The sequence below is a fragment of the Rhizobium sp. Nf11,1 genome (genome assembly GCF_050587665.1).
Taxonomy (GTDB): domain Bacteria; phylum Pseudomonadota; class Alphaproteobacteria; order Rhizobiales; family Rhizobiaceae; genus Rhizobium.
Genome location: NZ_JBOBHU010000015.1, coordinates 56,635 through 113,732, shown reverse-complemented (window position 1 = coordinate 113,732; position 57,098 = coordinate 56,635). Strand labels below are relative to the sequence as shown.

50 protein-coding genes and 2 pseudogenes (2 of these 52 only partly in view) are annotated in these 57,098 nt (G+C 60.5%); 22 read left to right on the top strand and 30 right to left on the bottom strand.

Annotated features, from left to right (window positions below):
- Both ACQ7C1_RS21700 and ACQ7C1_RS21695 read right to left on the bottom strand, forming a co-directional pair.
- Nucleotides 1–254, bottom strand: the 5' end (the start) of a protein-coding gene (locus tag ACQ7C1_RS21700; RefSeq protein ID WP_430959749.1) for a Y-family DNA polymerase. Its footprint begins 1,255 nt before the window's first position; the window shows 254 of its 1,509 coding nt (coding positions 1–254); the start codon lies at nt 252–254; the stop codon falls past the left edge of the window.
- A complete protein-coding gene (locus tag ACQ7C1_RS21695) occupies nt 205–1,125 on the bottom strand; it encodes an ImuA family protein (RefSeq protein WP_430959736.1) in 921 nt (306 codons plus the stop codon). The genes ACQ7C1_RS21700 and ACQ7C1_RS21695 overlap by 50 nt, the downstream gene beginning before the upstream one ends.
- A gap of 161 nt (nt 1,126–1,286) precedes the next feature.
- Between ACQ7C1_RS21695 and ACQ7C1_RS21690 the strand changes: the two genes are divergently transcribed.
- A complete protein-coding gene (locus tag ACQ7C1_RS21690) occupies nt 1,287–1,724 on the top strand; it encodes a metallopeptidase family protein (protein ID WP_085779871.1) in 438 nt (145 codons plus the stop codon).
- A 23-nt stretch (nt 1,725–1,747) separates the two neighbouring features.
- Here ACQ7C1_RS21690 and ACQ7C1_RS21685 read toward each other — a convergent pair whose 3' ends face one another.
- Nucleotides 1,748–1,954 carry a DUF1737 domain-containing protein gene (locus tag ACQ7C1_RS21685; RefSeq protein WP_009996762.1) on the bottom strand — a complete coding sequence of 69 codons (207 nt, stop codon included), beginning with the start codon at nt 1,952–1,954 and terminating at the stop codon, nt 1,748–1,750.
- Nucleotides 1,954–2,859 carry an HpcH/HpaI aldolase/citrate lyase family protein gene (locus ACQ7C1_RS21680; RefSeq protein WP_430959735.1) on the bottom strand — a complete coding sequence of 302 codons (906 nt, stop codon included), beginning with the start codon at nt 2,857–2,859 and terminating at the stop codon, nt 1,954–1,956. Before ACQ7C1_RS21680 ends, ACQ7C1_RS21685 begins: the two co-directional genes overlap by 1 nt.
- A 113-nt stretch (nt 2,860–2,972) precedes the next feature.
- Between ACQ7C1_RS21680 and ACQ7C1_RS21675 the strand changes: the two genes are divergently transcribed.
- The 3 genes from ACQ7C1_RS21675 to leuD all read left to right on the top strand — a co-directional run bounded on the left by ACQ7C1_RS21675 (nt 2,973) and on the right by leuD (nt 4,476).
- Nucleotides 2,973–3,206 carry a hypothetical protein gene (locus ACQ7C1_RS21675; protein ID WP_085779873.1) on the top strand — a complete coding sequence of 78 codons (234 nt, stop codon included), beginning with the start codon at nt 2,973–2,975 and terminating at the stop codon, nt 3,204–3,206.
- 108 nt (nt 3,207–3,314) lie between these two features.
- Entirely contained in the window at nt 3,315–3,734 is a 420-nt protein-coding gene (locus ACQ7C1_RS21670; RefSeq protein ID WP_430959734.1) for a VOC family protein, read from the top strand.
- Nucleotides 3,735–3,867: 133 nt separating this feature from the next.
- Complete coding sequence (gene leuD, locus ACQ7C1_RS21665) at nt 3,868–4,476, top strand: 3-isopropylmalate dehydratase small subunit (protein ID WP_085779875.1); 609 nt, start codon at nt 3,868–3,870, stop codon at nt 4,474–4,476.
- A gap of 271 nt (nt 4,477–4,747) precedes the next feature.
- Here the strand turns inward: leuD and ACQ7C1_RS21660 are convergent, their stop codons facing one another.
- Complete coding sequence (locus ACQ7C1_RS21660) at nt 4,748–5,680, bottom strand: pyridoxal-phosphate dependent enzyme (protein WP_430959733.1); 933 nt, start codon at nt 5,678–5,680, stop codon at nt 4,748–4,750.
- A 245-nt stretch (nt 5,681–5,925) separates the two neighbouring features.
- Here ACQ7C1_RS21660 and leuB point away from each other — a divergent pair, with 245 nt between their 5' ends.
- Together leuB and lpxE are read left to right on the top strand one after the other, a co-directional pair.
- Complete coding sequence (leuB, locus tag ACQ7C1_RS21655; protein ID WP_430959732.1) at nt 5,926–7,038, top strand: 3-isopropylmalate dehydrogenase; 1,113 nt, start codon at nt 5,926–5,928, stop codon at nt 7,036–7,038.
- A 175-nt stretch (nt 7,039–7,213) separates the two neighbouring features.
- The gene (gene lpxE, locus ACQ7C1_RS21650) at nt 7,214–7,966 is read left to right on the top strand and encodes a lipid A 1-phosphatase LpxE (RefSeq protein WP_430959731.1); all 753 of its coding nucleotides are present in this window, start codon (nt 7,214–7,216) and stop codon (nt 7,964–7,966) included.
- Between the two features lie 39 nt (nt 7,967–8,005).
- Here the strand turns inward: lpxE and ACQ7C1_RS21645 are convergent, their stop codons facing one another.
- The 5 genes from ACQ7C1_RS21645 to ACQ7C1_RS21625 all read right to left on the bottom strand — a co-directional run bounded on the left by ACQ7C1_RS21645 (nt 8,006) and on the right by ACQ7C1_RS21625 (nt 14,523).
- Nucleotides 8,006–9,892 (bottom strand): MFS transporter, encoded by a 1,887-nt coding sequence (locus tag ACQ7C1_RS21645; RefSeq protein WP_430959730.1) that lies wholly within the window; start codon nt 9,890–9,892, stop codon nt 8,006–8,008.
- Between the two features lie 249 nt (nt 9,893–10,141).
- Nucleotides 10,142–11,413 (bottom strand): FtsX-like permease family protein, encoded by a 1,272-nt coding sequence (locus ACQ7C1_RS21640; protein WP_430959729.1) that lies wholly within the window; start codon nt 11,411–11,413, stop codon nt 10,142–10,144.
- Nucleotides 11,410–12,102 (bottom strand): ABC transporter ATP-binding protein, encoded by a 693-nt coding sequence (locus tag ACQ7C1_RS21635; RefSeq protein ID WP_430959728.1) that lies wholly within the window; start codon nt 12,100–12,102, stop codon nt 11,410–11,412. The genes ACQ7C1_RS21640 and ACQ7C1_RS21635 overlap by 4 nt, the downstream gene beginning before the upstream one ends.
- 6 nt (nt 12,103–12,108) lie before the next feature.
- A complete protein-coding gene (locus ACQ7C1_RS21630; RefSeq protein WP_430959727.1) occupies nt 12,109–12,570 on the bottom strand; it encodes a hypothetical protein in 462 nt (153 codons plus the stop codon).
- Between the two features lie 198 nt (nt 12,571–12,768).
- Nucleotides 12,769–14,523 (bottom strand): alkaline phosphatase, encoded by a 1,755-nt coding sequence (locus ACQ7C1_RS21625; RefSeq protein ID WP_430959726.1) that lies wholly within the window; start codon nt 14,521–14,523, stop codon nt 12,769–12,771.
- A 90-nt stretch (nt 14,524–14,613) separates the two neighbouring features.
- Between ACQ7C1_RS21625 and ACQ7C1_RS21620 the strand changes: the two are divergent.
- The 3 genes and pseudogenes from ACQ7C1_RS21620 to ACQ7C1_RS21610 all read left to right on the top strand — a co-directional run.
- Nucleotides 14,614–14,823, top strand: a pseudogene (locus tag ACQ7C1_RS21620) (hypothetical protein); the annotation flags it as partial.
- Between the two features lie 110 nt (nt 14,824–14,933).
- Entirely contained in the window at nt 14,934–15,968 is a 1,035-nt protein-coding gene (locus ACQ7C1_RS21615) for an aspartate-semialdehyde dehydrogenase (RefSeq protein WP_020922622.1), read from the top strand.
- A gap of 167 nt (nt 15,969–16,135) precedes the next feature.
- Nucleotides 16,136–16,960 carry a lytic murein transglycosylase gene (locus ACQ7C1_RS21610; RefSeq protein WP_430959725.1) on the top strand — a complete coding sequence of 275 codons (825 nt, stop codon included), beginning with the start codon at nt 16,136–16,138 and terminating at the stop codon, nt 16,958–16,960.
- An 82-nt stretch (nt 16,961–17,042) separates the two neighbouring features.
- Here ACQ7C1_RS21610 and ACQ7C1_RS21605 read toward each other — a convergent pair.
- The 3 genes and pseudogenes from ACQ7C1_RS21605 to pdxY all read right to left on the bottom strand — a co-directional run bounded on the left by ACQ7C1_RS21605 (nt 17,043) and on the right by pdxY (nt 20,345).
- A pseudogene (locus tag ACQ7C1_RS21605) lies at nt 17,043–18,666 on the bottom strand (GGDEF domain-containing protein).
- 90 nt (nt 18,667–18,756) lie between these two features.
- Nucleotides 18,757–19,398 carry a carbonic anhydrase gene (locus ACQ7C1_RS21600; RefSeq protein WP_430959724.1) on the bottom strand — a complete coding sequence of 214 codons (642 nt, stop codon included), beginning with the start codon at nt 19,396–19,398 and terminating at the stop codon, nt 18,757–18,759.
- A 71-nt stretch (nt 19,399–19,469) separates the two neighbouring features.
- A complete protein-coding gene (gene pdxY / locus ACQ7C1_RS21595; RefSeq protein ID WP_430959723.1) occupies nt 19,470–20,345 on the bottom strand; it encodes a pyridoxal kinase PdxY in 876 nt (291 codons plus the stop codon).
- A 15-nt stretch (nt 20,346–20,360) separates the two neighbouring features.
- Here pdxY and ACQ7C1_RS21590 point away from each other — a divergent pair, with 15 nt between their 5' ends.
- The 3 genes from ACQ7C1_RS21590 (at nt 20,361) to ACQ7C1_RS21580 (ending at nt 26,811) form a co-directional block, all read left to right on the top strand.
- Nucleotides 20,361–20,546 (top strand): hypothetical protein, encoded by a 186-nt coding sequence (locus tag ACQ7C1_RS21590; protein WP_430959722.1) that lies wholly within the window; start codon nt 20,361–20,363, stop codon nt 20,544–20,546.
- A gap of 77 nt (nt 20,547–20,623) precedes the next feature.
- Nucleotides 20,624–25,399: an NAD-glutamate dehydrogenase gene (locus ACQ7C1_RS21585; protein WP_430959721.1), complete on the top strand. Its 4,776-nt coding sequence runs from the start codon at nt 20,624–20,626 to the stop codon at nt 25,397–25,399.
- A gap of 23 nt (nt 25,400–25,422) precedes the next feature.
- Nucleotides 25,423–26,811 carry an MFS transporter gene (locus ACQ7C1_RS21580; RefSeq protein ID WP_430959720.1) on the top strand — a complete coding sequence of 463 codons (1,389 nt, stop codon included), beginning with the start codon at nt 25,423–25,425 and terminating at the stop codon, nt 26,809–26,811.
- A 17-nt stretch (nt 26,812–26,828) separates the two neighbouring features.
- On the opposite strand, the gene purH is transcribed toward ACQ7C1_RS21580, so the two are convergent.
- The 4 genes from purH to htpX form a co-directional block, all read right to left on the bottom strand.
- Nucleotides 26,829–28,445 (bottom strand): bifunctional phosphoribosylaminoimidazolecarboxamide formyltransferase/IMP cyclohydrolase, encoded by a 1,617-nt coding sequence (gene purH, locus ACQ7C1_RS21575; protein WP_430959719.1) that lies wholly within the window; start codon nt 28,443–28,445, stop codon nt 26,829–26,831.
- Between the two features lie 205 nt (nt 28,446–28,650).
- On the bottom strand, nt 28,651–30,324 hold the full coding sequence (locus ACQ7C1_RS21570; protein ID WP_430959718.1) for a heparinase II/III family protein: 1,674 nt from the start codon (nt 30,322–30,324) through the stop codon (nt 28,651–28,653).
- A gap of 205 nt (nt 30,325–30,529) precedes the next feature.
- Nucleotides 30,530–31,918, bottom strand: a complete 1,389-nt coding sequence (locus ACQ7C1_RS21565; protein WP_430959717.1) for an RsmB/NOP family class I SAM-dependent RNA methyltransferase — start codon at nt 31,916–31,918, stop codon at nt 30,530–30,532.
- Nucleotides 31,909–32,865, bottom strand: a complete 957-nt coding sequence (gene htpX / locus ACQ7C1_RS21560) for a zinc metalloprotease HtpX (RefSeq protein ID WP_430959716.1) — start codon at nt 32,863–32,865, stop codon at nt 31,909–31,911. The genes ACQ7C1_RS21565 and htpX overlap by 10 nt, the downstream gene beginning before the upstream one ends.
- 110 nt (nt 32,866–32,975) lie before the next feature.
- Here htpX and ACQ7C1_RS21555 point away from each other — a divergent pair, with 110 nt between their 5' ends.
- Nucleotides 32,976–33,200, top strand: coding sequence for a DUF1674 domain-containing protein (locus ACQ7C1_RS21555; protein ID WP_430959715.1), 225 nt, complete (start codon nt 32,976–32,978; stop codon nt 33,198–33,200).
- 95 nt (nt 33,201–33,295) lie between these two features.
- Here ACQ7C1_RS21555 and acs read toward each other — a convergent pair whose 3' ends face one another.
- Complete coding sequence (gene acs / locus ACQ7C1_RS21550) at nt 33,296–35,251, bottom strand: acetate--CoA ligase (protein WP_430959714.1); 1,956 nt, start codon at nt 35,249–35,251, stop codon at nt 33,296–33,298.
- Nucleotides 35,252–35,480: 229 nt separating this feature from the next.
- Between acs and ACQ7C1_RS21545 the strand changes: the two genes are divergently transcribed.
- The gene (locus ACQ7C1_RS21545; RefSeq protein ID WP_097601297.1) at nt 35,481–36,182 is read left to right on the top strand and encodes a DUF1013 domain-containing protein; all 702 of its coding nucleotides are present in this window, start codon (nt 35,481–35,483) and stop codon (nt 36,180–36,182) included.
- A 122-nt stretch (nt 36,183–36,304) separates the two neighbouring features.
- Here ACQ7C1_RS21545 and ACQ7C1_RS21540 read toward each other — a convergent pair whose 3' ends face one another.
- Entirely contained in the window at nt 36,305–38,215 is a 1,911-nt protein-coding gene (locus tag ACQ7C1_RS21540; protein WP_430959713.1) for a propionyl-CoA synthetase, read from the bottom strand.
- Between the two features lie 81 nt (nt 38,216–38,296).
- Entirely contained in the window at nt 38,297–38,956 is a 660-nt protein-coding gene (locus ACQ7C1_RS21535) for a YggS family pyridoxal phosphate-dependent enzyme (RefSeq protein WP_430959712.1), read from the bottom strand.
- Between the two features lie 200 nt (nt 38,957–39,156).
- Between ACQ7C1_RS21535 and leuS the strand changes: the two genes are divergently transcribed.
- From leuS to holA, 3 genes are read left to right on the top strand one after another with little or no spacing between them, the layout of a single operon-like run.
- Nucleotides 39,157–41,787: a leucine--tRNA ligase gene (gene leuS, locus ACQ7C1_RS21530; protein WP_430959711.1), complete on the top strand. Its 2,631-nt coding sequence runs from the start codon at nt 39,157–39,159 to the stop codon at nt 41,785–41,787.
- Nucleotides 41,777–42,286 (top strand): LPS assembly lipoprotein LptE, encoded by a 510-nt coding sequence (gene lptE / locus ACQ7C1_RS21525; protein WP_085779899.1) that lies wholly within the window; start codon nt 41,777–41,779, stop codon nt 42,284–42,286. Before leuS ends, lptE begins: the two co-directional genes overlap by 11 nt.
- 11 nt (nt 42,287–42,297) lie before the next feature.
- Nucleotides 42,298–43,338: a DNA polymerase III subunit delta gene (holA, locus tag ACQ7C1_RS21520; RefSeq protein ID WP_430959710.1), complete on the top strand. Its 1,041-nt coding sequence runs from the start codon at nt 42,298–42,300 to the stop codon at nt 43,336–43,338.
- On the opposite strand, the gene ACQ7C1_RS21515 is transcribed toward holA, so the two are convergent.
- The 8 genes from ACQ7C1_RS21515 to hemE all read right to left on the bottom strand — a co-directional run bounded on the left by ACQ7C1_RS21515 (nt 43,339) and on the right by hemE (nt 52,129).
- Nucleotides 43,339–44,220: a ParB/RepB/Spo0J family partition protein gene (locus ACQ7C1_RS21515; protein WP_430959709.1), complete on the bottom strand. Its 882-nt coding sequence runs from the start codon at nt 44,218–44,220 to the stop codon at nt 43,339–43,341.
- 32 nt (nt 44,221–44,252) lie between these two features.
- Entirely contained in the window at nt 44,253–45,047 is a 795-nt protein-coding gene (locus ACQ7C1_RS21510) for a ParA family protein (protein WP_085779902.1), read from the bottom strand.
- A 19-nt stretch (nt 45,048–45,066) separates the two neighbouring features.
- Entirely contained in the window at nt 45,067–45,684 is a 618-nt protein-coding gene (gene rsmG, locus ACQ7C1_RS21505) for a 16S rRNA (guanine(527)-N(7))-methyltransferase RsmG (protein ID WP_430959708.1), read from the bottom strand.
- A gap of 25 nt (nt 45,685–45,709) precedes the next feature.
- Nucleotides 45,710–47,587 carry a tRNA uridine-5-carboxymethylaminomethyl(34) synthesis enzyme MnmG gene (mnmG, locus tag ACQ7C1_RS21500; RefSeq protein WP_430959707.1) on the bottom strand — a complete coding sequence of 626 codons (1,878 nt, stop codon included), beginning with the start codon at nt 47,585–47,587 and terminating at the stop codon, nt 45,710–45,712.
- Between the two features lie 70 nt (nt 47,588–47,657).
- Complete coding sequence (gene mnmE / locus ACQ7C1_RS21495) at nt 47,658–48,977, bottom strand: tRNA uridine-5-carboxymethylaminomethyl(34) synthesis GTPase MnmE (RefSeq protein WP_430959706.1); 1,320 nt, start codon at nt 48,975–48,977, stop codon at nt 47,658–47,660.
- Between the two features lie 103 nt (nt 48,978–49,080).
- Nucleotides 49,081–50,346: a transcription termination factor Rho gene (gene rho, locus ACQ7C1_RS21490; protein WP_003589536.1), complete on the bottom strand. Its 1,266-nt coding sequence runs from the start codon at nt 50,344–50,346 to the stop codon at nt 49,081–49,083.
- A gap of 200 nt (nt 50,347–50,546) precedes the next feature.
- Entirely contained in the window at nt 50,547–51,083 is a 537-nt protein-coding gene (hemJ, locus tag ACQ7C1_RS21485; protein WP_097601307.1) for a protoporphyrinogen oxidase HemJ, read from the bottom strand.
- Between the two features lie 2 nt (nt 51,084–51,085).
- Nucleotides 51,086–52,129 (bottom strand): uroporphyrinogen decarboxylase, encoded by a 1,044-nt coding sequence (hemE, locus tag ACQ7C1_RS21480; RefSeq protein ID WP_430959705.1) that lies wholly within the window; start codon nt 52,127–52,129, stop codon nt 51,086–51,088.
- 400 nt (nt 52,130–52,529) lie between these two features.
- On the opposite strand from hemE, the gene ACQ7C1_RS21475 reads away from it, so the two are divergent.
- From ACQ7C1_RS21475 to dnaQ, 5 genes are read left to right on the top strand one after another with little or no spacing between them, the layout of a single operon-like run.
- Nucleotides 52,530–53,351: a pyruvate, water dikinase regulatory protein gene (locus tag ACQ7C1_RS21475; protein ID WP_085776422.1), complete on the top strand. Its 822-nt coding sequence runs from the start codon at nt 52,530–52,532 to the stop codon at nt 53,349–53,351.
- Between the two features lie 32 nt (nt 53,352–53,383).
- Nucleotides 53,384–53,983 (top strand): Maf-like protein, encoded by a 600-nt coding sequence (locus tag ACQ7C1_RS21470; protein WP_097601309.1) that lies wholly within the window; start codon nt 53,384–53,386, stop codon nt 53,981–53,983.
- On the top strand, nt 53,976–54,833 hold the full coding sequence (locus ACQ7C1_RS21465) for a shikimate dehydrogenase (protein WP_183705833.1): 858 nt from the start codon (nt 53,976–53,978) through the stop codon (nt 54,831–54,833). Before ACQ7C1_RS21470 ends, ACQ7C1_RS21465 begins: the two co-directional genes overlap by 8 nt.
- Entirely contained in the window at nt 54,833–55,444 is a 612-nt protein-coding gene (coaE, locus tag ACQ7C1_RS21460) for a dephospho-CoA kinase (RefSeq protein WP_097601311.1), read from the top strand. The genes ACQ7C1_RS21465 and coaE overlap by 1 nt, the downstream gene beginning before the upstream one ends.
- Entirely contained in the window at nt 55,437–56,159 is a 723-nt protein-coding gene (gene dnaQ / locus ACQ7C1_RS21455) for a DNA polymerase III subunit epsilon (protein ID WP_430959704.1), read from the top strand. The genes coaE and dnaQ overlap by 8 nt, the downstream gene beginning before the upstream one ends.
- A 51-nt stretch (nt 56,160–56,210) precedes the next feature.
- Here dnaQ and secB read toward each other — a convergent pair whose 3' ends face one another.
- The gene (gene secB, locus ACQ7C1_RS21450; protein ID WP_011423412.1) at nt 56,211–56,693 is read right to left on the bottom strand and encodes a protein-export chaperone SecB; all 483 of its coding nucleotides are present in this window, start codon (nt 56,691–56,693) and stop codon (nt 56,211–56,213) included.
- Nucleotides 56,694–56,794: 101 nt separating this feature from the next.
- Nucleotides 56,795–57,098 carry the 3' portion of an FxsA family protein gene (locus ACQ7C1_RS21445; RefSeq protein ID WP_430959703.1) on the bottom strand. The gene runs 203 nt beyond the window's last position, so 304 of the gene's 507 nt are visible here — the last part of the coding sequence; its start codon lies beyond the right edge, outside the window; the stop codon is at nt 56,795–56,797.

The following is a 57,098-nucleotide window of genomic DNA, read 5'->3' as shown; positions in this document are numbered from 1 at the left end:
TAACGGTCGCACCAGTCGGCAATGGCTTCCAGAAGCCGGCGGTCGGCCGCAGGATCTTCTTCCATGACATCGAGCGCCGGATACATGGCGCGCGCTTCGGCAACGCCTTGATCCTTCCGCAATCCCAACCTCTCGGCGAATTCGTCCAGCGCCGTCAAACGCATGGCGTTGTTGAGCTTGCCGCAACAGACGAGCGGCGGTTCTTCAGGACGCCCTTTCGAACGCCAGGAAAGCCCCCAGCGCTTGCGTGCGATGCGATCTGTGGCCAGATGCGGGAAGCTGAGCGCCAGAATGCGCTGATTTTTCGCCTGGAGACCGAGTGAAGCTTGGTTTGTCGACGGCAAGAAATTCGCGTTCATGGGGGCTCCACTCCAGAAGGAAGGAGAATGGAGCCGGATGTCGGCTCTTCTCCAGCGTGAGACGGAAAATCGGGTTACCGATGCTGCCGGCTAGCTTCGATCCGTCCGGTAACGGCCGCAGATTCGACGGCGCCGGCTCGACCCGAAGGCGCAAAGCAGCACTGCTCGCTTCCTCCGCGCCGGCTTGACGGATGAGGAAAAGCGGACGGCGGGCGGCACGCGCCCTGAGGCTAAGCCGACGGCTTTCGGTCAGACCGAAATGCAGAGGATTGCCACGCACCTCCATGACGACGGCAGAGAAGGCTGCGCTTTCAACGGCAGCTTCCGCAAGCCAGAGCGCATCCTCCAGCTTGCGCGGCGCGGCATGGAAAAATCGCTCCGGCTTCAATCCGAAATCCTTAAGCCCCGGGGCATAAGGCCGGCCTGCTTCCAGCGCGCCAACCGCATCGCCGATCCAGAGCAGCGGCAGAAACCTCCCGGCATCTTCCTCTTGTTTCTGCATCCACGTCACAACAGCCATAGCCAGGCCGCTTGCCGCCCCAGCATCGCGGGAACTTGCAGCGCGAAATTCAATGATCGCGTCGAGCGGCAGGCCAATTGGCAGGCGAAGCCCGAGGTCGTTCCGTTCCTGAATCTCTCCGGTCTTTTCCGAAGCTATGGCTTCTCGCTCCGCTGCCGCAAGCGCCGGCGCAGGCTTTCCTTCTAGCTTGGCGATGGTTTCGCGGAGCGCAAAAAGCCGCTCGCGCGCCAGGGCGTTCTGCGCCATGGCGTTTACTCCGTCGTCTTGTTCCTGTTATGTTCTTATGGATTCCAGAGAGCTGAAGAAGAGTCAACAATCATTTTTTATGAATTTATTCCTGCCTTTGATTCCGCACTCGAAAATCGGCGGCAAAGGTTCTATATGGGCCCGCAAAGGAAGGAATATTCATGGCCCGCGTAGACCAGAGCGATGATTGGCAGGACCGCCATGCGCCGACGATCAGCACCTTCGAGTCGCTGGCCATGGAGGCTTACAGCCATCTACCGGATGAATTCCGCCAGCTGACGACCAATCTCACCATCGAGATTGAGGATTTCCCCGATGACGACGTTTTCGAGGATATGGCGCTGGAAACGCCTTTCGACCTGCTTGGCCTTTTCGAAGGCAGGGGAATTTCGGAGCGTTTCACCGTGGAAACCGGCGAAATGCCGAACCGCATTCGCCTCTACCGTCGCCCCATCCTCGACTATTGGGCCGAGAACGACGAGACGCTCGGCGATATCATCACTCACGTCCTGATCCACGAGATCGGCCACCATTTCGGGCTGAGCGATGAGGATATGGAGCGGATCGAGGCCAGCGCCGAGGAAGCCGCCGAGCGCTGAAACCGTGCGTTCGGCAGAACGCGCTATTGCTCGGAGAGCTTCATCTCCGGATCGTAATCCTTGCCTTCGACAGTCTTGACGACGGCCTGGCCGCATTGCATCGCGCCGGTTGCGGCATTGAAGGCATAGGTCGGCGAACCCTCCAGCGACCAGCCCTTGTTGAGGGCGGCGGTGACCTTGTGGCAGAAGGAAGCGTCGTCGGGACCGGTCAGGAAGCGGTAGAGTTTCATCAGGCGGGCTTTCTTGCAGAAATCAGACGGGCTTTATGAACCAGAGCTTCGGCCTGGACAAGATGCAGCCGCTCGATCATCCGGCCGTTCGCATTGATGACGTTGAGGTCTTGGGCGGCCGGATCGGCAAAGGCTGATATGATTGCCTGCGCTTCGGCAATCTCTTCCGCGCTCGGACCGAAATGCCGGTTGGCGGCCGCAATCTGCGCGGGATGGATCAGCATCTTGCCGGAAAAACCCATAGCGCGACCCTGCCCGCATTCGACGTCGAAACCTTCGCCATCCCGGAAATCGTTGAAAACGCTGTCGAGCGCATCAAGCCCATAAGCCTTGACCGCGAGAACGACCTGCATTAGCCACGGCACGAGAAAGCTTCGCCCCGGCTGCGGCAGGACGCCGGTTTCCTTGCGCAGGTCGTTGAGGCCGACGACGAGGCAATCGAGCCGCGCCCCCGGCATGCGGCCGGTTTCGGCGATCGCCCCGACGTTCAGCACGCCGCGCGGCGTTTCGATCATTGCCCAGATGCGCAGCTCCTCTGGCACCTGCGCATCTGCCAGCAGATCGCCAATATCGATGACATCCTGGGGTCCATCCACTTTCGGCAGGAGAACGGCGTCGGGCAAAAGCGCCTTGACCAGCTCGAGATCCGCCGCCCCGAATCCGGATGACAAAGAATTGATACGAATGATCCTTTCCTTGCCCTCGAGCGGCTGTCCGCCAAAAAAAGCATGCAGATTTTCCCGCGCTTGGCCCTTGCTCTCGGGCGCGACGGAGTCCTCCAGGTCGAAAATAACCGCATCACAATCAAGGGAACGGCTCTTTTCGAGCGCCCGCAGGTTGATGGCCGGCACACTCAGCACCGAGCGGCGCAGACTTGAGGAACGCAGAGGTGTGGTTTGCTTCATCAGCCATTAGTGCCAAGCTTCGCAAAGCCCGGCAAGACAACAAAAAGCCATGCTTGCCTTGCAGAGAGGAAAAGGAAGGACCACATTCCTTTCTGTAGAAAGGTTTCAAACCCATGCAGAACATTCGCTCCATCTTCTTCATGCTGGCCGGCGCCACCTTCTTTGTCGCCATGCTGCTTCTCACCTTCTCGGTGACGCTTGCCGTCGGCGGCATCCTGACCGTGTTCATGGTCGGACGCGCGCTTTCGATGAAGATGAAGCCCGCTCCGGTGCGCGCCAAGGCAAACAACGGCAAGCCGGAGATGCGCGTCTGGAACGACGGCCGCGGCACGATCATCGATCTCTGAGATCCTGCTTTCAAAAATATTGGCCGCCACTGTCGGATCATGCTTCCGTGATACGTCTTTGAAGCAGCCGGGCATTCAGCCGGCGCTCAAAAACGATGGAGGACGAGCATGGATACGATGGAAGACAAACCGGCCAAGCTGCCGCCGGTGAAGAATGGCCTGCTGCCCTACCTGACCGTCGATGGTGCGGTGAAGGCCGCGGAATTCTACAAGAAGGCCTTCGGCGCCGAAGAGGCCCACAGGGTACCGGTCGATGAAAGCGGCCGGACGATGCATATTCATCTCTATATCAATGGCAGCTCCCTCATGCTGGCGGATGCCTATCCCGAATACGGCCATCCCTTCAAAGGCCATGAAGGTTTTGCCATCCAGCTTGTTATCGACGATATCGATTTCTGGTGGGATCGTGCCGTGGCCGCCGGCGCCGAAATCGTCATGCCGGTCGAACTGATGTTCTGGGGCGATCGCTACGGCCAGCTTCGCGATCCGTTCGGCGTCCTCTGGGGCTTGAACGCTCCGACCAAGTAGCGGACACGCGCAACGGCGGGCCACGCGAAACGCCGCGTGGCCGCCATTTTAGAAAGATTCTCCTTCAATTCGGCGAAAAACTGGACTAGATGCACATTCAGGAAAGTACATTTGCTGAAATGGAGCATGGGTCATGGATAAATTCGTGAAGCTCACGGGCGTTGCAGCGCCCCTGCCGGTCGTCAACATCGACACCGACATGATCATTCCGAAGGACTATCTGAAGACCATCAAGCGCACCGGCCTCGGCAAGGGCCTTTTCGCCGAAGCCCGCTACAATGAAGACGGCTCCGAAAATCCCGATTTCGTGCTGAACAAGCCGGCCTATCGCGATGCCAAGATCCTTGTCGCCGGTGACAATTTCGGCTGCGGTTCCTCGCGCGAACACGCTCCCTGGGCGCTGCTCGATTTCGGCATCCGCTGCGTGATCTCCACCAGCTTCGCCGATATTTTCTACAACAATTGCTTCAAGAACGGCATCCTGCCGATCAAGGTCAGCCAGGAAGATCTCGACAAGCTGATGGACGACGCCTCGCGCGGCTCGAACGCTATCCTGACGATCGATCTTGAAAACCTCGAGATCACCGGCCCCGATGGCGGCTCCATCAAGTTCGATCTCGACGAGTTCAAGCGCCATTGCCTGCTGAACGGCCTCGACGATATCGGCCTGACCCTGGAAAAGGGCAAGGCGATTGACGAATTCGAAAAGAAGAACGCCGCGTCGCATCCCTGGGCGGCTTAAGCTATTCAATTACTTGCCGATCGAGCCGGGCCTTCGCCCGGCTTGGCCTGCCCAACATAATCCTTAATTCAGACGATCGGGGCACCTGCCCCTCATGCGGCTGCCGCCACCTTCTCCCCGCAAGCGGGGCGAAGGTATGCCGCACCGTCTTCCTCAGCCTCAACGCTGCGTTTGCCGCGTCCCCTCGCCCCGTTTTACGGGGAGAGGGTTAGGGTGAGGGGCAGCTATCGGGGCACGAACCGAACCTAGCTCGGCATTTCTTTGATCTCGATCAGAGAAACTTCTTCTTCCAGAGCCTCAGCTTTTCGAGCGACACGCCGATGCCACCGCAGACTTCCATCAGTGGATTGTCAAAGCGCTGAAGCAGCCCGGCATGCACATCGGCAATGGCAAGGGCGGCACCGCAGGCCGGCTCCACGAGGATGCGATGCGCATCGGCAAATTTCAGGCAGGCGGCAACGGCATCGCTATCGCTGACGACAACGCTTTCGATCGGATGCTGCTTCGGTAGATCGAAGACATGCTGCGCCACCTGCCGTGCACCGAGCGACGTGGCAATCGAGGTGATGGCGGGAAGGGTAACGCGCTCGTTTGCCTTGAGGCTTGCGTGAAGTGACGCCGCCCCTTCGGTTTCAACAGCGATGACGGGGACACCGGAAAGGCCGTTCCGCTTCAGCCCTTCGACAATGCCGGCCAGCAGCCCGCCGCCGCCGACGCTGGTGACGACGCAATCGAATGTCGCACCCTTCGCAACCACCTCATCGATCAGCGTGGCATGACCATCCCACAGAAGCGGATGGTCAAAAGGGTGCACATAGGTCGCCTTGCGGCTGCGGGCGAGTTCGACCGCGTGGGCATTGGCTTCGTCGAAAACGCCTCCGTGGACGAGGACACTCGCGCCGATTGCGGCAATCGACTGCCGAACATCGGCCGCCGTCGTCTCCGGCACGACGATCGTAACCGGCACGCCGAGCGCCCGGCCGGCATAGGCCGCGGCAATGCCGGCATTGCCGCCGGAGGCGCAGAAGATCTCGCGCGCACCATCTTTCACCTCCTGCTGGCACAGCCGGCCGACGCCGCGCAGCTTGAAGCTGCCGGAAGGCTGCAGCGCATCGAGCTTCAGCCAGAGCGGTTTGCCGCTGGCGCTATAGCCGGGGGATGTCCGAACCAGGGGCGTGTCGAGATGGAGGGGTGCTGAAGCCATGCAAACATCCAAGAAATAAGTGAGACGACGGTTCTAATCCGTTTGCCGGCACAGGAGCAACCTTCCTGACCTATAGGCCCGCGCTTTCAGACGGGCAAGGGACGCTGTTATGCTTTCAATCTCTGAATCGGCCGAAAAATCGGGCCGACGCAGAGATTGAAGCGTACCGATTCAACCCTTCTCTCGCTTGAAATGCCTATTTCCGGGGTCTAAGAAGCCGCAACTTGTTTTTCCAGGAGGGTTTCATGACTGCGCGCAATCTTTTCCTGCTGCCGGGTGACGGCATCGGTCCCGAGGCGATGGGCGAGGTTCGCAAGATTATCGCCTATATGAACGAGGCGATGAATGCCGGTTTCGTAACCGACGAAGGCCTTGTCGGCGGTTGCGCTTACGATGCCCATGGCGCGGCGATCTCGGAAGCCGACATGCAGAAGGCGCTTGCCGCCGACGCCGTTCTCTTCGGCGCGGTCGGTGGTCCCAAATGGGATAGCGTACCTTACGAAGTGCGCCCGGAAGCAGGCCTGCTCCGCCTGCGCAAGGACCTGCAGCTCTTCGCCAACCTGCGTCCCGCCATCTGCTATCCGGCGCTTGCCTCGGCCTCGTCGCTGAAGCCGGAACTGGTCGAAGGCCTCGACATCCTGATCATCCGCGAGCTGACGGGCGGCGTCTATTTCGGCGAACCGAAGGAGATCATCGACCTCGGCAACGGCCAGAAGCGTGGCATCGACACGCAGGTCTACGATACCTACGAGATCGAGCGCATCGCCGGCGTCGCCTTCGAAATGGCCCGCACAAGGCAGAACCGCGTCTGCTCCATGGAAAAGCGCAACGTCATGAAGTCGGGCGTGCTCTGGAACCAGGTGGTGACCGAAACGCATAAGGCGAAATATTCCGACGTCCAGCTCGAACATATGCTGGCCGATGCCGGCGGCATGCAGCTCGTGCGTCAGCCCAAGCAGTTCGACGTCATCGTCACCGACAATCTCTTCGGCGACATGCTTTCCGATGTCGCCGCCATGCTGACCGGTTCCCTCGGCATGCTGCCCTCGGCCTCGCTCGGCGCGCCGGATGGTAAGACCGGCAAGCGCAAGGCGCTTTATGAACCGGTCCACGGCTCGGCCCCCGACATCGCCGGCAAGGGTATTGCCAACCCGATTGCCATGATCGCCTCCTTCGCCATGTGCCTGCGTTATTCCTTCAATATGGTCAAGGAAGCCGATGACCTGGAAAAGGCGATCGCCAACGTGCTCGACAAGGGCATCCGCACCGGCGACATCATGGCCGATGGCGCAAAGCAGGTTGGCACCGTCGAGATGGGCGACGCGATCCTCGCGGAGTTCAAGGCGCTTTCCGCCTGATATATTTCACGTGAAACAGTTCAGCCCTTCGCATCACGGATGCGGAGGGCTTTTCCATGAAAGCAGGGACGCCTGAGCGGGGTGGGTCGAAATATCCGAAACGGACTATTCTCAGCCACAATCTCGTGTATTTTTGCGCCGAATTTTAATCCGGCAAAATCGAACGGACGACAGGATGCGGGCATTTTGGGCTTCCCTGGACAGGCGCTGGCGCCGGAGCGGCGCTACCATGCCGCCGTTGCGCTGGCAGGCCTGCCTCTTCATCACGATCAATGCCGTCATCCTTTCCATGCTGCTCTTCGACGCGCCGATCGGCGCCAGCGAGCCTCCTGCAGCTGTAAAGCACCTCGGCGAGCTGCTGACGGGCTTCGGCGATTCCGCCTGGCTGATCTACACCAGCATCCTTCTGTTCTTCCAGGGCAGGGCGGGATACAAGCTCCTGAAATCGGCGCGCTCCAAGGCGCAGGCGCTCTATGTCAGCTGGATCGGCGCCTATCTCTTCACCACGGTTGTTTGCTCTGGGCTTCTCGCCAATCTGTTGAAACGGGCGATTGGAAGGGCGCGCCCCGATCACTTTCATGATTACGGGATGTTCTCCTTCACGCCCTTTTCGGGTCATGCCGCTTTCGAAAGTTTTCCCTCCGGCCATTCCACCACGGTCGGCGCCTTCTTTGCCGCTTTCGCGTTGCTGTTTCCGCGCTACCGTGTTGCCTTTATCGCCTGCGCCATCTGGCTTGCCATGACGCGGGTCATGGTAGGCGCCCATTATCCAAGCGACGTCATCGCCGGCCTTGCATTCGGCGGCTGGTTCTCGCTGCTGACGGCCATTGTCTATGCCCGCTGCGGCCTGCTCTTCAAGCTGGCGCCGGATGGCTGGCCTCTCGCCAAACGCTTGTTTCCGGACATGGAAAAGCCCGGCGCCTTGTGAGCGCCGGGCTTTTCGCCTGCATGCTAAGCGCGAAGCGCCTCAATCCATGGCGTGGATATCCCTGTTCTTCGTTTCGGGCAGGAAGATCAGACCGATCACCAGCGTGATCGCTGCAAAGACGATCGGGTACCAGAGACCGTAATAGATATCACCCGCGGCAGCGCTCATCGCGAAGGCCGTCGCCGGCAGCAGGCCGCCGAACCAGCCGTTACCGATATGATAGGGCAGCGACATGCCGGTGTAGCGGATGCGGGTCGGGAAGAGCTCGACCAGAAGGGCCGCGATCGGGCCATAGACCATCGTCACATAGATGACGAGGACGAAGAGGATGGCGATCGTGCCGACCCAGTTGACGCGGGCGGGATCGGCGACCATGGCGAAGGCGCCGCCATTGGCGATGTTGTAGACTGCCATGTCAGTGACGCCATTGGCCTCGTCGGCCGTCAGCAGCTTGCCTTCGACCAGCTTGGCTGCCGCCATGGTTTCCTTGTCGCCGGCGCGCACCGCATCGGCAGTGAGCGCCAGTTCCGGATTAGCGGCGATAAAGGCATCGAGCTTGCTATCCGGCACCTTGGCGGCGGCCCGCTTCAGCGGATAGCCGGCATCATGGAGCGCAATGTTGACGCCTTTTTCAAAGGCGGCGGTCATGCCCTTCGCCTTGTCGCCGGCGGCAACGACGTCGAAGCTGGTAATCGTGCTGTTACCGACCTTCACCGTCGCCGGTTGTCCGGCGGGACCCGGCACGACGTCATATGGCACCGAGTTCTTCGTCAGGAATGCTGTCGCCACGTCGCATGAGCTGGTGAATTTCGACGTACCTGTCGGGTTGAACTGGAATTTGCAATCCGACGGATCGGCCGTGACCGTTGCGCGGATCGACGCCTGCGCTTCGGCAAGCGCGGGATTCGCCATCCAGGTCATTGCCTTGAACAGCGGCTGATAGGTCACTGCTGCAAGTAGGAGGCCTGCCATGATGATCGGCTTGCGGCCGACCTTGTCGGAAAGACCGCCGAAGATGACGAAGAATGGCGTGCCGAGGAAGAGCGCAATAGCGACCATGACATTGGCCGAAAACAGATCGACCTTCAGCACGTTCTGCAGGAAGAACAGCGCATAGAACTGGCCACCGTACCAGACGACTGCCTGGCCCATGGTGGCGCCGAGAAGGGCGATGAGCGCGATCTTGGCATTCTTCCATTGCCCGAAGGCTTCGGTCAGCGGCGCTTTGGAGCCCTTGCCCTCTGCCTTCATGCGCTGAAACGCAGGCGATTCGTTCATCTTCAGACGGATCCAGACGGAAATGCCGAGCAGCACGACCGAGACCAGGAACGGAATGCGCCAGCCCCAGGCTGCGAATTGAACCGGACCCATCAGCGACTGGACCAGGATGATGACGATCAGCGATAGGAACAGGCCGAGCGTCGCCGTTGTCTGGATCCATGAGGTGAAGTAGCCGCGTCGTCCGTTCGGCGCATGTTCGGCGACATAGGTCGCAGCACCACCATATTCACCGCCGAGCGCCAGACCCTGGAGCAGGCGAAGACCGATCAGGATGATCGGGGCTGCGATGCCGATGCTGGCCGCACCCGGCAGAATACCGACGAGGAAGGTCGACATGCCCATGATCAGGATCGTCACCAGGAAGGTGTATTTGCGGCCGACGAGATCACCGAGTCGGCCGAAAACCAGAGCGCCGAACGGACGCACCAGGAAGCCGGCGGCAAAGGCGAGCAGCGTAAAGATATTGCGCGTCGCCTCGGGATATTGGGTAAAGTAGGTCGCACCGATATAGGTGGCGAGCGAACCGTAAAGATAGAAATCATACCATTCGAAAACGGTGCCGAGCGAAGAGGCGAAGATGACCTTCTTCTCCTCGCCCGTCATCGGACCGGCCTTCGCGCCGTCGATGCTTGTGACATTTGCCATTGTCTGTCCTCCACAGAGTGATGAGCAACGGGCGCGGCCTACTCTCCTCAAAGCATACCCCGGGCCGCGACACGCCTGACGAGAGTGTGCCAGAAAAGACAGGCCGCAAAGAGAGATGCTTTGGGATTATGACTTTAGTCTAACGAGGCCGCGTCCCATCACTCGCATCGGAGCGTTGCTCAGCCCTTCCTGCCCTGCGATGACATTTGCCGGCGGGGCGGTTTCAGCCGGTTTGCGAAAGGGGACCTGTCAAGCCCTCAGCGCCTGCGCCGGCGATTGCCGATAGGCAAGCACCGCCGGCAATGCGGCGAGAATACCGGCAAAGGCAAGCAACACTCCCATAAGCTCGGCATCTTCCCGGGCGAAGCCAACCGGCATGGCGATGCCACTGGTCTGCGAGAGCATGCCGGACAAGGCCAGCGCCGCGGCGAAACCGAGTGCAAACCCAAGTGCTATGCCGACTGCCACCAGGAAGAAGAATTCCAGGAAGACGATGCCGAAGATAGCGCCGCGCGGGGCGCCAAAGGCTCTGAGCGCGCCGATCTGGCGGCGGCGCTGGCCGATATGAATGACCGTGACCAGCACCAGTGAGGCCGCGACAAGAGCCTGTGCGCCGGAAGCGACCACAACAAGGATCTGCTTGGCGTCGCCCAGCGTTGCGTAAAGATTTGTCAGCACCTCGCCGGGGAAGACGGCGATGGTATTGCCATTGCGATAATCCCGTCGAAGCTTATAGGCATCGGCGATCGTTTTCGGCTTGACGAGGATGGCCGGAAGGCCTGGAGCATCTGCGGCCCAGGTCTCCTTCAGCACGGCTTCCGGATCGAGCTTCCCATGATGATCGTGCGCATCATGATCGGCGCCGGCATGATCGTGATCGTGTCCGTCCTCTTCGGCGTCTCCCGCATGCTCCTCCGCCTTCAGCCCGTGAATGTGCCAGACCGCCTGAATAGGAACGAGAATCGCCCGGTCCCAGGCAGTATCCGTCGGCCGCAGGCGACCGACGACATGATAGGCGAGTTCGGTGTGGGTCTCACCCCCTTCTTTCGCCGAACCGTGCATCGGCTTGATTTCATCGCCGAGCGAAAGCCTGACCGCGGAGCCGATCACTGCCTCTCCTTCGTGGGTGAAAGCCTTGCCTTCGGCAAGATCGCCGGACAGCTTGTCCAACATCCTTGTTGTCGTGCCGACGATCGGGTAGCCGGAGAAGGAATCGCCGAAGCCGATCGGCGCCGTCCAGTCGACCCGGGGGTCGGCGGCAAGTTTTGCCAGCACCTCGCCCGGAATCAGCGGCAGGGGCGATGGCTGCAGGAAGACGGAGGAGAGCACGAGCTGTGTCTCGCTGCCGCCGGCGCCGATGACCAGGTCGAACTTATCGGCGGCGCGCGCGCTGCCGAGGCGAAGCGCCCGCTCCTGCAGCACCACGGAGACGCCGAGCGCGGTCGCAAGCGCCACCAGGAGCACGACAACCAGCGATCCCGCCCACAGGCGGCGAAGATCGGCACAAATGAAGCGGATCATGCAGCCTCCCCCGCCGCGGCAATGGAATCCTCGCTGATCCGGCCGGAACTGAGCGTGATACGCCGGTCGAGACGGCCGGCGAGCCGCTGGTCATGTGAAACGACGATCAGCGTGCTGCCTTCGGCATTGGCAAGATCGAGGAGGAGATCGCCGACAGCCTCACCGCTTTCGGCGTCAAGGCTCGCGGTCGGCTCATCGGCAATGATGACACCGGGCTTGCGCAACAGCGCGCGGGCGATCGCCACGCGCTGCATCTCGCCGCGCGACATGGTCTCGATCTTCTGGCCGGGCCGGGACAGGTTGACCGTGTTCAAAAGCACATGCGCCCGCTCGACGACGGCGGCCGTCGCGGCACCGGCAAGCCGGGCAGGCAGAAGCACGTTTTCGAGTGCCGACAGGCCGGGGAAAAGGTGGAATTCCTGCATGACCAGGCCGATATTGACGGCGCGGAACCGGTCTCGCCGGCTTTCCGAAAAAGCGGCGATATCCTCACCGTTCCAGCGGATCTGGCCCTGCCGCGTCCGCTCAAGGCCGGTGACGACATTGACGAAGGTGCTCTTGCCGGAGCCTGATGCTCCCGTGATGGCGACCCTGCTGCCGGCCTCGATCGACAGGCGGCCGATTTCCAGCGCCGGCGAGCTGAGGCCCGGAAAGGTGACATCAAGGTTTTCGATATCGAGTGCGAGCATGTCGGTTTAAACAGCAAAATATTCGGCTTGGCGGATCCGCAATAGGCTGACGAAGCCGGTTGCCGGATCGGTCCAGGAGCCGTATTCCAGCGTGCCGCGCACTTCGATCGTCTGGCGCGGCTGCACGAAGGTCTGCTTTTCCGAGAGATAAACCACGACGATATTGTCGGGCCAGTCCGCATCCGAAGAGCAGAAGGGGCAGAGCGACATCGGCACTTCGGTGAGTACGAAGAACTGCGCCTCTGCCTTCAGTGGCGGCGCCATGAAACCTTTCATGCTGATTTCCTGGCCGGCAAGGCGCTTCACCTTGTCGGAGAATTCGAGGCCGAGCACGCCGAACTTGCCATAGAGCTCGTCGAACGAAAGCGAAGCGCCGGCCGCGCGCGCAGCACAAGCAGCAAAGGGAAACGCAATGGCAGCGCCGATCAGCCGGCGGCGGCTGAGATGCAGCGAAGAGAATATGTCCATGGCGACCTCCAAGAAGTAGATCCCGGCCCCTGGCATCGGCCCAAAAGTCGAAACGATTTTCGGAAAGCACGATGCCAGCTTCAAAGTGTTACAGCGTCCTTTTGCGCGTCTGAAAGACGCGCGGCGCTGTATTCGGCCGGGACCATGATCGACAAAAGAGGCAAGGCCGGCAAGCGGCCCTGCAAGATCGGCTTTCGATCAATTCGTCTGCTTGGCGCCGAGAGCGAAGGTGTCGGCGAGCACGCGGTAGACGTCGCTCTGTTCCATGTAACCATGGAAGCCTTCGGCACCAGGACCGGCCGACTGCAGCACGACATCGTCGACGGCGTGAACGCCGCTCTCGCTGCTCTTCGGAAGATTGCCCTGTACGAAGACGGCGCCGGGAACATCCTTATACTGTTCGTTGGCGACATATTCCTTCTTCTCGTTCTGGACGGCCGGAACGAAAGGACCATCGAGCTTCGGACGGAAGGTCTCATAATGATCGGGGCCGTTGTTGGCACTGAGGAACAGGCGGCGGCTGACGTCGACCTGGTCGGGATAACCGTCGCCATTTTCATCCTTGTAGTTCGGGAAGCCGGCTTCGGCGTAGGTGCCGACCTTTTCGCGCATCTCCGTGCCGGGCTTCTCGTCGTCGACTGTGCCGATGATCGATACGCCATGCGTGTGGTCGCCGGTGACGACGATCAGAGTGTCCGGATGGGCCTTCTGGAATTCGCGGGCAACGCCGATCGCCTTGTCGAATTCGATAGTGTCGATAACCGCACGATCCCAATCCAGCGGATGGGACATCTTGTCGATCGAGGAGCCTTCGACCATCAGGAAGAAGCCGTCAGCATTCTTCGAGAGGCGGTCGAGCGCAACCTTGGTCATCTCGACGAGACCCGGCTGGTTCGGGAACTTGTCGACGGTGCCCTTCTTCAGGAACTCGCGATCGAGCGTCACGTCCATATTGCCGGTATGGAAGAGGCCGAGCAGCTTGCCGTCAGCCGATGCATTGGCGGCGAGCTCGTTCTTGTCGGTTGCGAGCTTGTAGCCGGCGTCCTGGAACAGCTTGATGTAATCCTGATTGTCCTTGCGCTTGGAACCGGCGACTTCCTTGCCGAGGAAATAGGCCGAGCCGCCGCCAAGGATGACTTCCGGCTTCACTTCGAGCAGCATGCCGACGATGTCGGCCTTTTCGCTGCGGCTGCGGGTATGGGAAACGACCGCAGCTGGCGTCGCATCCTCGATTTCGGAGGTCGCGACAATGCCGATCGACTTCTTCGTCGTGCGGCGAACAGCCTCGCCAAAGGTTTCGACGCGCGGGTCGTCGAGCGGAGCCGGCGTCCGATCCGCATAGACGCCGAGCGCGTTGACGGCCGTCTTGTGCCCCGTCATGAAGGCCGACATGGTGTTGGCCGAATCCGTGGCGACGGCATTCGTCGCTGACGTACCGATGAAGGCCATATGATCGAGATCGTCCATGTTCAGGCGGCCGTTCGCTTTGCCCTCGGTCATGCCCTTGGACATGATGCGGGCGGCGGTGCGATGCGCAACGGAAAGGCCGTCGCCGAGCAGGAAGATGATGTTCTTGGCCTTCGGCTGAGCGGCTGTTTCATAAACGTCCCAGGTGACCGACTTCGTCTCATCGCCGGCGGAGACCTCGATCTTGTAGGCGCCGGGTGCGGAGATCTTCAGGCCGCGGAGCAGAAGAGCGGAACCGAGGGCCTTGTCTTCCTTGCCTTTTTCCAGCTCGATGAACTGCGCTTCGCCCCCGAGAACCGTCTTGTAATCCTGGCCGTTGACCGTGATCTTCACATCTTCCGGCTTGACCTGCTTGTTGAGCTCGACCTTGAAATCGAATGGCGAACCGGCAAGGATCGTGGCGCGATCGAGCGGATAGACTGTCGTCGCCTGGGCGGCGCCCGCGAGGATGGTGGTGGCCGCAAAGGCGGCAAGAAGCGTACGCATGGAAAACCCCCGTTTTCGTTGCAGACATTGACAACCGGGCCGGGATACCTCCCGAGGATGACAGCGGCATGACAAAACGTCGCACCATGACGGCCGCCGCTTTCGCCTTCCGCCTCCGAGCGCAAAAACCTTGACTCCTGTGGAAAACCTTCTAAGAGCAACAGCGGAAAAGGAATCTCCATGGTTCGCGACGAACACGCCATTGCCGCATGCAATGACCGGGCACGGGTTGCCGGGGTGGATATTGCCGTTCCGGTTTCTTCCAAAACCAAGGCCAAAACGACGACGAAAACCGTCTGACGTCTCTGGCCTGCCGCTCTCTCCCCGGCTCGGCTGGGGACAGGAAGACGCGATTATTCGCGCCTTTCCCCTCACCGGACAGAGGAGAGAAGAGAAAGAGAGCTTGAGAAATGGGTTTCAAAGTAGCAGTTGCGGGAGCGACCGGAAATGTCGGCCGGGAGATGCTCAACATCCTCTCCGAACGCGGCTTCCCCGCCGATGAGGTCGTGGCGCTCGCCTCGGCGCGTTCGCAGGGCACCGAAGTGTCCTACGGCGACCGGACGCTGAAGGTTTCCAATCTGGAGAATTACGATTTCTCCGATACCGACATCTGCCTGATGTCGGCCGGCGGCGAGGTCTCCAAAAAGTTCTCTCCCAAGATCGGCCAGCAGGGTTGCGTGGTCATCGACAATTCCTCGGCCTGGCGCTATGACGCCGACGTGCCGCTGATCGTGCCGGAAGTGAACCCGGACGCCGTCACGCAGTTCACCAAGCGCAACATCATTGCCAATCCGAACTGCTCGACCGCGCAGCTGGTGGTGGCGCTGAAGCCGCTGCACGACTTCGCCAAGATCAAGCGCGTCGTCGTCTCCACTTATCAGTCGGTCTCCGGCGCCGGCAAGGACGGCATGGACGAGCTCTTCAATCAGACGCGTGCCGTCTTCGTTGCCGATCCGATCGAGAACAAAAAGTTCACCAAGCGCATCGCCTTCAACGTCATTCCCCACATCGATAGCTTCATGGAAGACGGCTACACCAAGGAAGAATGGAAGGTGCTGGCCGAGACGAAGAAGATGCTCGATCCGAAGATTAAGGTGACCTGCACGGCAGTGCGTGTGCCCGTCTTCATCGGCCATTCGGAATCGGTCAACATTGAATTCGAGAACGAGATCACCGCCGACCAGGCCCGCGATATCCTGCGCGATGCCCCAGGCTGCCTCGTCATCGACAAGCGCGAGAACGGCGGCTACATAACGCCTTATGAATCCGCCGGCGAAGATGCAACCTATATCTCACGCATCCGCGAGGACGCGACGGTTGAAAACGGCCTCAATATGTGGGTGGTCTCCGACAACCTGCGCAAGGGCGCGGCGCTGAACGCCATCCAGATCGCCGAGCTGCTCGTCAATCGCGGCCTGGTCAAGCCGCGCAAGCAGGCAGCCTGATACCATTTGTAAACCATAAAATGTTAAAGCCCTGCTCGTTGAGCGGGGCTTTTTCCGGGGCAAATACGACTGTATAAGCGCTCGCTAAACGATCGTGACAAAATCGCGAGTGGCTGGCATTCTCTTGCCCGCTTAAAAACTATGCAGATCGAGAGCGGGGTTTCTCAATGCGCATGACAAAGTTGTTTCTGGCGGCCGCTGCGGCAATGGGCGTCCTCAACGCGGTACCGGCGTTCGCGCAAGGACTTCAATGTGGCAATACCAGCGCCGGCTTCGACGCCTGGGTCGCCGATTTCAAGCAGACGGCAGCGGCTAATGGCGTCAGCCAATCGGTGCTCAGCCGTGCCTTCGCTAACGTCAACTACAACAAGCCGACGATCGCCGCCGATCGCGGCCAGAAAAGCTTCAAACTCTCCTTCGACGCCTTCATGCAGAAGCGCGGCGGTGCCGCCGTCATTTCTCGCGGCCGTTCGATGAAAGCGGCCAACCAGGCCCTTTTTGCCTCGATCGAACGCCGCTTCGGCGTTCCCGCCGGTCCGCTGATCGCAATCTGGGGCATGGAGACCGGTTTTGGCAGCTATATGGGCAACCAGCATACGCTATCGGCGGTGTCGACCCTTGCTTATGACTGCCGTCGGTCGGACTATTTCACCGACCAGCTCTATGCTGCGCTCCAGCTGGTCTCCGAGGGTTATCTGAGCCCGCAGGCCAAGGGTGCAGCCCATGGTGAAATCGGCCAGACGCAGTTTCTGCCGCGCAACGTCGTGCGCTTCGGCGCCGACGGCGATGGCGACGGCCGGGTCGACATGGTTGGTTCTCGCGCCGATGCGCTGGCCTCGACCGCAAATTTCCTCAAGGGCCACGGCTGGCGTGCCGGCGCCGGCTATCAGCCGGGAGAGCCGAATTTCGCTGCCATCCAGGGCTGGAACGCCGCCAGCGTCTATCAGCAGGCGATCGCCTATATCGGCCAGCAGATCGATGGCGGCAGATAAGCCTTCATTGACAATGATACCTGGAGCTTTACCGTCTAACCCGGAAAAGCTTCTGGAAACGCCGCTGCGAATGCGGCGTTTTTCATATGTGGGAATCAAAACCGCCGCCCGATCCCGTCTTGCTTGCGTCGCTCCTCCTGCGGTGCAGTCGGCACCACCGGGCCCGACACGACGCAATTGCGGCCGGAGGCCTTGGCGGCGTAAAGCGCCAGATCGGCGCGTTTGACCAGATCCTCGAAGTTCCGGTTGGCGGCGGCGTTCGCCCGGCCGGCGCATCCGAAGCTCGCCGTGACCTTGAGGAGATCGCCACTCGCAAGAGGAATTTCCGCCGCTTCTATCGCCCGTCGCACGCGCTCGGCGACGATTGCGGCCTCGTCGGGCGTCGAATCCGGCAAAAGCGCCAGGAACTCTTCGCCCCCATGGCGCACCAGGAGATCGAAGGAACGAAAATTCTGGCGCGCAACGCCGGCGACGTGCCGAAGCACGGCGTCGCCGGCGTCATGGCCATGGACATCATTGATTTTCTTGAAATGATCAAGGTCGAAGAGGACGACGGAAATCCAGTGCGAGCCGTGCTCGGCCTGCGTAAGGAGCGCCGAGGCGGCGACCTCGAAGCCGCGCCTGTTATAGAGCCCCGTCAGAAGATCGGTTTGAGCTGCGTTTCGCAGCTCGCCAACCAGAGTCTCCCGGTCCCGAGTAAGCTTGTCGATCAGCCGAAGCCCTCTTGCCGCCAGCACCATCACCAGCGTGGCGAGGATCAGCAGGCCTGCGCACAGCGCCAGAATCTGCGTCAAGTGTATGTGCGAGAGCGTGGAAAACTGTTCGCCGGTCTCGTGAATATCGCTCGCAGCCTCGACCATCTTTTGCTGAAGGAAAGCCATGCGTTCGCGCTGTACGGCTGCCCAGGCGTCGCCCATTGCGCGCGACGGCCGCGACCCGGCGAGAATGGCGTCGGTGATCGCATTCGCCTTCACCTGATCGCCGCGACCGAGATAAGCAACGATGTCGCGTACGATCGGCGCGGTGGAATGGAAAACCATGTGATCCATGCCGGCACCGAGCATGGTCTTTCCTTGAATGAACAGTTCAACCGGAAATCTGGCAGAAACATCTTGATCGAGGTAACGAGTGCCGATTCCGGTAATCAATCTTTCGCCGTAGTAGGTCAGCAGGATGCCCATCAGCTGGTTGGATTTTTCAAGCAGCACCGGGTCGCTGATCAGCGGTGAAAGGGCGTCGACGACCGCAAGCTGCTTGAGAGCCGCATACCAGTAGATGGAACCGGGATTGCTGCCGGAGTAACGGCCCTGGTCGACGGCGCTTCGCGCGGCGACGATGCGGCTATAGGCAAGGCTGAGGGCCGACAATTCACCTGCAAGCCCTTGATCGAGCGCATCGTGAGGCGGCAAGCTGGCATAGAAAGCGCGGCGTTCGCGATCCAGCGTCAGTCGGCTTTGCTGCATGTCGCCAGCAGTCCCGCTGCTGGGATGCGCGAGATAGCGGCGAGTGGCATCGATTTCACTGAGGATTTCAGTCGCCGCGATCGACCCGCCACGCGCAAGTACGTCGGCGAACTGCCGGTCTTTCTCGAGATCCCTGTATTGCAGGATGGAAGTCCGGAGGACGAAGACGCCTTCAATGAGCATGAAGACGAAGGGCAGCAGGATGGCGGCCAGGATAACCTTTTTGATGGTTTCGAACTTCATCGCCAATCGCCACGTGATCAAATGCCGGTCATGTGCAGCTGATTAGAAGCTTAACAGCAATCCTTAAAAAACTGATAAACCCGTACGCTCCTAGATTTCGGGACGAATGAAGTCGCGTGTTTCGGCGTCCATGACCCAGAGTTCGCCGGTCGAGATATCGAACCAGGCGCCATGAAGGTGCATTTTTCCTGCGTCCTCGAGCGCCTTGATTTCCGGAAAGGTTCTGAGATTGTTGATCGAATTGCGGATGGAGACGCGCTCCAGCGCCGTCTGCCGCTCGGCCTCCGTCATCACGTCATTGCTCTGGATCTGTTCGGCAGCGGGTTTGACCAGCGACATCCACCGGCCAATGAAATCGCCGGGTGACAATGGCTCGGCATTCGGATCGAGTGCCGCCCGAATGCCGCCGCAGCGGCCATGGCCCATCACGACGATATCCGAAACCTTCAGCGCCTGCACGGCAAATTCAAGAGCGGCCGACGTCGAATGGAAATGACCGTCCGGCTCGTAGGGGGGCACCATGTTGGCAACGTTGCGGATGACGAAAAGCTCGCCCGGGCCGGCATCGAAGATCAGCTCGGGAGCCGCACGCGAGTCCGAACAGGCAATGACAAGCGTGCTCGGACTCTGGCCGTTTTCGGCAAGTTGCCGATACCTGTCACGGGCGTCGGCATAACGCCCGTTCATAAAGTTGCGATAACCGTTCAGAAGGGTGTTTGGAAAACGCTGCATGCGTCTGGATTAGCGCGCGCGGAAGACAAGATCAACTGCTGCATCGCAAAATGAGCATATTGGAAAATGCATCATTTTTTCCGCCGTTGCGCCGGGTGCACGAGCCGGCGCATCTGCACCATCGCCATCGGCGTCGACAGGCTGGACGCATCGCTGGCCAGCATCAACTCGTTGCTGCCGCGCTTGACCGCCCGCGCAAGCACTTCGAACACGCTGGCGGTGGTAAGCTGCAACGCCTTTTCGTCCTCGAGGCCGGACAGCAGGCGCGACAGGAAAACGGCGGCGAGCAGGTCGCCGAGACCATTCGGCGGATTCTCGACAACGCGGTGCTCGGCAAGGAGCGCGTGACGGCCGGAAAGGTAGAGATTGCCGGTACCACCCGCCATCATCGGCACCGCCGAGGTGACGAGCATGCGTGACGGCCCGAGCGCCAGCGCCGCCTCCATGATTGCGCCGTTGTCGTCGAGCGGTGCTCCCGACAGCCAGGCGAGCTCGTACCGGTTCGGCGTTGCGAGCGAGGCGAGCGGAATGAGATGATCACGAATGGCCTCGGCCGTCGCTTCCGGCACGTAGAGGCCGCCGAGATCGCCCATGACCGGATCGCAGACGTAAAGCAGTTCGGGATTGTTTTTCCGGAGCGCAGCGATCAGCCGGGCGACCGAGCGTGCCTGGGCGGCATTGCCGAAATAGCCCGAAAGCACAGCCCTGACTTCACCGATCCAGGGCGCGCAAATCAGATCGTCGATCGCCGCGTCGAAATCCGCTTCGGCAAATGTCAGCCGCGTCGAACGGCCATGGCCGGGATGCCAGGGCAGAACGACGGTCGGCAGCGCCCAGACCGGATGGCCGAGCGTCTCCAGCGCAAACACCGCCGCCCGATTGCCAACCGAGCCACGCACGACATGGCTGGAAATAACGATGACTGCGCCCGCTGTATTTTCCGACATGAAACCGAGGTCCGAATGATGATGGCGTTTGATGATCTTTTTGACGGCGAGCTGTCAACCATTCTTCACGTGAGCATGGAAATGTGCCGCGAAAGCAAAGCAGGAAGAGGGGCCTTACCAACGTGTTTTGGCCTCAAAAGCACAAAAATCTCTGACAATTTCCCATTTTCGTCGGCAAAAAAGCATCAAAACAGTGCCTGACGCGTCTATTTTAAAGATTTTTTCGAGAAATCTTCTGCTAGCTTGCGAGAAATCAGTCCATTGCGGGGAGGCGTTCCATGGCTGCCAGAAACAATCCGAAACGGGAGAAGCAGATCGAAACCGCGCGCAAGATCGCCAAGGCGATGAGCGAGGCGCATCTCGATCCGGAAATTCTCTTTGGCCGGGCGAGCAATGACGATCTGGAACTCTATACGCCCGACATGCTGGCGCGCTCTGCCGTGCATTCGGCAAAGGAACTTGCCGCCTGGAACGGCAAGGCGCCCCGCGTCAGCATCGACACACTTGCCGAGGTGGCACCCGGCGGCACCGCCGTTTCGGTGCTGTCGGTTACCGACCGGAACATGCCTTTCCTTTATGAATCGGTCATGGGTGAAGTGACGAGCACCTACCGCGATCTGTTTATGGCCGTGCATCCCATCCTCGTCATCGAAAAGGGCAAAACCCCCGCGCTCTATTCCGCCGACCACCCGAGCGATCCCGCGGCACGCGTCAGTCATATCCAGCTCCATATCGCCCCATTGAATTCCACCCAGGCTGCCGACCTCGTCAAACGCGTCCAGACCGTGCTCGAACAGGTCCGTCTGTCGGTCTCGGACTGGAAGCCGATGCTTGCCAAGCTCGATGGCGTAATCGCCGAGCTGTCGGCCAACGGTGCCGGCCGCAGGAAGGCCGAACATGCCGAGGCGGTGGCCTTCCTGACCTGGCTGCGCGACGAGAATTTCACTTTCCTCGGCATGCGTGAGTATATTTATTCCGGCAAGGGCGCCGACGCCAAGGTCGAGCGCGACAAGGGCGCCGGCCTCGGCATCCTCTCCAACCCGGACGTTCTCGTACTGCGTACCGGCAAGGACGCTGTGACCACCACGCCGGAGATCCTCGCCTTCCTCGACGGCCCCGACTTCCTGATCGTCACCAAGGCGAATGTGAAATCGATCGTTCATCGCCGCGCCTATATGGATTATGTCGGCGTCAAACGTTTCGACGCTGAGGGCAACGTCACCGGGGAACTCCGCATCGTCGGCCTCTTCACCTCGACGGCCTATACCTCGCTCGCCTCCGAAATCCCGCTGCTGCGGTCCAAGATCGAAAAGGTGAAGGAGCATTTCGGCTTCGACCCGATGAGCCATTCCGGCCGCATGCTCGACAACACGCTGGAATCCTATCCGCGCGACGACCTATTCCAAATCGACACGACGCTGCTTGCGAGCTTTGCCGAGCAGATCAACGATCTCGCCGACCGGCCGCGCGTGCGCGTCCTGCCGCGCATCGACCATTTCGACCGCTTCGTCTCGGTCATCGTCTATGTGCCGCGTGAGGAATATGATTCGATCGTGCGCGAGCGCATCGGCACCTATCTGAAGACCGTCTATGACGGCCGTGTCTCCGCCTATTATCCGGCTTTTCCCGAAGGCGGCGTCGCCCGCGTGCATTTCATCATCGGCCGTTCCGGCGGCAAGACGCCGCGCATACCGCAGGCAAGGCTCGAGCAGAAGATCCGCGAAATCACTGCCCGCTGGGACGACCGTTTCGAAGCGCTTGCCGGACCAAAGTCGCCGAAACTATCGGTCGATCAAGCTTTCCAGGATTCCTTTACCCCTGAAGAAACCGTCGCCGACCTTGCCGATATCGGCGCCTGCGCCGCCGGCGAGCCGCTGCGAATCCAGTTTTATCACCGCCAGGAAGAACAGGGCCGCATCCTCTCGCTGAAGATCTTCCACGCCGGCGGCCAGCTGGCCTTGTCACGCCGCGTGCCGCTCCTCGAGAACCTCGGCTTCAATGTCGTCAGCGAACGCACCTTCGACATTGGGGTACAGGTCGGCGATGGCGCAACCCAACTCGTCGTGCTGCACGATATGGAGCTCGAGACCCGCAACGGCAGCGACATCGACCTCCATCGGTATGGCGCTGCGCTCGAGGAAGCCTTCGTCTCCGCCTTTGCCGGCACGATCGACAATGACAGTTTCAACCGGCTGATCCTTTCGGCCGGGCTCTCGGCCCGCGAAACCAATGTATTGCGCGCCTATGCCCGATACCTCCGCCAGGCCGGCATCGCCTATTCGCAGGATTACATCGCAACGACGCTTGATAAATATCCTGGTGTAGCCGCCGCCATCTTCCGCCTGTTCCACGACACACTCGATCCCAGGCTTTCCGAAAAGGCCCGCCTCAAGAAGATCGCCGAGCTGCACCAGGCGATCGAGGCCGATCTTGCCGACGTACCGAACCTGGACGACGATCGCATTCTGCGCCGCTACGTCAACATCGTCGACGCGACTCTGCGCACCAATTATTTCCAGAAGAACCCCGATGGATCGCCGAAAGCCATGCTGGCCTTCAAGCTCGATCCGCACCTGGTCGACGGGCTGCCGCAACCGAAACCCTTCCGCGAGATGTTCGTCTACGGCGTCGAAGTCGAAGGCGTCCACCTGCGTTTCGGCAAGGTGGCGCGCGGCGGCCTGCGCTGGTCTGATCGTGCCGAGGATTACCGCACCGAGGTGCTCGGCCTCGTCAAAGCGCAGCAGGTGAAGAACGCCGTCATCGTGCCGGTCGGCGCCAAAGGCGGCTTTTACCCCAAAAAGCTGCCGGTGGGCGGCAGCCGCGACGAAATCTTCAATGCCGGCCGCGAGGCGTACAAGACCTATATCCGCACGCTGCTTTCGATCACCGACAATATTTCCGGCGCCGAGGTCGTTCCGCCGGCCGATACGATCAGGCTCGATGGTGACGATCCCTATTTCGTCGTCGCCGCCGACAAAGGCACGGCGACCTTCTCCGACACCGCCAATGCCTTGGCGCAGGAGGCTGGCTTCTGGCTGGACGACGCCTTCGCCTCCGGCGGCTCGGCCGGCTACGATCACAAGAAGATGGGCATCACCGCCCGCGGCGCATGGGAAACCGTAAAACGCCATTTTCGCGAGATGGACATCGACATTCAGACCACGCCCTTCACCGTCGCCGGCGTCGGCGACATGTCGGGCGACGTCTTCGGCAACGGCATGCTGCTCTCTCCCAAGATCAGGCTCATTGCCGCCTTCGATCACCGCGACATCATCATCGATCCCGATCCCGACATGGAAAAAACGCTGGCCGAGCGCCAACGGCTCTTCAACCTGCCGCGCTCGAGCTGGCAGGACTTCGATAAGAGCGTGCTTTCGAAAGGCGCGATGATCATTTCACGTTCGGCGAAATCTGTGACGCTGACGCCGGAAGCGGTTGCCGCGATTGGCATCGACAAAGGGGTGGCGACCCCATTCGAGATCATGACGGCGATCCTGAAGAGTCCGGTCGACCTGCTGTGGTTCGGCGGCATCGGCACTTATGTGAAGGCTCCCTCCGAAACCGACACCGAAGTCGGCGATCGCGCCAACGATCCGATCCGCGTCACCGCGACTGAGGTGCGCGCCAAGGTGATCGGCGAGGGCGCCAATCTCGGCGTCACCCAGAAGGGCCGCATCGCTTATGGGCTCAACGGCGGGCGCTGCAATTCCGACGCCATCGACAACTCGGCCGGCGTCAACACCTCCGACGTCGAGGTCAATATCAAGATCGCGCTGGCTGCCGCTATGCATGACGGGCGGCTGACGCGGCCAAAACGCGACCAGCTTCTTTCGTCGATGACCGGTGAGGTGGCGGCGCTGGTCCTGCGCAATAATTACCTCCAGTCGTTGGCGATCTCGCTCGTCGAACGCAAGGGCACGGCAAACGGCCTCGAACTCGCCCGCTTCATGAGCGTGCTCGAGACCACCGGCCAACTGAACCGCAAGGTCGAGACCTTGCCGGATGACCAGACGCTGGCCGAACGTTACACGGCCGGCAAGCCGCTGACGCGGCCGGAAATCGGCGTGCTGCTGTCCTATGCCAAGATCGTGCTCTTCGATGCGCTCGCCGCGAGCGACCTGCCCGACGACCCCTATTTTGCCGCGACCCTGTCGAATTACTTCCCCGTCAAAATGCAGAAGTCGAACGCCGGCGACATATCAAGCCATCGCCTACGGCGCGAAATCATCGCGACCGTGCTGGCCAATGAAGCGATCAACCGCGGCGGGCCGAGCTTCGTCGTCGCAATGATGGACGCGACGGCGGCTTCGGCGCCGGAGGTGGTGCGTGCCGCAATCGTCGCCCGCGACGGTTTCGACCTCAACCGGCTCTGGGCCGAGACGGATGCGCTCGACGGCAAGATATCGGGCGGGGTGCAGAACCGCATTTACGAGGAAATCAGCCACAGCTTTATCGTGCTCACGCGCCTGCTGTTGAAAACCGCAATGACCAAAGCCGATATGGCCGAGGTCATTAGCCGGCTGCAGGCGGCCCTGAAGAAGTTGAGGCCTGCTTTCGCCGAACAGGCGGCCAGCGATGCTGCCGCACGCCTGGCGGAATACGCCGAAGCCGGCGTGCCCGAAAAGCTGGCGGCCGAAATCGCCAATCTCCAGAGCTTCGCGCTTGTGCCGGAGATCATGCAGATCGCTGAGCGTACCGGCGAGCCGCTGCTGCGCGCGGCCGAAAATTATTTTGCCGTGTCAAAGACTTTCCGGATCGCGCGGTTGCTGGCGGCCGGCGGCCGGATTCTCACCTCCGATCATTACGAAAATCTGGCGCTTGCCCGCAGCATCGATCAGATCGCCAGCGCCCGGCGCGACATTGTCATCTCGGCGCTTTCCGATCACAGCAAGGAGAAGCTGCCCGTCCAGGCCTGGCATGCGCAGGATCGCATCCGCATCAACCGCATCGTTGAAGAGCTTTCGAGCCTCAGTGACAGCGGCGATCCCAATCTTGCGCGCATTACCGTGGCGGCAGGCATCCTGACCGATCTTGCGCGCGACCGGGCGAGGTGAGACAGTCCGCGAAAAAGGAGCGGATGTTGAATCGCATAGACTGGACAGGAACGCAGCCGCCGAAAGCCACGGAGAAGGGCATCTGGGGGTGGATGTTCTTCGACTGGGCGGCGCAGCCTTTCTTCACCGTGGTCACCACCTTCATTTTCGGGCCCTATTTCGTTTCGCGCCTGACCGATGATCCGGTGTCGGCCCAGACGACGTGGAGCAACATGGCGACGATCTCCTCAGTGATCATCGCCGTGCTGTCGCCCGTTCTCGGCTCGGTCGCCGACCAGTCCGGCGCGCGCAAACCGTGGATCGGGTTCTTCGCCATCATAAAGATCGTCAGCCTCTTCTGCCTTTGGTTTGCAGCCCCGGGTTCGCCTGTCCTCTACCCCGTGATGTTCATGATCCTCGCCTCGATTTCGGCCGAGTTTTCCATTGTCTTCAATGATTCGATGATGCCGCGGCTGGTCACCAAGCACGAGGTGGGCAAGCTCTCCAACACCGCCTGGGGGCTTGGCTATCTCGGCGGGATGATCGTGCTGATTGCCGTCGTTACGCTATTGGCGGCCGACCCGGAAAGCGGCAAGACCATTCTCGGCCTCGATCCACTTTTCGGCCTCGACCCCAGGACCGGCGAGGACGCGCGCATCACCGGGCCGATCTCGGCCGTCTGGTACCTGATTTTCATCCTGCCGATGTTCTTGTTCACACCCGATGTCGGCAGAGGCCTGCCCTTCGGCACCGCCATCCGCGCCGGCCTGCGGGAACTGAGAAACACGCTCGGCGAACTCAGGGAACGCCGCGGCATCCTGAAATTCCTCATCGCCCGTATGATCTATCAGGACGGGGTCAACGGCCTGTTGATCCTCGGCGGCGTTTTCGCCGCCGGCATGTTTGGCTGGGCGACGATCGAGATCGGCCTCTACGGTATTATTCTGAACATCGTTGCGATCTTCGGCTGCCTGATCGCCGGACGGATCGACAAGGGCGTCGGCTCCAAGATAACCGTCGTCATCAGCCTCACCATGCTGCTTCTCGCCACCATCGGCATCATCTCGACCGGGCCCGGTTACACCCTGTTCGGCCTGATGCCGCTGCCGACGGCCGATTCCGGCGGCCTCTTCGGCACCGCCGCGGAAAAGGCCTATATCCTTTACGGCCTGCTGATCGGGCTCGCCTTCGGGCCGGTGCAGGCCTCATCGCGCTCGTATCTCGCCCGCAGCGTCAGCCTTGAGGAAGCCGGACGCTACTTCGGCATCTACGCGCTTTCGGGGCGCGCCACGAGCTTCATGGCGACGCTGCTTTTCTCGCTGGTGACTTATCTGAGCGGATCGGCGCGGCTCGGAATGGCAACGCTGATCCTGTTTCTCGCCGGCGGGCTGGTGCTGCTGATCCGCACGCCCTATCCGGCCGATCGCGCCTGACAATTCGCCCGCACGCGTCAGTGCCGGAAGTGGCGCATGCCGGTGAAGACCATCGCCACCCCGTGTCCGTTGGCGGCGTCGATGACCTCCTGGTCTCGCATCGAACCGCCCGGCTGGATAACCGCTGTCGCCCCTGCGGCGATCATCGACAGAAGACCGTCGGCGAATGGCAGGAAGGCTTCGGAAGCAACCGCCGAGCCCTGCGTCATCGGTGCCGAGAGGCCGAGCGCCTTGGCGGCCTCTTCGGCTTTCAGCGCGGCGATGCGGGCGGAATCCACCCGGCTCATCTGGCCGGCGCCGATTCCGGCCGTCTGGCCGTCCTTGGCATAGACGACGGCGTTCGATTTGACATGCTTGCCGACCTTGAAGGCGAACTTCATATCATCAAGCTCCTGCGCCGTCGGCGCGCGCTTGGTGACGACCTTGAGCTCCAGATCCTCGACCATGCCGTTGTCGCGGCTCTGGACGAGCAGACCGCCCGAAACGGTTTTCGCCGTCAGTCCTGGGGCGCGCGGATCGGGCAGGCCACCGGCCGACAGCAGCCGCAGGTTCGGCTTGCGAGCGACGATCGCCTTCGCCTCCTCGGTGACATCAGGGGCGATGATAACTTCCGTGAAGAGCTTGACGATTTCCTCGGCCGTTTCGGCGTCCAATATACGATTGAGGGCGATAATGCCGCCGAAGGCGGAAACGGAATCGCAGGCGAGCGCCCGCTGATAGGCTTCGACCAGGCTCGCACCGGTGGCGACGCCGCAGGGATTGGCATGTTTGATGATCGCGCAGGCGGGCGCCTTATCCGGCAGGAACTCGGCGACGAGTTCATAGGCGGCATCGGTGTCGTTGATATTGTTATAGGAGAGCTGCTTGCCCTGGAGAAGGACAGCCGTCGAAACGCCCGGCCGCTTCTCTCCTGTGACATAGAAGGCGGCCTTCTGGTGCGGATTTTCGCCGTACCGCATCTCTTCCTTCAGCGCGCCGCCGATGACGCGGTGGCGCGGCGTGTCGATCGCCAGCGCTTCGGCGAACCAGTTGGAAATCGCAGCATCATAGGCCGAGGTACGGGCATAGGCCTTGGCGGCCATGCGCTGGCGGAAGGCATAGGCGGTCTTGCCGTCATGCGCCGAAAGCTGCTCCTTGAACTCGGCATAATCGTCGGGATCGGTGAGGATGGTTACATAGGCATGGTTCTTGGCCGATGCACGGATCATCGCCGGACCGCCGATGTCAATATTTTCGACGGTCGTCGGATAATCACCGCCGGACGCGCGTACCTCTTCGAAAGGATAGAGGTTGATGACGGCAAGATCGATGCCCTCGATGCCGTGCTTCTTCATCGCTTCCTGATGCTCGCTATCGTCGCGAATCGCCAGCAGGCCGCCATGCACGGTCGGATGCAGCGTCTTGACGCGCCCATCCATGATCTCGGGAAAGCCGGTGACCTCGGAGACGTCGGTGACATCAAGACCGGCGGCGGCGATAGCCTTGTAGGTGCCGCCGGTCGACAGCAGACGCACGCCTCTTTCGGACAGCGCCCGGGCGAGCTCGACGATGCCTGTCTTGTCGAAGACGGAGAGGAGCGCGGTCTTGATTTCGACCTTGTCCGGGGCGGGGATCTTTTTGGAAATGACGGCCATGAACCTTCTCCGTTCGGGCTTCGGGAGATATCCGCTAGAGCATGAGGCCGAAAAGTATGCGCGGCTTTCGGACGAGCTGCCTTAGGGACGTTTCTTGTTGGGCGCCGCGTTAGCACAGCTTTGCCGCCACGCAAACAGCGCTGATGCTCTGCCTTTCGATTTAATCCAGGATTTGAATTTTGGCCAGCCGGCCGGCCCGTCTAGACTAAGCTTTACGGGATAGGAACCAGCGGATCTCCGTCTTCTCGGCCAGATCGAAATCGATCTCGATCTGGTCAGAGCCGCAGATGCCGGAACTGTCGGCGAAGAAGATGTCCTCGGAAATCAGCACTTCGTTGCCGGGCGCGGTAAATAGCCAGCTCTCGCCATCCGGCGCCGTCAGCAGCACGGATTCTCTATCGCTCTGGTGCAGAACGATGGACGGATGAACATGAAAACGGGCGACGGCCTTCAGGGCCTCGTCACTTTCATATCCTTCACGCCGTATGAGCCGGTCGTGGCCTGTCACTATCGAACCTGCGGCATTGAGCGTCAGCTCGCGCTCATGCAGCACGCCGAATATCCTGAGATAACCGTCATGGCTGAGCTTGATGCTGTCGCGCCCATCCTCCGTTTCCAGACGTTCGACCGTCACGGTTTTCACCGGCTCGGTGATCGCGTGATCGAGGAAAGGCGAGTGTGAAAAACGGCTGGATGAGGTGTCGTTGAGGATGACGGTCGAATGGGCCGCGGTCGTGCGCGCCATCTGCACATAGCGGTGCCCGGCAAATTTCGGCGAGCCGGAATTGACGATGAAGCGATGACGGCCGGACGACATTTCGAAGGAGAGGCTGCCGGCATGCGCGGTGCGCAATGCGCCGCCCGAGGGCGGCGTGCCGGTATCGGCGATGATGACGGTCTTGCCACCGGAAAGCCGCTGATAGCGCGACTGCGGCAAAGCCTTGAACGGCTGGCCGGCGGTCTCGTCATATCTGAGCACCGACATCAGCTCATTGGCGAGCGTCGAGGTTGCGCCGTTGAAAAGCGCCAGATCCCCATCCTGATGCCGAAAGAACCGCAAAGCCGGATACATACGGTCGATGCCTGAGATCAGCTTCTGCGGCAGATCATGGCCGAGATTGACGTAAGTCTGCCGCAGCGGCAGCAGGTCGAGCAGCAGTTCCAGGCCGATGCGCGGGTTGCGCGAGATGTGGCCGCCATCCGGCAGAATCTGGCTATCGAACTGACGGTCGAGCGCCTGCGCCGCTCTCCGAAGCGTGGAGGCGCGAGCCGGCATGGCGACGGAGGCCATGGCGAGCGCGATGCGCAGCCGGAACAGCTCCAGGCCTCCGAGCGTATAGGGTGCCATACGATGCAGGAACCTGACCTGGAAAGCCAGCGACTTCATGAACCGGCGATAAAAGCCACGATCGGCGTTCTGCAGCACAACAGGCGAATGCGACAGCCAGGCGATGACGCGTTGGGCGGTGACGTCGGTCTCCCAGGCAATTCCTTCCATACGGCCGGCATGGATGGAAAGCCAGCTGTCGACGATGGCGCGGGCAGCCGCCGCGCTGCGTTCCGTCTTGTGCGCCCGCATGTGCCGCAGCCAGCCGAAGCTGTGCAAGCGGGTCGCAAAGGGCCGCGAGGGCAGGGTAAAGGTGAAGGGCGATTTGCCGTTCGTTTCCAGCATGCGCCCGGCCAGAAGGAAACGTCCGTTGAGAATTTCGTCGGCCACATGCGAATCGATGCCGCGAAGATCGGTCGGGGCGACGATCAGGCGCTCGGGTGGTTTGATCGAATGGCGAATGAGCTTCAGGCGCAGCAACGCGACGCGGCGCAAGGCGCGCCGCCAAGCTTCCCGAACATACATGCTCGCAAAACGCCGACCGGACTGCATATTCTATTGTCTATTGACCCTCGTGGTTAAGAATAGGTGAAAAGCAGCCGATTTCATCGTCCACAATGAATTAATTCGTGACAACGTTCGAATATGCGAAAATTAGTGCATGTCATTCGAGGACATTCCGGCGGTTTTGCAAAGAATGACAGACGCGCTGCGAGGATGTAGTGACGGGGATTCGGACGACGTGTGTGGGTTTCAGTCAGGTCGTTCGCCGCAGCACGGCCGCGTAAAAGCCGTCGAGCCCGGAGGCAATGCCCTCCGGCATTTTCAGCATGGTCGGAAGCGTGCGGAATTCGCCGAGCGGCGTGATCGCCGCTTCGAGGCCGGGCCAGTCGCCCGCGCTGATCGGCACGCGCTCGATCGCCTGCGTATCGGCAAGAATGCGGGCGACGACCTCCTCGCCCTCGGCTGGATCGAGCGAGCAGTTCGAAAACACCAGCGTACCGCCGGGCTTCAGCAAGGTCAGCGCATGACGCAGCAGCCGCTCCTGCAGCGCCGCCAGCCTCGCGATATCATCCGGCCCCTTGGTCCACAGCACGTCGGGGTGCCGGCGCGTCGTGCCGGTGGAAGAGCAGGGGGCGTCGAGCAGGATCGCATCGAAGCCCTCCGTCGGCTTGAATGTCGTCAGGTCTGTCGCAACCGTTTCTGCCTTCAGGCCAAGCCGATCGAGGTTCGATCGCAGCCGTTTTAGCCGGCTTTCCGACTGATCGAGTGCGGTCACCGCACCGCCGGCAAGGATAAGCTGCGCTGTCTTGCCGCCGGGCGCAGCACAAAGATCGGCGACACGTTTGCCCGAGAGATCGCCGAAAAGCCTGGCCGGGATGCTTGCCGCCGAATCCTGCACCCACCACGCACCGTCGTCGAAGCCCTCGAGTGAAGGAATTCCGCCGTCGAAGGCAGCAAGCCGCACGCCGCCCGTCGGCAGGGCAACGCCGTTCAGCCTTTTCGCCCAGGCTTCGGCGTCGGATTTGACGGTCAAATCGATCGCCGCAGGCTCGAGCTGCGATTGCGAGATCGCCAGCGCCGCGTCGCGGCCATAGGCCTTTTCCAGCCGTGTGAGGAACCAGCCCGGCATCGGCGGCACCTTCGCGATCTCCTCCAGCACCTCGTCCTTTTCACGGCCGAGCCGGCGCAACACCGCGTTGACCAGCTTCGCAAAGCGGCGATTACGCGGATCCTGGTTGGCCTGCTCGACGGCAAGATCGACGGCCGAATGATCCGGCACGTCGAGATAGAGGATCTGAGCAGCCGCGATTGCCAGAACATGATGCAAGGCGCGCGCGCCCTCCGGCAGCGGCGATTCCAGCAGCGAAGCAATTGCGGCATCGATGCGCGGCAGATGGCGCAGCGTCGTATTCAGAATGGCGCGGACAAGGGCGCGATCGCTCTCGCCAAGCGCCTTATAGGCCGGATTGCCATGTTCATGGTCGAGAGCGCCATCGAGCGGCAGCTTGCGGTCGACGACGGCGGCAAGAATCTTTGCTGCCGTCGCCCGGGCCTGCAGGCCCGGCTTGGTTGGCGCCGATCGGTCAGCGAAAGGTTTCTGTTTGCGGAATGGCTTTTTCGTGCCGTCTGAATTCAAGACCACGGACCTTTTGGCGGTTGCAAACCACCGCGACCCGTATTCGGAACAGAGCGCGATTTGCGCGACGGATTAGCAGCACGCACCGGTCCCGTCGAGATAGTCATGCCGCTTTGCGCCATCTCCTGCAGCGCGGCAATACGGTTTTCCGTGTTCGGGTGCGTGGAAAACAGATTGTCCATGCGTTCGCCGGAAAGCGGATTGATGATGAACATATGCGCCGTCGCCGGATTGCGCTCGGCATCCCCATTCGGCACATGGGCCGCGCCGCGGGCGATCTTTCCAAGTGCGGAAGCGAGCCAGAGCGGATTGCCGCAGATTTCGGCGCCGCGGCGATCGGCCGAATATTCACGCGTGCGGCTGATCGCCATCTGCACCAGCATGGCGGCGAGCGGTGCGACGATCATGGCGACGAGGACGCCGATGAAACCGAGTGGATTATTGTTGTTGTCGCGGTTGCCGCCGAAGAAGAAGGCGAAGTTGCCGAGCATCGAGATCGCGCCGGCAAGCGTTGCCGTGATCGTCATGGTCAGCGTGTCGCGGTTCTGGATATGGGCGAGCTCATGCGCCATCACGCCTGCGACCTCCTCGGGAGACAAGGCAGCAAGCAAGCCGGTCGAGGCGGCAACGGCGGCATTTTCGGGATTGCGGCCGGTGGCGAAGGCATTCGGTTGCGGGCTGTCGTAGAGATAGACCTTCGGCATCGGCAGGCCGGCATTACGGGCGAGATCGCGCACGATCGCAAAGAATTCCGGTGCGTTCCGTTCATCGATCTCCTGCGCGCGATAAGCCGCAAGCACCATGCGGTCGGAGTTCCAATAGGAGAAAAAATTCATGCCGGCGGCAATGAGAAAGGCGATCATCATGCCGCCCCGACCGCCGATCAGAAAGCCGACAAACATGAAAAGCGCCGTCATGAAGGCAAGCAACATGGCAGTGCGAACGAGGTTCATTGCGAATCTCCAACTCCGATTTCGGCGTCGCAAGCTTTCAATCCCGGCGACCGCGCATTATGATTTGGTTATCCACCCGCCATTTTCAATATTTCCGGCAGGAGAAGGCCATGCAGGAAGCCGATAACGACAATAGCCAAACGCCGACGGCCGAGGGATCGGAGCCGCCGCGCAAGGTGCTGTCCCCGGCGGCCCAACGTGCGCTTGCCGAGGCTGAAGAACGACGGAAGAACCGGAAGCCGTTGGAGCTGGCACCTGAGATCGGCGGCCGCGGCGGCGCCGAGCCTGCGCGCTTCGGCGATTACGAGATCAACGGCCGGGCGATCGATTTTTAAGATCGGGCCTGAATCCCGGCCTCGTGCAGGCCGTCCAAATTCGCCAGCCAAGTAAAGTGAGCCGCCCCGGGACTCGGATGGAGCGGCTCTTTATATCAGGCGGTCGCCTTGTTCTGCCGGTTGGCGATCAGATCGTCGACGACGGCGGGATCGGCAAGCGTCGAAGTGTCGCCGAGGGCACCGAAATCGTCCTCGGCGATCTTGCGCAGGATGCGGCGCATGATCTTGCCGGAGCGGGTCTTCGGCAGGCCGGGCGCGAACTGGATCTTGTCAGGCGCGGCGATCGGGCCGATTTCGGCGCGCACATGTTTCACCAGTTCCTGGCGAAGCGTGTCCGAACCATCGTGACCGGCCATCAGCGTCACATAGCAATAGATGCCCTGGCCCTTGATCGCATGGGGATAGCCGACGACCGCCGCTTCCGAAACCAGATTGTGCGAGACGAGGGCGGACTCAACCTCCGCCGTTCCGAGCCGGTGGCCGGAGACGTTGAGCACGTCATCGACGCGGCCGGTGATCCAATAATAGCCGTCCACATCGCGCCGGCAGCCGTCGCCGGTGAAGTACTTGCCCTTGTAGGTGGAGAAATAAGTCTGGATGAAGCGGTCATGGTCGCCATAGACCGTGCGCATCTGGCCCGGCCAGCTGTCGGCGATGCAGAGATTGCCATCGGCGGGGCCTTCCAGCACCTTCCCCTCATTGTCGACCAACTGCGGCTTGACGCCGAAGAACGGCGTCGTCGCCGAACCCGGCTTCAGGTCGGTCGCGCCCGGCAGCGGCGTGATCATGTGGCCGCCGGTTTCCGTCTGCCACCAGGTATCGATCACCGGGCAGCGCTTGTCGCCGACGACATTGTAATACCATTCCCAGGCTTCCGGATTGATCGGTTCGCCGACCGTGCCGAGCAGGCGCAGCGAAGAGCGGGAGGAGCGCGTGACGAATTCGTCGCCGGCGCCCATCAGCGAGCGGATCGCCGTCGGCGCCGTGTAGAAGATGTTGACCTTATGCTTGTCGATCACTTCCCAGAAACGGCCCTGATCCGGGAAATTCGGCACGCCCTCGAACATCAGCGTGGTCGCGCAGTTGGCGAGCGGCCCATAGACGATATAGGAGTGACCGGTGACCCAGCCGACATCGGCCGTGCACCAGTAGACATCGCCGTGATGATAGTCGAAGACATATTCATGCGTCATCGATGCATAGACGAGGTAACCGCCGGTCGTGTGCAGCACGCCCTTCGGCTTGCCGGTCGAACCTGAGGTGTAGAGGATGAACAGCGGATCTTCCGCCTTCATCTTCACCGGCGGGCATTCCGGCTTCACCGTAGCGATCTCCTGGTGATACCAGAGGTCGCGGCCGGGCGCCCAGCCGGTCTTGCCGCCGGTGCGGCGCACGACCAGCACCTTGCTGACGGTGACGTGCTGGCGGGCGGCGATATGGATCGCCGTATCGGTATTGTCCTTCAACGGTACCGGCTTGCCGCCGCGCACGCCTTCGTCGCAGGTGATGACGAAGGTGGATTCGCAATCGACGATGCGCCCTGCCAGCGCCTCTGGCGAGAAGCCGCCGAAGACGACGGAATGCACCGCGCCGATGCGGGCGCAGGCGAGCATCGCATAGGCTGCTTCGGGGATCATCGGCATGTAGATGGTGACGCGATCGCCCTTCTTGACACCATGCTTCTTCAACACATTCGCTGTCCGGCAAACATGCTCGTAGAGTTCGTTATAGGTGACCTTCTTGTCGATATAGGGATTGTCCCCTTCCCAGATGATCGCCACCTGGTCGCCATTCGTCTTCAAATGGCGGTCGATACAATTGTAGGAGACGTTCGTCTGGCCGTCTTCGAACCATTTGATCGAGACCTTGCCGGTGAAGGAGGTGTTCTTGACCTTGGTATAAGGTTTGAACCAGTCGATCCGCTTGCCGTGCTTGCCCCAGAACTTGTCTGGATTTTCGATGCTTTCCTCGTACCATTTCAGGTACTTATCCTTATCGATCAGGGCGCGCGCCTTCACCGGCTTCGTGACCGGATAGATCTTCTCCGACATGGTACTCCTCCTCATGGGACATGCGACGGACCGCGAGCTATCTGGGCCCGAACTTCAAATCACGGCGATTCATAGCAGTTCGCATCGCCACGGCAATTAGACAAAGGTCATTTGATTTCGGAAGAATTGCAATTCTGCGACAGTCCGGTTATATAGCGCCATATTTCCCGGACATTGTGGTGACAATCCACGGACCGCGACCGGCGCGGACGATAGAAGGACTATATCCATGGCTCAAACATTGCTCATGCCGAAGGCGACTGCCATCTGGCTTGTCGACAACACGGCGCTGTCTTTCGATCAGATCGCGCAGTTCTGCAAACTGCACCCGCTCGAAGTCAAAGCCATCGCCGACGGCGAAGCCGCGCAGGGCATCAAGGGTCTCGACCCGATCTCGACGGGACAGCTTTCCCGCGATGAGATTGCTCGTGCCGAAGCCAACCCGAACCACAAGCTGAAGCTTTCCGAACCGAAGGTGCGCGTGCCGGAATCCAAGCGCCGCGGCCCGCGTTACACGCCGGTCTCCAAGCGTCAAGACCGCCCGAACGCCATTCTCTGGCTCGTCCGCAACCATCCGGAGCTGAAGGACGCGCAGATTTCGCGCCTCGTCGGCACGACGAAATCGACGATCGAGCAGATCCGCGAGCGCACCCACTGGAACTCCGCCAACCTGGCGCCGATGGATCCGGTCACGCTCGGCCTCTGCAGCCAGATCGACCTCGACATGGAAGTGGAAAAGGCCGCCAAGGGTCGTCCCCTGCCGACCGCCGCCGAGCTGGGCGCAACGCTGCAATCGGCGCAGGAGACCGAGCGCCTGACCCCGAGCTACGAGCGCGAAGAGGAAAAGGAAATCGACGCCGACGCCGTTTTCCGCAAGCTGAGCTCGCTGCGCTCGGCCCCGAAGGACGAAGACGAGGACGAGCAGTACTGAGACATCAGCCTTCTCATGCAAAAACCCCGCCGAAAAGGCGGGGTTTTTCATTGGCGTTGCTGTAGAGCATCTCACACAAGGCCGAGCAATATGCTGACCTTCCGGCAGCCTTCCCGCTGATTTCACATCGGCAGGGAGCCAAAACCACGCTTTCGCAGTGCCTCTGCGATCTCTTCCAGTATCGCCGGATCATCGATGGTTGCCGGCATTTTCCAGGGTATGCCGTCAGCGATCTTCTGCATGGTTCCGCGCAGGATTTTGCCGGAGCGCGTTTTCGGCAATCGGTTAACGGTGATGGCCGTTTTGAAGGCCGCGACTGGGCCGATCGACTGGCGGATCATCGCCACGACCTCCGATTCGATCGCCGGCGTTTCACGGGAAACATCGCGTTTCAGCACCAGGAAACCACAGGGAACCTGACCCTTCACCGCATCGGTCACACCGATGACCGCGCACTCGGCGACATCGGGATGGCGCGCGCAGACCTCCTCCATCGCCCCGGTGGAAAGCCGGTGACCAGCGCAATTGATGATGTCATCAGTGCGCGACATGACGAAAAGATAACCGTCCTCGTCGACACAGCCGGCATCGGCGGTCTTGTAGTAGCCAGGAAATTCATCGAGGTAAGCCGACCGGAAGCGATCGTCGGCCTTCCAGAGGGTCGGCAGGCAACCCGGCGGCAAGGGCAGCTTTATGACGATATTGCCGAGCGTTCCCGCCTCGACCGGGTGACCGGCATCGTCGAGCACCGCGATGTCATAACCGGGCATCGGCAATGTCGGTGAGCCATGCTTGACGGGGAGGGCGCCAAGACCAAGCGGATTGGCGGCGATCGGCCAGCCGGTCTCCGTCTGCCACCAGTGATCGATGACCGGCACGCCGAACATGCGCTCCGCCCATTTCAGCGTTTCAGGGTCCGCCCTCTCGCCGGCCAGAAACAGCGCCCGGAAATCCGGCATCGGATATTTGCGCAGCAGTTCGCCCGCACCATCCTCCCGCCGGATGGCGCGGAATGCGGTCGGCGCCGTGAAAAGCACACGCACCTTGTATTCCGAGACGATCCGCCAGAAGACGCCGGCATCCGGGGTGCCGACCGGCTTTCCCTCATAGATCAGCGTGGTCACGCCCGCGATCAGCGGGGCATAGACGATATAGGAATGGCCGACGACCCAGCCGATATCGGACGCCGTCCAAAACACCTCGCCCGGCTTCAGGCCGTAGACATTCCGCATCGACCAGTTAAGCGCGACCATATGGCCGCCATTGTCGCGGACTACGCCCTTCGGTTGGCCCGTGGTGCCCGAGGTGTAGAGGATATAGAGCGGATCGGTCGCCTTGACGGGAACACAGGCCACCTCTGCGCTGCGATGGGCCGCCACCGCCGCCTCGAAATCCTGGTCGCGGCCACCGGCGAGCTCTGCCGGAAGCTGCGGCCGCTGCAACACCAGGCAGCGCTCCGGCTTCATCCGCGCAAGCTCGATGGCTTGATCGACCAGCGGCTTATAGGCGATGACGCGACCGGGCTCGAGGCCGCAGCTTGCGGTGATCACCAGCTTGGCGCCGCTGTCGTCGATGCGCGCGGCAAGTTCGCTGGCGGCAAAGCCGCCGAAAACGACGGAATGAACCGCACCGATGCGAGCGCAGGCAAGCATGGAAAACACCGCCTCCGGCACCATCGGCATATAAAGGATCACGCGGTCGCCTTTGCCGATGCCGATCTCGAGCAGTGTTGCTGCGATCGCCTTCACCTCACCAAGCGCCTCATCATAGGTGAAACGGCGCTTCTCGCCGGTCATGGCGCTGTCGAAGAGGATCGCCGACTCGCCACCGCGTCCAGCCGCGACATGTCGATCCAGGCAATTGTGGCAAGTATTGGTCTCTGCCCCTGAAAACCACCGGCCATAGACGCCATTATCGGGTGAAAAGATCCGCTCCGGAGGCTTGAACCAGTCGATATCGGCGGCGGCTTCGCTCCAGAAGCCTTCGGGATCCTTTTTCCAGGCCGCATAGACCTGATGATAGCCGTTTTGCATCTGCTCCTCCCCAGGACATGCAAGCCTCGATATCAATCTAGGCCGGGCCGAGGAGGACGGAAAGCCCGACGAAAGCAGGTATCAGCGCGCGCCGAAAATCGCCGATCCGACGCGCACACTGGTGGCGCCGAAAGCAATCGCCGTCTCGTAATCACCCGACATGCCCATGGAAAGTTTTTCGACGCTGCATTTGGCGGCGAGCTTTGCCAGCAGCGCGAAATGCGGCCCGGGATTTTCCTCAGCCGGCGGGATGCACATCAACCCCTCGATGGACAGGCCGAGTTGATCGCGGCAGAGGGCGACGAAATCAGGCGTATCCTGGGGAGGGATGCCGGCCTTCTGCGGTTCCAGCCCGGTATTGACCTGGACGTAGAGCCGCGGCGTCCTGCCCTGCCGCTTCATCTCCTCGGCGAGGGCGCGGGCGATCTTTTCGCGGTCCACCGTCTCGATGACATCGAAGAGCGCCACCGCATCCGCCGCCTTATTCGATTGCAGCGGCCCGATCAGATGCAGTTCGATCTCAGGATACTCGGCCTTCAGATCGGGCCATTTGCCTTGGCTTTCCTGTACCCGGTTCTCGCCGAACACCCGCTGCCCGGCGTCGATAGCCGGACGGATCGCATGCGCCTCGAACGTCTTCGATACGGCGATGAGCTGAACGGAACCGGCCGGACGACCTGCCTGGCGTTCCGCCGCCGCGATCCGCGAGCGCACGTCGTTCAACCGCTCTTGAAGTTCCATCGTTCTGCCTCGACATATCAACGTGAAAAGAATTGGCATGAACTAGCCAGCCATTCCGTGCTTGCCAAGACCCGCACCGGCGAAATCGCTTCGGCGGCATGAAGATCGGACGCTTGCAGCGCCCGCAAAACTTGACGCTATCGTGGTTTCATGGTGAAGGTCTCGGCCAACTCCCCTGATTTTCCGGAATTTCGAATACCATGGCCACCGAACGTTATAATCCGCGCGACGCCGAGCCCCGCTGGCAGCAGAAATGGAACGAAGACAAGGTCTTCGAGACAGACAATTCGGATCCGCGCGAAAAATATTATGTCCTCGAAATGTTTCCCTATCCCTCGGGGCGCATTCATATGGGCCATGTCCGCAATTATGCCATGGGCGACGTGGTTGCCCGTTACAAGCGCGCCCGCGGTTATAACGTTCTGCATCCGATGGGCTGGGACGCCTTCGGCATGCCGGCGGAAAACGCCGCCATGGAGCGCGGTGTCCACCCCGCATCCTGGACCTACCAGAACATCGCTTCGATGAAATCGCAGCTGAAGGCGATGGGGCTGTCGCTGGATTGGAGCCGCGAATTCGCCACCTGCGACGTCGACTATTACCAGCACCAGCAGCACCTGTTCCTGGACTTCCTGGAAAAGGGCCTGGTCTACCGCAAGCAGTCGAAGGTAAACTGGGACCCGGTCGATAATACCGTTCTTGCCAACGAACAGGTGATCGACGGCCGCGGCTGGCGCTCCGGTGCGCTGGTCGAACAGCGCGAACTGACGCAATGGTTCTTCAAGATCACCGATTTCAGCCAGGACCTGCTGGACGCGCTGGATACGCTCGACCAGTGGCCGGAAAAAGTGCGCCTGATGCAAAAGAACTGGATCGGCCGTTCCGAAGGCCTGACGGTCCGCTGGGAGATCGTGCCGGAGACAGCGCCTGCCGGCGAGACCGAAATCACGGTCTATACGACACGCCCAGACACGTTGTTCGGCGCCTCCTTCCTGGCGATCTCAGCCGATCATCCGCTGGCCAAGGATGCGGCCGCGAAGAATGTTGAGATCGAAGCCTTCTGTGAGGAGTGCCGCCGCGCCGGCACCTCACTTGCCGCGCTCGAGACCGCCGAAAAGAAGGGCATGGATACCGGCATCCGCGTCAGGCATCCGCTCGATCCCTCCTGGGAACTGCCTGTCTACATCGCCAATTTCGTTTTGATGGATTACGGCACGGGTGCGATCTTCGGCTGCCCGTCGGGGGACCAGCGCGACCTCGACTTTGCCCGGAAATATGGCTTGCCGGTTGTGCCGGTCGTCATGCCGAGGGATGGTGACGCCGCAAGCTTTTCCGTCGGCGACACCGCCTATGACGGCGACGGAGTGATGATCAATTCGCGTTTCCTCGACGGCAAGACGACGGAGGAAGCCTTTAATATCGTTGCCGACCGGCTGTCGGCGGCTTCCCTCGGCAATGCGCCGCAGGGCGAGCGGAAGATCAATTTTCGCCTGCGCGACTGGGGCATTTCGCGCCAGCGCTATTGGGGCTGCCCGATCCCGGTCATCCATTGCGACGCCTGCGGCGTTGTGCCGGTGCCGAAGAAGGACCTGCCGGTCAAGCTGCCGGAGGATGTAACCTTCGACCAGCCCGGCAATCCGCTCGATCGTCATCCGACCTGGCGGCATGTCGCCTGCCCGAACTGCGGCAAGGACGCACGCCGCGAGACGGATACGATGGACACCTTCGTCGATTCAAGCTGGTATTTCACTCGCTTTACCGCGCCTTGGGAAGCCAAGCCGACCGATCCTGAGGCGGCTAATCGCTGGCTGCCGGTCGATCAATATATTGGCGGCATCGAGCACGCGATTTTGCATCTGCTTTATTCCCGTTTTTTCACCCGCGCCATGCGCGAGACCGGCCATGTCGCGGCCACCGAACCCTTCAAGGGTCTTTTTACCCAGGGCATGGTGGTCCATGAAACCTACAGCCGCGGTTCCGGCGCCGGCCGCGAGTGGGTGGCTCCCGCCGATATCCGCATCGAAGAGATCGACGGTAAACGCCGTGCCTTCTTGCTGGCGTCAGATGAAGAAATCGCCATCGGCTCGATCGAGAAGATGTCGAAATCAAAGAAGAACGTTGTCGATCCGGACGATATTATCGCCTCCTATGGCGCCGATACCGCGCGTTTCTTCGTTCTCTCCGACTCCCCGCCGGAGCGTGACGTCATCTGGTCGGAAGCCGGCGTCGAAGGTGCCCATCGTTTCACTCAGCGCCTATGGCGGCTGATTTCCGAAGCGGCCGGCGGCCTGTCGACCGTTGCCCCCGCACCGGCAAGCGAAGGGGAGGCTCTGGCAATCTCGCAGGCGGCGCACAAGACGCTGAAGGCCGTTCAGAACGACTACGACAAGCTGTGGTTCAACAAGGCCGTAGCCCGCATCTACGAGCTCGTCAATGCCCTCGCCGCGCCGCTGACGCGGGTTGCGGCGGGTGAAGGCGACATCGCCTATCGTGCCGCCGTGCGTGACGCTGCCGAGATCCTGATCCAGCTCGTCGCACCGATGACACCACATCTTGCCGAGGAGTGCTGGGCTACGCTCGGCAATGCCGGGCTGCTCGCCCGCACGGACTGGCCGCGTTACGTGGAAGCTCTGGTCATGGAGAATGACGTCGTTCTGCCCGTGCAGGTCAACGGCAAGAAGCGCGCCGAATTGACAATTTCTCGCGATGCAGATCAGAATGCCGTCACCAACGCCGTGCTGGAACTGGATGCGGTGAAGAACGTGCTGAACGGTCAGGCGCCGAAGAAGATCATCGTGGTTCCCCAAAGGATTGTGAACATTGTCGTCTGATATCATCCGCAATGCCGGCATCGCCATGATCCTTGCCGCCTCGGCATTTCTTTCGGCCTGCCAGGTTCGGCCGCTTTATTCCGAGAGTTCCGGCGTCGTCGAAAAGTTGTCCTCGGTCGGCTTTTCGGATGCATCAGGCCGCGTCGAACAGCAGGTGCGCAATCGCCTGATCTTCTTGGCATCGCGCGGCGCCGGCGAAGCGACAAATCCACAATATCACGTCCAAATGCGCGCTACTTCGAGCGTCGCCGATACGCTGCTGCGTCAATCCGGCGATACATCGCGCGCCGGTCGTGTCACCGTCACCGTTACCTATACGCTGAGTGCTATTGCCGACGGACACGTGATCAAGGCAGGTAGCCGACAAGCGACTGCTCTGGTGGATTTCTCCGAGCAGGAGTTTGCCAAGCAAAGGGCGATCCGCGATGCCGAAAACCGCGCGGCGGATCAGGCGGCAGAATTCGTAGGAGCCGATCTCGCCGCTGCCCTCAGCCGCTGAGGGCCGGGGAGGTGGCCGAAATCAAGTCCCATGAATTCGAGACTTTCCTGCAGAAATCGGCGGGGAACTACCGGATTTTCGTCATTTACGGGCCGGATCGGGGTCTGGTTTCCGAACGGGCCGGCCAGATCGCCGGCAAGACCGGCGTCGCGCTCGACGATCCTTTCTCCCTAACCAAACTCGATATCGGGGATCTGCAGAAGGATCCCGGACGCTTGGTTGACGAGGCTCAGTCTATCGGGTTGTTCGGCGGCGAGAAACTCATCTGGATCCGCGGTGCAGCCAACGAAAAATACCTCGTCGATTCCCTGGCGGTGCTGGCCGAAAAACCGCTCGAAGCCGCCTACCTGATCGTCGAGGCCGGCGATCTGAAAAAAGGATCCCTGCTTCGCAAGACCGCGGAAGCCGCACGATCCGTCATGACGATCCCCTCCTACGCCGACGACAGCCGCGCTCTGAACGGCTTGATCGATGCTGAACTCGGCGCGCAGAAGCTTGGCATTACCCCGGCGGCCCGTCAGGCGCTGATCTCACTGATCGGCGGTGATCGCATCGCTTCCCGTAACGAAGTGCGCAAGCTCGCCCTCTATTGCAGCGGACTCAATACGGTTGAGGAACATCACGTTGCCGAAATAATTGGCGACGCCAGCGCGATCTCCGTCGATGACGCCGTCGATGCCATCCTCAGCGGTGACCTCAACGGTTTCCTGCATGCCATGCAAAAGATCAGCAGTTCAAAAACAGCTATATTTCTGGTGCTGCAGGCCTGCCTGAAGCAATTCCAGCTTCTGGACATGATGCGCGCCGAAATGGAAGAAAAAAGGGTGCAGGCGCCTCAGGTCATGCAGACGATGGGTCGGCATCTGCATTTTCGCCGCAAGCCGATCATCGAGCAGGCGCTCCGCCACTGGTCGGCGGACAGCATCGCGCGTGAATCCAATCGCCTGCAGGCAGCGATCCTCCAGAGCCGGCGACGGCAGGTGCTGGAAGACAGCGTTGCGATGCAAACACTTCTCTCCACCACTCTACAATCCGGCCGCAAATCCGGCTGATCATCGCCTTTCCAGCAGGCGGCAGATTTCCTCGAGCTGTTCCAGCGACTTATACGATATTTTGATCTGGCCGCCGCCGTTCTTGTGATTGATTGAAACATCAAGACCGAGGGCATCGGAAAGCGTGCGCTCCAGCGCCAGCGTATCGGAATCCTTCTGATCGCGACGCAAGGCCGGCTGTTGCGGCTCCGATTGCGCCTTGATATTGTTCTGCGCCAACTTCTCGGCATCACGCACCGACATGCCCTTGGCGACGATGGTGCGGGCAAGGCTTGCCGGATCGGGCGTCGAAACAAGTGCGCGTGCATGGCCGGCGGAAAGACTGCCGGCGGCAAGAAGATCGCGAACCGGATCGGGCAATTTCAGCAAACGCAGCGAGTTGGCGACATGACTGCGGCTTTTACCGATGATCTCGCCAAGATCATTTTGCGTGTAGCCATATTCGGCGATCAGCTGCTCATAGCCTAACGCCTCTTCGAGAGGATTGAGATCCGCTCGCTGCACGTTTTCGACGATCGCAATCTCAAGGGCGGTCTTGTCGTCAACGTCACGAATAATGACCGGGATTTCGATCAGGCCAGCGAGTTGAGCCGCCCGCCAGCGCCGCTCCCCGGCGATGATTTCATATCTGTCTTGTGACATCGTCCGCACCACAATCGGCTGAACGATACCGTGCTGACGGATGGAACTCGCAAGATCGTGCAGTTCGGTGTCATCGAAGAAACGGCGCGGATTGCGCGGGTTACGGCTGACGAATTCGATCGGAATCAGTCGGTCGGCGCTGACAGTGCGTTCAGCTTCAACCGGAACAGGCTGATCCATTTCACCAATCAATGCTGCAAGGCCGCGACCCAGTCGTCTTTTCGATACATCGTCATTCATAATCTACACTCACTTACACCCCGGAAATGATCTTACGCGGCCAATCTCTGCCGCTCACGCTGAATGACCTCGGAGGCCAGTTGCAGATAGGCCTGGCTACCCGCGCATTTCAGATCATAGAGAATAGCGGGCTTGCCGTAGGACGGCGCCTCGGACACCCGGACGTTTCGGGGGATTAACGTATGATAAACCTTTTCCCCGAGATGCGTCCGCACATCATTCACCACCTGCTGGGCCAAATTGTTGCGCGCATCGAACATCGTCAGGACGATGCCCTGGATATCCAGCCGCGGATTTACTGTCCGACGAACCTGGCTGACGGTTTCGAGCAGCTGGCTCAACCCCTCCAACGCGAAGAATTCGCATTGCAGCGGCACCAGCACCGAATGGGCGGCAGCCATGGCATTCATCGTCAGCAGATTGAAAGAGGGCGGGCAATCGAGAAGAATATAGGAGAATGCCATAGCCTCGGGAGATGACAGGGCCTTCCGCAATTTAAAAACCCGATCGCTCTGCTGCGAGATTTCCATCTCGATACCGAGCAGATCCATGGTCGAAGGAACGATGAAGAGGTTGGGAACGGCTGTTTCCAGCGTCACGTCGCTGATCCCGCGCTCACCGACCATCAGATCGTAGGAGGAAAGCTTTCGATCGCGGCGGTCGATACCGAGGCCGGTGCTGGCATTGCCCTGAGGATCCAGATCGACGATCAGAACCCGCTCGCCAATAGCGGCCAGCGCCGTTGCCAGATTGATTGCCGTGGTCGTCTTGCCAACGCCACCTTTCTGATTTGCGATGGTTATTATCCGATGTCGTTCGCCAGCCATTGCTGCAATATCCGATCTGTTAAACCAAGCGCCGGAGATTCGATATTTCCAAAATCACAGATTCTTGCTCAACGGCGCTCTTGTGTTCTACCAGATCGAATTGCCACCGGCCACGGGCTTCGGCTATTTCCCTCAGGTAATCCCGGCCTTTGTGAAAAAAGCTCCGACAATTTTCTTTGTCGAGCATCCAAGGGGCCGAATAGCCGATCAGCCCATCAAGATCGGCAAGAGCTCGCGCCGAAATCGCGTCGCAATCGCCGATCTCGCTATAAGCGCCTTCGATTCGACTGGCGTGAACGCTCCCTCGGGCATCTGTTTCCCGCAGGGCCGTTCGCAAAAACGCAGCCTTCTTATGATTGCTCTCGACAAGATGTACCCATCCCGCTTGCAGTTCTGCCAGAAAGATGGCGGTGATAACGCCGGGAAAGCCGCCACCACTGCCGAGGTCGACCCAAGTGACGGGCTGCGGGTAGATCTGAAAGATCTGACTGCTGTCGGCAATATGGCGGCGCCACAGCGCATCGAGTGTTGATGGCGCCACCAGATTGATCGCTTTTGCCCATTTCTGAAATAGCGTCGCGAAATGTTGAAGTCGTTCCTGTGTTTCACGTGAAACACGCAAACCGTTCAGTTCCATTCTCAGGGACTTTCAAAATCTTGGGTCAGGCGCTCTGCCGCGCGATTCCGTGTTGCCGACGCAGGTGCACGAGCAGCAGCGCGATGGCGGCGGGTGTCATACCCTCGACAATTGCTGCCTGCGCAACGTTAAACGGACGAGCAGCGCTGAGCTTCGCCTTAAGTTCGTTCGAAAGGCCCGAGAGCGCATCATAATCAAAATTCGCTGGTATCAGCCGCTCCTCGTCGCGCTGCTGATCGGCAATCGCCGCCGCCTGCCGATCGAGGTAGACCGAGTAGCCCGCCTCAATTTCGAGCGCCTCCGCGACTTTTGGCCGGAGCCTATCTAGGTCCTCCGGCCAGACCTGTCGAAGCGCGGCGAAATCATAGGCCGGATAGGACAAGAGATCGTAGGCCGTCCGGCGCTGGCCATCGAGGTTGATGTTCAAGCCCGCCCGTCGCGCCTCATTTGGCGTCAGCGTCAGCGCCATCAGCCGGGCGCGACCAGCGTCAATCTCAGACTGATAGGCCGTGAAGCGCTCGGCGCGCTCGGCGCCCACACATCCAAGCTCCATAGCCAGTGGTGTCAGCCGCATATCGGCGTTGTCGGCACGCAAGGTCAGGCGATACTCTGCACGCGACGTAAACATTCGATACGGTTCCGTAACACCACGCGACGTCAGGTCGTCGATCATCACGCCGATATAGGAGCTTGTGCGGCTAAAATGGAACGGTTCCGAATCGGAACTCCGCAAGGCGGCATTCAATCCCGCTGCCAATCCCTGGGCCGCTGCCTCTTCATAACCGGTGGTGCCATTGATCTGTCCCGCGAGGAACAGGCCTCGCAGTCGCTTGACCTCAAGGGACGGAGTAAGCTCTCTTGGATCGACGTGATCATACTCGATGGCATAACCTGGCTGCAGTATCCTAGCCGTTTCGAGGCCCGGAATGGTCTTGATAAAAGCGGCTTGAACTTCGGCCGGCAGCGAGGTCGAAATGCCGTTCGGATAAACCCTGTCGTCATCCAGCCCTTCCGGTTCAAGAAAGATCTGATGCCCGTCGCGCTCTCCGAACTTCACAAGCTTGTCTTCGATTGACGGACAATAACGTGGACCGACGCCTTCAATCTGCCCGGAATACATCGCCGAGCGCTTGATATTTTCGACAATGATGCGGTGTGTCGCCTCGGTGGTCCTGGTGACTCCGCATTCAACCTGCCGTGTGGTGATCGTATCGGTCATGAAGGAAAAAGGCACAAGTTCCTGATCCGCACCCTGTCGGCCGACGGATTGCCAGTCGATCGTCTTGCCATCCAGCCGGGCCGGCGTTCCGGTTTTCAGCCGTCCGAGCCGGAGCCCCAACCGCGCCAGGGTGGCAGACAGGCCGATCGACGGCGCTTCGCCGACACGACCAGCGGGCGTCTTTTCAGAGCCGATATGAATAAGGCCGCGCAGGAAGGTGCCGGTTGTCAAGACCACGGCCGGCGCCTGCAGCCGTCGGCCGTCTTTCATGATGACCCCAGCAACACGGCCATCGAGCACATCGAGATCAAATGCGTCGCCCTCGATAATGTCCAAGCCTGCCGTCGCTTCGATTGCGGCGAGCATCGCCAGCCGGTAAAGCTTTCGATCTGCCTGGGTCCGTGGACCCCGCACAGCCGCACCCTTTTTGCGGTTCAGCATTCTGAACTGGATGCCAGCAACATCGGCAACCCGGCCCATCAGGCCATCCATCGCGTCGATCTCACGAACCAGATGTCCCTTTCCCAGCCCGCCGATCGCCGGATTGCAGGACATGACCCCAATTGTGTCTCGCCTATGGGTAACGAGCGCGGTTTTCGCACCGAGGCGCGCAGCCGCACTGGCCGCCTCGGTTCCTGCATGGCCGCCGCCGATGACGATCACATCATAGCCACTGTCGGTCATATCAAAACTCCAAAACAGCAAGACTTCACGTGAACCTGAGGGCGCGCCGCCGGTAAAGGTTTCACGTGAATCACTTGCCGATGCAAAACTCCGAGAAGATCACGTCGAGCAGCTGTTCGACGTCCACCCGCCCGGTAATTCGTCCCAGGTATTCAGCCGCAAGCCGAAGCTGTTCGGTGCGCAGTTCAAGGTCTGCGTCAATCTCCGAGATTGCCGCGTCGAGTGCTGCCAAACATTTCGTCAGCGAATCCTTATGCCGCTGCCGGCTGGGGATGGCCAGAGACAGACCACTGAAACGCTCGGCGACAATGCGGCCGATCAGCTGGCGCAACTCCGACAGACCGTCACCGGTCAGCGTCGAAATCTGCAGGTCATAGCGATCCGAGCCAGTCTCAACGAGATCCTTCTTCGTTCCGACAGTAACATGGGGCAAAGTCTGCTCCAAGTCGCCGGGAATCGTCGGATTGCTCATGTCGACCAACAGCAGCGCAAGATCGGCATCACGAAGCGCAACACGCGCGCGCCGCACGCCCTCCATTTCCACCCGGTCGTCCGCCTGGCGCAGACCGGCGGTGTCATAGAGTTTGACAAGATAGCCGTCAATATCGAGATCGACCTGCAGCACATCGCGGGTCGTTCCGGCAATGTCGGTGACGATCGCAACGTCACGCCGGGCCAAGGCGTTCAACAGGCTTGATTTTCCGGCATTCGGAGCGCCCGCGATCACCACTTTAAAGCCGTCCCTGATGATTTCGCCCGCCGAGGCCGATTTGAGATGAAGGCCGATATCGTCGCGAAGCACCTTCATATCGGCCCACACCATGTCCGAGACGGAGCCTGGAACGTCGTCTTCGTCGGGAAAATCGAGCTCCGCCTCGATCAGGGCCCGAGCCCGGGTTAATCGTTCCGCCCACGAATCGTAAATCGCCGAGACGCCGCCGGCGCTCTGCTCCACGGCAAGACGGCGCTGCATCTCGGTTTCGGCGCCGATCAAATCGGCGAGCCCCTCAACCTCGACAAGATCAAGCTTGCCATTTTCGAAGGCCCGCCGCGAAAACTCGCCTTCATGGGCCATACGAACACCTGGAATACCGCCAAGTTCGGAGAACAATGCCGCCAACACGGCCTTACTGCCGTGGATCTGCAACTCGGCCACATCGTCGCCGGTGAAAGAATGCGGGGCGGGAAAAAACAGCACTAGGCCATTGTCGATCGGTTCGTTGTTACGAGTCCGAATCGTTCGGTAGGACGCCGCTCGGTCAACCGGTACGGGTCCAGCCAGCCGGATCAATATATCTCTGGTCAGCGGACCGCTGATGCGGACGACCGAAACACCCGAGGGCGGAGGACCGCTCGAAAGCGCATAGATTGTATCATTCGACATGGCCATGCGGTCCGGTTTTTCTGTTCGAGTCCGAATCGAGTCCCTTAAACAAAAAGCTGGCGACATCGAGACGATGCGCCAGCTCTCATCAGCGGAATCCGGCTAAGGATCAGGTGTTCATCGAGTCGAAGAAGTCCGAATTGTTCTTCGTCTGTTTGAGTTTGTCGATCAGGAATTCGATCGCGTCGGTAGTGCCCATCGGCGCGAGAATACGACGCAGAACGAAAATCTTCTGCAGATCCTGGCGCGGAACAAGAAGGTCTTCCTTACGCGTGCCGGACTTCAGAATATCCATCGCCGGGAAGATGCGCTTGTCGGCAACCTTGCGGTCAAGGACGATTTCGGAGTTGCCGGTACCCTTGAACTCTTCAAAGATAACTTCGTCCATGCGGCTGCCGGTATCGATCAACGCAGTCGCGATGATCGTCAGGGAACCGCCTTCCTCGATATTGCGCGCGGCGCCGAAGAAGCGCTTCGGCCGCTGCAGCGCGTTGGCGTCCACGCCGCCCGTCAGAACCTTGCCGGAGGAGGGAACGACCGTGTTATAGGCGCGGCCAAGGCGTGTAATCGAATCGAGCAGGATGACGACGTCGCGCCCGTGCTCGACCAGACGCTTTGCTTTTTCGATGACCATTTCGGCCACCTGGACGTGACGCACTGCCGGCTCGTCGAAGGTCGAGGAGATAACCTCGCCGCGGACCGAGCGCTGCATGTCGGTCACTTCTTCGGGACGCTCGTCGATCAGAAGAACGATGAGATAACATTCCGGATGGTTGGCCGTGATCGAATGGGCGATGTTCTGGAGAAGCACGGTCTTACCGGTGCGCGGAGGCGCGACGATCAGTCCGCGCTGGCCCTTGCCGAGCGGCGCCACCAAGTCGATCACGCGCGGCGACAGATCCTTGGAGGTCGGGATCTCGAGTTCCATCTTGAAGCGCTCATTCGGGTAGAGCGGCGTCAGGTTGTCGAAATGAACCTTATGACGAATCTTTTCCGGATCGTCGAAATTGATGGTGTTGACCTTGAGCAGCGCGAAATAACGCTCGCCTTCCTTTGGCCCGCGGATCGGTCCCTCGACCGTGTCGCCGGTTTTCAACGAGAAACGGCGGATCTGTGACGGCGAGATGTAGATGTCGTCGGGACCGGGCAGGTAGTTTGCATTCGCCGAACGCAGGAAGCCGAAGCCGTCCTGCAGCACCTCGACGACCCCTTCGCCGATGATTTCCACATCCTGGCTGGCAAGCATTTTGAGGATCGCAAACATCAGCTCCTGCTTGCGCATCGTGCTTGCATTCTCGACCTCGAGCGATTCGGCGAAAGCCAGAAGATCCGTCGGGGATTTGCTCTTAAGTTCCTGAAGCTTCATTTCAGCCATGAAGTGACCAATACTCTTTTCAATTTCGAAGGGGAAAGGCGATGTTGGGTCGTATTCGGTACTGCGAAAGGGGCTCGCAGACGACTGAAATCTACACACATGCCACGTAGATGAGATGCGCGGAAAATAGCGACTCGTTATCGCCGCCGCAAGGGGGCTGCTTAAAATGAAGCAAATTTAACCTGAGGGAGGATTTCTCGTCAGAATGGCTTCACCACGACGAGGATCACGATCGCGATCATCAGCAAAGTCGGCGCCTCGTTCATGAACCTCCAGTAGCGCGCGGAACGGTGATTTTCGTCCCGCTCGAAGGCGCGCACGGCGCTGCTGAAGAACATATGGATCCCGGTCAGCAGCACGACAAGCCCGATTTTTGCATGCAGCCAGCCGCCCTGGAACCCGTAGACCGACCAGGCGAGATATAGACCGAAGATCCAGGTCAGCATCATCGCCGGCGTCATGATGATGCGAAGCAGCCGGCGCTCCATTACCTTGAAGGTTTCCGACTGCACCGAGCCTGGTTCGGCGTCGGTATGGTAGATGAACAACCGCGGCATATAGAACAGTCCTGCCATCCAGGAGATGACCGCGATGATATGAAGCGCCTTGATCCAGAGATAGAGATTGTCGGGATTCCAGGCGAACAGCCCAACCGCGATCAGCGCGAAGAAGACCAGCGCAAAATGCGCGCGGCGCCGTGCGTAAGCGCCGGCTCTACGGTCCGTCTGTTTTTCCATCGTCACGTCTGGGCCATCCGTGAACCCCGCACGCGTTCAACCAGCAAACGCACATGTTCAGGGTCGGCCTGCGGCGTGATGCCGTGACCGAGATTGAAGATAAGCGGCCCATTGCCGAGATGATTCAGAATATCGTCGATACCCTCTTCCAGCGCCCGGCCGCCGGCAACGACGCGCATCGGGTCGAGATTGCCCTGAACCGGACCATCCTTCTGAAGTTCGGCCGCAAAGGCCAATGGGACCGACCAGTCGAGACCGATCGCATCCGCTCGGGTCTTCTGACGATAGGTTTTCAACTGGTAGCCCGCACCCTTGGCGAAGGCGATGATGCGCGCCTGCGGCCGCCGCGCCTTGATCGAGGCAATCATTCGTGCAACCGGCTTGACAGCGAAGGCGTCGAACTCTTTCTCACCGAGAACACCCGCCCAGGAATCGAAAATCTGCACGGCATCGGCGCCGGCATCGATCTGCGCCACGAGATAATCGGCCGAAACGTCGGCAAGCAGCATCAGCAGCTGCTCGAAGGCGCGGGGATGTTTATAGGCGAAGAGACGGGCAGGGGCCTGATCCGGGGTGCCATGGCCGGCGATCATATAGGTCGCAACCGTCCAAGGCGCGCCACAGAAACCGAGCAGAGTCGTCTCTTCAGGCAATTCCTCCCGCAACCGCCGTACCGTTTCCAGCACCGGTCTGAGGTAATCGACAACCTCGTCGCCATTCAATCTGCCGATGCCTGCTTCATCGATCGGATCCATTTCCGGTCCATGGCCTTCAGTGAAACGAACATTCCGCTTCATCGCGTCGGGAATGACGAGGATGTCGGAAAACAGGATCGCTGCATCAAAGCCATAGCGGCGGATCGGCTGCAATGTCACTTCGACGGCGTGATCGGGCGTGTAGCAGAGATCGAGGAAGCTTCCGGCCTTTGCCCGGGTCTCCCTATATTCCGGCAGATAGCGTCCTGCCTGTCTCATCAGCCAGAGAGGAGGAGGAAAAACGCTTTCGCCGTCGAGAACCCTCATGATCTTTCGCCGCCTATCGCTCAAGCGCGTCTTCCCTATAAAAAATCAAAGATATTTTAAAAGGTTTCTATTTCTTAGAGTCGGTGTCTATCAAGGATTAAAATCCATCCACCGCCGATGCCATTTGTCGCGCGTTCGACGACGAACTCGAAAGAATTTCTCCATTCCTGTCAAATTCCGGGGAGAATCCGAATCCGAAAGCGATTCCAAATCCTTGCCAGAGGACGATTTTTTTCGTGCCTGTGGATAGACTGTGGGCCGCTGGACGACAAGTCGATTTCATCCCCAGCCTCCACAGAAGCGGCCGAAACCGGTCCGGAAAATTCGAAATGTGGATAAGCAGGCATGTTTTCCCTTGCCCGAGACAGCCTCACCGCCTTAGCTCTCCATCATCCAGTCTTTTCAACAGGCAGCGGAAAATAACGTGGAGAACAGAACGAACTTCTTTCATCTGCACCTGATTTCTGACTCGACCGGAGAGACTCTCATCTCCGCCGGTCGCGCCGCTTCGGCGCAGTTCAGATCCGCCCAGCCGATCGAACATGTCTATCCGCTGATCCGCAATCGCAAACAGCTGCTGCCGGTTTTGCAGGCGATCGATGACGCGCCGGGGATCGTGCTCTACACCATTGTCGACCGCGATCTGGCGAACCTGATCGACGAACGCTGCGTCGAGATGGGTGTCGCCTCGGTCAATGTGCTGGAGCCGGTCATGAATGCGTTCCAGATCTATCTGGGCGCCCCGTCTCGCCGCCGGGTCGGGGCCCAGCATGTGATGAATGCCGGCTACTTCGCCCGCATCGAGGCGTTGAACTTCACCATGGATCATGACGACGGCCAGATGCCGGACGATTACAACGACGCGGATGTTGTCATCATCGGCATCAGCCGGACATCGAAGACGCCGACCAGCATCTATCTCGCCAATCGCGGCATCAAGACGGCGAACATCCCGATCGTCTACGGCGTGCCCCTGCCGGAGAGCCTGCTCGTAGCGACAAAACCGCTGATCGTCTGCCTGATCGCCACCACCGACCGCATTTCCCAAGTCCGGGAAAATCGGGTGCTCGGGACGACGCAAGGTTTCGACCGCGAGCACTACACCGATCGAGCCACGATCTCGGAAGAGCTGAAATATGCCCGCTCCCTCTGCGCCCGCCACGGATGGCCGCTGATCGACGTTACGCGCCGCTCAATCGAGGAAACGGCGGCCGCCATTGTTGCCCTCCGCCCGAAGCTGCGTTAAGCGCTGACAAAAAGCCGCGAGTGGGAGAAACCATGACACCGAAACTCATCCTTGCATCGTCGAGCCCTTTTCGGCGGATGCTGATGGAAAATGCCGGTCTCTCCTTTGAGGCACATCCCGCGGAGATCGACGAAAGGGCGGTTGAGGCGCCGCTCGAAAAAGCCGGTGCGAAGCCGGACACCGTCGCCTGCATCCTGGCCAAGGCTAAAGCCGAAGATGTCAGCGCCCGTTTCCCCGAGGCTCTCGTCATCGGTTCGGATCAGACGATGTCGCTCGGCGACCGCGTTTTTCACAAACCGAAGGACATGGCCGACGCCGCGAACCACCTTCGCGCTCTGTCGGCCACCACCCACCGGCTGAACAGCGCCATCGCGATCGTCCGCGACGGCGCCGTCTTGTGGGAGCATATCGGCCATGCCGAACTGACAATGCGATCCTTGACGGAAGATTTCATCGCCAGGCACCTGGCGCGGGTGGGCAAACGGGCGCTTTCCAGCGTCGGCGCCTATCAGCTGGAAGGTGAGGGCGTTCAACTCTTCGAGAAGATCGAGGGCGACTATTTCACCATACTCGGGCTGCCGATGCTTCCGCTCCTGGGAAAATTGCGAGAATTCGGGGCGATCGATGGATGATTCACGTGAAACACTGGGGCCGAATGCATTTGTCACGGGCTTTCCCATCAAGCATTCGCGCTCACCGCTGATACATGGATACTGGCTGAAGACGCTTGGCCTCCCTGGCAGCTACCGCGCCCACGAGGTGACACCCGATGCCTTTCCCGATTTCATTGCCTCGCTGAAGGATGGCAGCTCCGGCTTTATCGGAGGCAATGTCACCATCCCCCACAAGGAACTTGCCTTCCGGCTCGCCGACAAGCCGGACGATCTGGCGCATGAACTCGGCGCCTCGAATACGCTCTGGTTGGAGGATGGTCTCCTGCATGCCACCAATACCGACGGCCGCGGCTTCACCGCCAATCTCGACGAGCGCCATTCCGGCTGGGACCGTCATGATACGGCCGTGGTCTTCGGTGCCGGCGGCGCGAGTCGGGCGATCATCCAGGCCGTCCGCGACCGTGGCTTCAGGGAAATCCACGTCGTCAACCGCACCGTCGAACGTGCGCGAGAGCTGGCCGATCGCTTCGGTCCGAGAGTTCGAGCCCATCCGGTGGGCGCGCTTGCCGAAGTCATGCATGGCGCTGGCCTCTTCATCAACACGACCTCGCTCGGCATGGATGGCGAAGCGGCGCCGTCGATCGATTTTGCGCCGCTCGCAACGGATGCCGTCGTCACCGATATCGTCTACATCCCCTTGAAGACACCGATCCTGAGACAGGCGGAAGAGCAGGGACTCTCGGTCGTCGACGGTCTCGGCATGCTGCTGCATCAGGCTGTTCCCGGTTTCGAAAAATGGTTCGGCAAGCGTCCGGTCGTCGACGCGGCGCTGCGCGCTTTGATTATTGCCGACATGGAAGTCCATTGATGCTGAAGATCGGACTCACCGGCTCAATCGGAATGGGAAAATCGACGGTCGGCAAACTCTTCGCCGAGGCCGGAATCCCCTTGAATGACTCCGACGCCGTGGTCCATGACCTCTACGCCGGCGAGGCAGCACCGCTTGTGGATGCCGCTTTCCCCGGCACGATGAAGGATGGAGCGGTTGACCGGCAGGAGCTGGGCCGCCAGCTCGCGCTCGATCCCGAAGGCTTCAAGCGCCTCGAAGCGATCGTCCATCCGCTGGTGCGCAAACGGGAAACGGAATTTCTGGAGCGACAGCAGGCAGCCGGCGCCGAAATGGTCCTGCTCGATATTCCGCTGCTCTTCGAAACCGGCGCCTGGGAGAGAGTGGACGTCATCGTTGTCGTCAGCACCGATCCACAGATTCAGCGTCAGAGGGTGCTTGCGCGCGACGACATGACGGAAGAAAAATTCGACATGATTCTCTCTCGCCAGACGCCGGATGCGGAAAAACGGCGCCGCGCCGATTATCTGGTCGACACCAGCCACAGCATTGCGGAGACCAGGGCGCGGGTACTTGAGATCGTCGCCGAGCTGAAAATGCGGATTGCCAATGGAGATTTCCGGAATGCGTGAGATCATCTTCGATACGGAAACCACCGGCCTCGACAACCGCGCCGACCGTATCATCGAAATCGGCGGCATCGAGCTCTTCAACCATTTTCCGACTGGCAACACGCTGCATATCTACATCAATCCGGGAGACCAGAAGGTTCATCCGGATGCACTTGCGGTGCACGGCATCACCGATGAATTCCTGAAGGACAAGAAGCCTTTCGCCGAGGTGGCCGAGGAAATCCTCGCCTTCTTCGGCGACGGCAAATGGATCGCCCATAACGCCACTTTCGATATGGGCTTCATCAACGCTGAATTCGCGCGGCTCGGTTTGCCGCCGATCCTGCCGGACAAGGTCATCGATACGCTGTCGATGGCGCGGCGCAAGCACCCGATGGGACCGAATTCGCTCGACGCGCTCTGCCGGCGTTACGGCATCGACAACTCGCACCGTACCAAACACGGGGCGCTGCTCGACTCCGAACTATTGGCCGAAGTCTATATCGAGATGATCGGTGGCAGACAGGCTGCGTTCGGCCTGAGCATATCGGGTCAACCCGGCCAGGCGGCCCGCGGTGAAATGGCGATCGAAGATGATATGGCGTTTGCCGCGGCGCTCGAACGCCCTCGTCCGCTTGGCTCGCGGCTCAGCCAGTCCGAAGCGCAGGCGCATGAGGCGCTGGTCGCCAAGCTCGGCGAAAAGGGCATCTGGGCGAAATACGCCCGCCCGAATTGAAAATGCCCGGGACCGGCCCGGGCATCCGCATGTCAGAATCCAAAGATTCGATCAGTTCGGAACGGCCTGAACCTTGGCGCGGGCCTGTTCTTCGGCAACTCGCTGAGCGAACATCTGCGTGAAGTCGATCGGATCGATCATCAGCGGCGGGAAACCGCCGTTACGGGTCACGTCGGCGATGATCTGCCGGGCGAAGGGGAAGAGCATGCGCGGGCACTCGATGAAGAGCACCGGCAGCATGTGCTCCTGCGGGAAACCGGCAACGCGGAAGACGCCACCATAGACGAGCTCCGTATGGAACACCGTCTTGTCGCCATCCTTGGCTTCGGCATTCAGCGACAGCACGACATCGAAATCCGTGTCGGAAAGCGGATTGGCGTTGACGTTCACATTGATGTTGATCGTTGGCGCCTTGTCGCGGGCCTGCAGCGAACGCGGCGCACCCGGATTTTCGAAGGAGAGGTCCTTGGTATATTGCGCAAGGATCGAAAGGGTCGGGTTGGTCGCACCGTTGCTGTTGTTATCGTCTGCCATTGGCTTTTCCTCGAAGGGCATGGGAATGGTGCCGCCATCTAACATTTCGGGGAGGGGCTTACAACCCTGGGCGCAAGCCGCACCCGATCACCGGCAAAGCCTCAGTCCCCGAGATGTTTGCCGGACCATGGCGAGTTGCGATCTGGCTCCCTATGATAGTCCTCCTCGTCGAGATCGACCACCTTCGAATTTGAATTGCGATCGCGGAAGTCGGGTTTCGCGCCATTGGAAAAGCCGCTTGTGGCGTTGACGACGACGAAGCGTTTGGCGATCGACCGCCAGAGGAGATCGCGCACCGGCGGAATGAGAATGAGGATGGCGATGATATCCGTGAGGAAACCGGGAATGATCAGCAGCAGCGCGGCAATCACCGTCATTGCCGGCTTCAGCAGATCACGTCCGGGC

Bases quoted from the DNA above. Each gene is read 5' to 3' on its own strand.
- rsmG (WP_430959708.1), bottom strand. From the start codon at position 45,684: ATGGAACTGAACGGTTTGCGTGTTTCACGTGAAACACAGGAACGACTT.
- ACQ7C1_RS21625 (WP_430959726.1), bottom strand. From the start codon at position 14,523: ATGCGTACGCTTCTTGCCGCCTTTGCGGCCACCACCATCCTCGCGGGC.
- ACQ7C1_RS21600 (WP_430959724.1), bottom strand. From the start codon at position 19,398: ATGCAGCGTTTTCCAAACACCCTTCTGAACGGTTATCGCAACTTTATG.
- ACQ7C1_RS21675 (WP_085779873.1), top strand. From the start codon at position 2,973: ATGCAGAACATTCGCTCCATCTTCTTCATGCTGGCCGGCGCCACCTTC.
- ACQ7C1_RS21610 (WP_430959725.1), top strand. From the start codon at position 16,136: ATGCGCATGACAAAGTTGTTTCTGGCGGCCGCTGCGGCAATGGGCGTC.
- ACQ7C1_RS21580 (WP_430959720.1), top strand. From the start codon at position 25,423: ATGTTGAATCGCATAGACTGGACAGGAACGCAGCCGCCGAAAGCCACG.
- ACQ7C1_RS21555 (WP_430959715.1), top strand. From the start codon at position 32,976: ATGCAGGAAGCCGATAACGACAATAGCCAAACGCCGACGGCCGAGGGA.
- ACQ7C1_RS21540 (WP_430959713.1), bottom strand. From the start codon at position 38,215: ATGCAAAACGGCTATCATCAGGTCTATGCGGCCTGGAAAAAGGATCCC.
- acs (WP_430959714.1), bottom strand. From the start codon at position 35,251: ATGTCGGAGAAGATCTATCCGGTCACGAAGCCGGTGAAGGCGCGCGCC.
- ACQ7C1_RS21685 (WP_009996762.1), bottom strand. From the start codon at position 1,954: ATGAAACTCTACCGCTTCCTGACCGGTCCCGACGACGCTTCCTTCTGC.
- mnmE (WP_430959706.1), bottom strand. From the start codon at position 48,977: ATGGCCATGTCGAATGATACAATCTATGCGCTTTCGAGCGGTCCTCCG.
- hemJ (WP_097601307.1), bottom strand. From the start codon at position 51,083: ATGGAAAAACAGACGGACCGTAGAGCCGGCGCTTACGCACGGCGCCGC.
- mnmG (WP_430959707.1), bottom strand. From the start codon at position 47,587: ATGACCGACAGTGGCTATGATGTGATCGTCATCGGCGGCGGCCATGCA.
- ACQ7C1_RS21640 (WP_430959729.1), bottom strand. From the start codon at position 11,413: ATGATCCGCTTCATTTGTGCCGATCTTCGCCGCCTGTGGGCGGGATCG.
- rho (WP_003589536.1), bottom strand. From the start codon at position 50,346: ATGGCTGAAATGAAGCTTCAGGAACTTAAGAGCAAATCCCCGACGGAT.
- ACQ7C1_RS21695 (WP_430959736.1), bottom strand. From the start codon at position 1,125: ATGGCGCAGAACGCCCTGGCGCGCGAGCGGCTTTTTGCGCTCCGCGAA.
- ACQ7C1_RS21465 (WP_183705833.1), top strand. From the start codon at position 53,976: ATGGATGATTCACGTGAAACACTGGGGCCGAATGCATTTGTCACGGGC.
- ACQ7C1_RS21570 (WP_430959718.1), bottom strand. From the start codon at position 30,324: ATGCAGTCCGGTCGGCGTTTTGCGAGCATGTATGTTCGGGAAGCTTGG.
- ACQ7C1_RS21535 (WP_430959712.1), bottom strand. From the start codon at position 38,956: ATGGAACTTCAAGAGCGGTTGAACGACGTGCGCTCGCGGATCGCGGCG.
- leuB (WP_430959732.1), top strand. From the start codon at position 5,926: ATGACTGCGCGCAATCTTTTCCTGCTGCCGGGTGACGGCATCGGTCCC.
- ACQ7C1_RS21615 (WP_020922622.1), top strand. From the start codon at position 14,934: ATGGGTTTCAAAGTAGCAGTTGCGGGAGCGACCGGAAATGTCGGCCGG.
- purH (WP_430959719.1), bottom strand. From the start codon at position 28,445: ATGGCCGTCATTTCCAAAAAGATCCCCGCCCCGGACAAGGTCGAAATC.
- ACQ7C1_RS21515 (WP_430959709.1), bottom strand. From the start codon at position 44,220: ATGAATGACGATGTATCGAAAAGACGACTGGGTCGCGGCCTTGCAGCA.
- ACQ7C1_RS21660 (WP_430959733.1), bottom strand. From the start codon at position 5,680: ATGGCTTCAGCACCCCTCCATCTCGACACGCCCCTGGTTCGGACATCC.
- ACQ7C1_RS21545 (WP_097601297.1), top strand. From the start codon at position 35,481: ATGGCTCAAACATTGCTCATGCCGAAGGCGACTGCCATCTGGCTTGTC.
- ACQ7C1_RS21645 (WP_430959730.1), bottom strand. From the start codon at position 9,892: ATGGCAAATGTCACAAGCATCGACGGCGCGAAGGCCGGTCCGATGACG.
- ACQ7C1_RS21670 (WP_430959734.1), top strand. From the start codon at position 3,315: ATGGATACGATGGAAGACAAACCGGCCAAGCTGCCGCCGGTGAAGAAT.
- leuD (WP_085779875.1), top strand. From the start codon at position 3,868: ATGGATAAATTCGTGAAGCTCACGGGCGTTGCAGCGCCCCTGCCGGTC.
- ACQ7C1_RS21630 (WP_430959727.1), bottom strand. From the start codon at position 12,570: ATGGACATATTCTCTTCGCTGCATCTCAGCCGCCGCCGGCTGATCGGC.
- lpxE (WP_430959731.1), top strand. From the start codon at position 7,214: ATGCGGGCATTTTGGGCTTCCCTGGACAGGCGCTGGCGCCGGAGCGGC.
- ACQ7C1_RS21680 (WP_430959735.1), bottom strand. From the start codon at position 2,859: ATGAAGCAAACCACACCTCTGCGTTCCTCAAGTCTGCGCCGCTCGGTG.
- secB (WP_011423412.1), bottom strand. From the start codon at position 56,693: ATGGCAGACGATAACAACAGCAACGGTGCGACCAACCCGACCCTTTCG.
- ACQ7C1_RS21635 (WP_430959728.1), bottom strand. From the start codon at position 12,102: ATGCTCGCACTCGATATCGAAAACCTTGATGTCACCTTTCCGGGCCTC.
- pdxY (WP_430959723.1), bottom strand. From the start codon at position 20,345: ATGTCGGAAAATACAGCGGGCGCAGTCATCGTTATTTCCAGCCATGTC.
- dnaQ (WP_430959704.1), top strand. From the start codon at position 55,437: ATGCGTGAGATCATCTTCGATACGGAAACCACCGGCCTCGACAACCGC.
- ACQ7C1_RS21510 (WP_085779902.1), bottom strand. From the start codon at position 45,047: ATGGCTGGCGAACGACATCGGATAATAACCATCGCAAATCAGAAAGGT.
- coaE (WP_097601311.1), top strand. From the start codon at position 54,833: ATGCTGAAGATCGGACTCACCGGCTCAATCGGAATGGGAAAATCGACG.
- leuS (WP_430959711.1), top strand. From the start codon at position 39,157: ATGGCCACCGAACGTTATAATCCGCGCGACGCCGAGCCCCGCTGGCAG.
- ACQ7C1_RS21690 (WP_085779871.1), top strand. From the start codon at position 1,287: ATGGCCCGCGTAGACCAGAGCGATGATTGGCAGGACCGCCATGCGCCG.
- ACQ7C1_RS21585 (WP_430959721.1), top strand. From the start codon at position 20,624: ATGGCTGCCAGAAACAATCCGAAACGGGAGAAGCAGATCGAAACCGCG.
- ACQ7C1_RS21590 (WP_430959722.1), top strand. From the start codon at position 20,361: ATGATGATGGCGTTTGATGATCTTTTTGACGGCGAGCTGTCAACCATT.
- htpX (WP_430959716.1), bottom strand. From the start codon at position 32,865: ATGAACCTCGTTCGCACTGCCATGTTGCTTGCCTTCATGACGGCGCTT.
- ACQ7C1_RS21470 (WP_097601309.1), top strand. From the start codon at position 53,384: ATGACACCGAAACTCATCCTTGCATCGTCGAGCCCTTTTCGGCGGATG.